The 48,593-nt window shown below is 62.9% G+C and carries 43 protein-coding genes (1 of these 43 running past the window's edge); 12 read left to right on the top strand and 31 right to left on the bottom strand.

Annotated features, from left to right (window positions below; translation table 11 throughout):
• Positions 1 to 49: 49 nt before the first annotated feature.
• The 4 genes from MJ643_RS05415 to MJ643_RS05400 form a co-directional block, all read right to left on the bottom strand.
• Positions 50 to 3,085 carry a T6SS effector BTH_I2691 family protein gene (locus tag MJ643_RS05415; RefSeq protein WP_247726703.1) on the bottom strand — a complete coding sequence of 1,012 codons (3,036 nt, stop codon included), beginning with the start codon at positions 3,083 to 3,085 and terminating at the stop codon, positions 50 to 52.
• The gene (locus MJ643_RS05410) at positions 3,082 to 4,041 is read right to left on the bottom strand and encodes a hypothetical protein (protein WP_013973411.1); all 960 of its coding nucleotides are present in this window, start codon (positions 4,039 to 4,041) and stop codon (positions 3,082 to 3,084) included. Before MJ643_RS05410 ends, MJ643_RS05415 begins: the two co-directional genes overlap by 4 nt.
• Before the next feature lie 122 nt (positions 4,042 to 4,163).
• Positions 4,164 to 5,069, bottom strand: a complete 906-nt coding sequence (locus MJ643_RS05405; protein WP_013973410.1) for a LysR family transcriptional regulator — start codon at positions 5,067 to 5,069, stop codon at positions 4,164 to 4,166.
• A 74-nt stretch (positions 5,070 to 5,143) separates the two neighbouring features.
• On the bottom strand, positions 5,144 to 8,074 hold the full coding sequence (locus MJ643_RS05400) for an aminotransferase (RefSeq protein ID WP_013973409.1): 2,931 nt from the start codon (positions 8,072 to 8,074) through the stop codon (positions 5,144 to 5,146).
• Positions 8,075 to 8,255: 181 nt separating this feature from the next.
• Between MJ643_RS05400 and MJ643_RS05395 the strand changes: the two genes are divergently transcribed.
• Positions 8,256 to 9,419 (top strand): ATP-binding protein, encoded by a 1,164-nt coding sequence (locus MJ643_RS05395; RefSeq protein WP_023661223.1) that lies wholly within the window; start codon positions 8,256 to 8,258, stop codon positions 9,417 to 9,419.
• Positions 9,420 to 9,613: 194 nt separating this feature from the next.
• Here MJ643_RS05395 and MJ643_RS05390 read toward each other — a convergent pair whose 3' ends face one another.
• The 9 genes from MJ643_RS05390 to gloB form a co-directional block, all read right to left on the bottom strand.
• On the bottom strand, positions 9,614 to 9,877 hold the full coding sequence (locus MJ643_RS05390; RefSeq protein WP_013973407.1) for a DUF3077 domain-containing protein: 264 nt from the start codon (positions 9,875 to 9,877) through the stop codon (positions 9,614 to 9,616).
• Positions 9,878 to 10,033: 156 nt separating this feature from the next.
• Positions 10,034 to 10,276, bottom strand: coding sequence for a hypothetical protein (locus MJ643_RS05385; protein ID WP_013973406.1), 243 nt, complete (start codon positions 10,274 to 10,276; stop codon positions 10,034 to 10,036).
• A gap of 389 nt (positions 10,277 to 10,665) precedes the next feature.
• Entirely contained in the window at positions 10,666 to 12,276 is a 1,611-nt protein-coding gene (locus MJ643_RS05380) for an ABC transporter ATP-binding protein (RefSeq protein WP_024087411.1), read from the bottom strand.
• Position 12,277: 1 nt separating this feature from the next.
• On the bottom strand, positions 12,278 to 13,297 hold the full coding sequence (locus tag MJ643_RS05375; RefSeq protein WP_013973404.1) for an ABC transporter permease: 1,020 nt from the start codon (positions 13,295 to 13,297) through the stop codon (positions 12,278 to 12,280).
• Position 13,298: 1 nt separating this feature from the next.
• Positions 13,299 to 14,372 carry a microcin C ABC transporter permease YejB gene (locus MJ643_RS05370; protein WP_009686399.1) on the bottom strand — a complete coding sequence of 358 codons (1,074 nt, stop codon included), beginning with the start codon at positions 14,370 to 14,372 and terminating at the stop codon, positions 13,299 to 13,301.
• Between the two features lies 1 nt (position 14,373).
• The gene (locus MJ643_RS05365) at positions 14,374 to 16,209 is read right to left on the bottom strand and encodes an extracellular solute-binding protein (protein WP_024087410.1); all 1,836 of its coding nucleotides are present in this window, start codon (positions 16,207 to 16,209) and stop codon (positions 14,374 to 14,376) included.
• A complete protein-coding gene (locus MJ643_RS05360) occupies positions 16,206 to 18,035 on the bottom strand; it encodes an extracellular solute-binding protein (protein ID WP_024087409.1) in 1,830 nt (609 codons plus the stop codon). The genes MJ643_RS05365 and MJ643_RS05360 overlap by 4 nt, the downstream gene beginning before the upstream one ends.
• 279 nt (positions 18,036 to 18,314) lie before the next feature.
• The gene (locus MJ643_RS05355; RefSeq protein WP_013973401.1) at positions 18,315 to 19,745 is read right to left on the bottom strand and encodes a lytic transglycosylase domain-containing protein; all 1,431 of its coding nucleotides are present in this window, start codon (positions 19,743 to 19,745) and stop codon (positions 18,315 to 18,317) included.
• A 100-nt stretch (positions 19,746 to 19,845) separates the two neighbouring features.
• Entirely contained in the window at positions 19,846 to 20,625 is a 780-nt protein-coding gene (gloB, locus tag MJ643_RS05350; protein WP_013973400.1) for a hydroxyacylglutathione hydrolase, read from the bottom strand.
• Positions 20,626 to 20,710: 85 nt separating this feature from the next.
• On the opposite strand from gloB, the gene MJ643_RS05345 reads away from it, so the two are divergent.
• The 4 genes from MJ643_RS05345 (at position 20,711) to MJ643_RS05330 (ending at position 25,143) form a co-directional block, all read left to right on the top strand.
• The gene (locus MJ643_RS05345; RefSeq protein WP_013973399.1) at positions 20,711 to 21,484 is read left to right on the top strand and encodes a methyltransferase domain-containing protein; all 774 of its coding nucleotides are present in this window, start codon (positions 20,711 to 20,713) and stop codon (positions 21,482 to 21,484) included.
• A 13-nt stretch (positions 21,485 to 21,497) separates the two neighbouring features.
• Complete coding sequence (gene rnhA / locus MJ643_RS05340) at positions 21,498 to 21,944, top strand: ribonuclease HI (RefSeq protein ID WP_003261021.1); 447 nt, start codon at positions 21,498 to 21,500, stop codon at positions 21,942 to 21,944.
• 51 nt (positions 21,945 to 21,995) lie between these two features.
• On the top strand, positions 21,996 to 22,754 hold the full coding sequence (gene dnaQ, locus MJ643_RS05335) for a DNA polymerase III subunit epsilon (protein ID WP_013973398.1): 759 nt from the start codon (positions 21,996 to 21,998) through the stop codon (positions 22,752 to 22,754).
• Positions 22,755 to 22,893: 139 nt separating this feature from the next.
• Positions 22,894 to 25,143, top strand: coding sequence for an Orn/Lys/Arg decarboxylase N-terminal domain-containing protein (locus MJ643_RS05330; protein WP_024087408.1), 2,250 nt, complete (start codon positions 22,894 to 22,896; stop codon positions 25,141 to 25,143).
• Here MJ643_RS05330 and MJ643_RS05325 read toward each other — a convergent pair.
• Positions 25,127 to 25,345 carry a hypothetical protein gene (locus tag MJ643_RS05325; protein ID WP_003261019.1) on the bottom strand — a complete coding sequence of 73 codons (219 nt, stop codon included), beginning with the start codon at positions 25,343 to 25,345 and terminating at the stop codon, positions 25,127 to 25,129. The two genes, MJ643_RS05330 and MJ643_RS05325, sit on opposite strands and share 17 nt — an antisense overlap.
• Before the next feature lie 156 nt (positions 25,346 to 25,501).
• Between MJ643_RS05325 and chrR the strand changes: the two genes are divergently transcribed.
• Entirely contained in the window at positions 25,502 to 26,062 is a 561-nt protein-coding gene (gene chrR, locus MJ643_RS05320; protein WP_003261018.1) for a class I chromate reductase ChrR, read from the top strand.
• A 171-nt stretch (positions 26,063 to 26,233) separates the two neighbouring features.
• On the opposite strand, the gene MJ643_RS05315 is transcribed toward chrR, so the two are convergent.
• Entirely contained in the window at positions 26,234 to 28,306 is a 2,073-nt protein-coding gene (locus tag MJ643_RS05315; protein WP_208209410.1) for a TonB-dependent receptor, read from the bottom strand.
• A gap of 220 nt (positions 28,307 to 28,526) precedes the next feature.
• Between MJ643_RS05315 and MJ643_RS05310 the strand changes: the two genes are divergently transcribed.
• From MJ643_RS05310 to MJ643_RS05300, 3 genes are read left to right on the top strand one after another with little or no spacing between them, the layout of a single operon-like run.
• On the top strand, positions 28,527 to 28,775 hold the full coding sequence (locus tag MJ643_RS05310; protein ID WP_003261017.1) for a helix-turn-helix domain-containing protein: 249 nt from the start codon (positions 28,527 to 28,529) through the stop codon (positions 28,773 to 28,775).
• 11 nt (positions 28,776 to 28,786) lie between these two features.
• Positions 28,787 to 29,134 carry a head completion/stabilization protein gene (locus MJ643_RS05305; RefSeq protein ID WP_013973394.1) on the top strand — a complete coding sequence of 116 codons (348 nt, stop codon included), beginning with the start codon at positions 28,787 to 28,789 and terminating at the stop codon, positions 29,132 to 29,134.
• Entirely contained in the window at positions 29,127 to 29,489 is a 363-nt protein-coding gene (locus MJ643_RS05300) for a hypothetical protein (RefSeq protein WP_013973393.1), read from the top strand. Before MJ643_RS05305 ends, MJ643_RS05300 begins: the two co-directional genes overlap by 8 nt.
• Here the strand turns inward: MJ643_RS05300 and MJ643_RS05295 are convergent.
• Positions 29,486 to 29,878 (bottom strand): helix-turn-helix domain-containing protein, encoded by a 393-nt coding sequence (locus tag MJ643_RS05295; protein WP_003261013.1) that lies wholly within the window; start codon positions 29,876 to 29,878, stop codon positions 29,486 to 29,488. The genes MJ643_RS05300 and MJ643_RS05295 overlap by 4 nt on opposite strands.
• Positions 29,879 to 30,078: 200 nt before the next feature.
• Between MJ643_RS05295 and MJ643_RS05290 the strand changes: the two genes are divergently transcribed.
• Positions 30,079 to 30,342 (top strand): ogr/Delta-like zinc finger family protein, encoded by a 264-nt coding sequence (locus MJ643_RS05290; RefSeq protein WP_023662582.1) that lies wholly within the window; start codon positions 30,079 to 30,081, stop codon positions 30,340 to 30,342.
• Positions 30,343 to 30,420: 78 nt separating this feature from the next.
• Here the strand turns inward: MJ643_RS05290 and nuoN are convergent, their stop codons facing one another.
• From nuoN to MJ643_RS05220, 14 genes are all read right to left on the bottom strand, one after another.
• Positions 30,421 to 31,890: an NADH-quinone oxidoreductase subunit NuoN gene (gene nuoN, locus MJ643_RS05285; RefSeq protein WP_013973390.1), complete on the bottom strand. Its 1,470-nt coding sequence runs from the start codon at positions 31,888 to 31,890 to the stop codon at positions 30,421 to 30,423.
• 7 nt (positions 31,891 to 31,897) lie between these two features.
• The gene (nuoM, locus tag MJ643_RS05280; protein WP_013973389.1) at positions 31,898 to 33,430 is read right to left on the bottom strand and encodes an NADH-quinone oxidoreductase subunit M; all 1,533 of its coding nucleotides are present in this window, start codon (positions 33,428 to 33,430) and stop codon (positions 31,898 to 31,900) included.
• Between the two features lie 49 nt (positions 33,431 to 33,479).
• Entirely contained in the window at positions 33,480 to 35,333 is a 1,854-nt protein-coding gene (gene nuoL / locus MJ643_RS05275; RefSeq protein ID WP_013973388.1) for an NADH-quinone oxidoreductase subunit L, read from the bottom strand.
• Positions 35,330 to 35,638: an NADH-quinone oxidoreductase subunit NuoK gene (nuoK, locus tag MJ643_RS05270; protein WP_003251446.1), complete on the bottom strand. Its 309-nt coding sequence runs from the start codon at positions 35,636 to 35,638 to the stop codon at positions 35,330 to 35,332. Before nuoK ends, nuoL begins: the two co-directional genes overlap by 4 nt.
• A 3-nt stretch (positions 35,639 to 35,641) precedes the next feature.
• The gene (gene nuoJ, locus MJ643_RS05265; RefSeq protein WP_003261007.1) at positions 35,642 to 36,142 is read right to left on the bottom strand and encodes an NADH-quinone oxidoreductase subunit J; all 501 of its coding nucleotides are present in this window, start codon (positions 36,140 to 36,142) and stop codon (positions 35,642 to 35,644) included.
• A gap of 10 nt (positions 36,143 to 36,152) precedes the next feature.
• The gene (nuoI, locus tag MJ643_RS05260; protein ID WP_003251442.1) at positions 36,153 to 36,701 is read right to left on the bottom strand and encodes an NADH-quinone oxidoreductase subunit NuoI; all 549 of its coding nucleotides are present in this window, start codon (positions 36,699 to 36,701) and stop codon (positions 36,153 to 36,155) included.
• 11 nt (positions 36,702 to 36,712) lie between these two features.
• Positions 36,713 to 37,720: an NADH-quinone oxidoreductase subunit NuoH gene (nuoH, locus tag MJ643_RS05255; protein ID WP_003251440.1), complete on the bottom strand. Its 1,008-nt coding sequence runs from the start codon at positions 37,718 to 37,720 to the stop codon at positions 36,713 to 36,715.
• Positions 37,717 to 40,431, bottom strand: a complete 2,715-nt coding sequence (gene nuoG / locus MJ643_RS05250) for an NADH-quinone oxidoreductase subunit NuoG (RefSeq protein WP_013973387.1) — start codon at positions 40,429 to 40,431, stop codon at positions 37,717 to 37,719. The genes nuoH and nuoG overlap by 4 nt, the downstream gene beginning before the upstream one ends.
• A 133-nt stretch (positions 40,432 to 40,564) precedes the next feature.
• Positions 40,565 to 41,929 carry an NADH-quinone oxidoreductase subunit NuoF gene (gene nuoF / locus MJ643_RS05245; RefSeq protein WP_013973386.1) on the bottom strand — a complete coding sequence of 455 codons (1,365 nt, stop codon included), beginning with the start codon at positions 41,927 to 41,929 and terminating at the stop codon, positions 40,565 to 40,567.
• Positions 41,926 to 42,423, bottom strand: a complete 498-nt coding sequence (gene nuoE / locus MJ643_RS05240; RefSeq protein ID WP_013973385.1) for an NADH-quinone oxidoreductase subunit NuoE — start codon at positions 42,421 to 42,423, stop codon at positions 41,926 to 41,928. The genes nuoF and nuoE overlap by 4 nt, the downstream gene beginning before the upstream one ends.
• A gap of 2 nt (positions 42,424 to 42,425) precedes the next feature.
• Positions 42,426 to 44,207 carry an NADH-quinone oxidoreductase subunit C/D gene (nuoC, locus tag MJ643_RS05235; protein WP_013973384.1) on the bottom strand — a complete coding sequence of 594 codons (1,782 nt, stop codon included), beginning with the start codon at positions 44,205 to 44,207 and terminating at the stop codon, positions 42,426 to 42,428.
• A 78-nt stretch (positions 44,208 to 44,285) separates the two neighbouring features.
• On the bottom strand, positions 44,286 to 44,963 hold the full coding sequence (locus MJ643_RS05230; RefSeq protein WP_003251429.1) for an NADH-quinone oxidoreductase subunit B: 678 nt from the start codon (positions 44,961 to 44,963) through the stop codon (positions 44,286 to 44,288).
• A 9-nt stretch (positions 44,964 to 44,972) separates the two neighbouring features.
• Positions 44,973 to 45,386 carry an NADH-quinone oxidoreductase subunit A gene (locus MJ643_RS05225; RefSeq protein ID WP_003251427.1) on the bottom strand — a complete coding sequence of 138 codons (414 nt, stop codon included), beginning with the start codon at positions 45,384 to 45,386 and terminating at the stop codon, positions 44,973 to 44,975.
• Positions 45,387 to 45,769: 383 nt separating this feature from the next.
• A complete protein-coding gene (locus MJ643_RS05220; RefSeq protein ID WP_024087407.1) occupies positions 45,770 to 46,432 on the bottom strand; it encodes a lysoplasmalogenase in 663 nt (220 codons plus the stop codon).
• 466 nt (positions 46,433 to 46,898) lie between these two features.
• On the opposite strand from MJ643_RS05220, the gene MJ643_RS05215 reads away from it, so the two are divergent.
• Both MJ643_RS05215 and MJ643_RS05210 read left to right on the top strand, forming a co-directional pair.
• The gene (locus tag MJ643_RS05215) at positions 46,899 to 47,141 is read left to right on the top strand and encodes a hypothetical protein (protein ID WP_013973382.1); all 243 of its coding nucleotides are present in this window, start codon (positions 46,899 to 46,901) and stop codon (positions 47,139 to 47,141) included.
• 156 nt (positions 47,142 to 47,297) lie between these two features.
• Positions 47,298 to 47,561 carry a DUF3077 domain-containing protein gene (locus tag MJ643_RS05210; RefSeq protein ID WP_013973381.1) on the top strand — a complete coding sequence of 88 codons (264 nt, stop codon included), beginning with the start codon at positions 47,298 to 47,300 and terminating at the stop codon, positions 47,559 to 47,561.
• Between the two features lie 246 nt (positions 47,562 to 47,807).
• Here MJ643_RS05210 and aceA read toward each other — a convergent pair whose 3' ends face one another.
• A protein-coding gene (gene aceA / locus MJ643_RS05205) for an isocitrate lyase (RefSeq protein ID WP_013973380.1) crosses the window boundary here: on the bottom strand, positions 47,808 to 48,593 show its 3' portion. It continues 540 nt past the right edge of the window; only the last 786 of its 1,326 coding nucleotides appear in the window; its start codon lies off the right edge, out of view; it ends in the stop codon at positions 47,808 to 47,810.

Genomic DNA, 48,593 nt, shown 5'->3' with positions numbered 1-48,593 from the left:
GAAACGCTATTTCCTGAGCTTGGAGAGTGTCTAGAAAACCAGGGGCGATTCAGTGCAGGGTCTTATCGGTAGTTTTAAAAATTATTCGTTCGCTGACGCTTTCAGGTCTAGCAAAGGTTTTTTTGGTTTCTTCGGGCACATATTCGACTACTTTTGGATGTGAACTATTACCAGAGAGATGAAAAGGCAGTCGATTTTGCCCTGCTGGGTACACAGTCAGTTGCCATTTGTACTGTGCGTCTTCAGTACTGAAATTTGGCAAACTTATGTACAAGTCGAGATAAAAACCTGCCGCGACAGCAGCGTCATCGCTGATGAACGCTTTTGTTTGGTCTAGCGTGTGCGTACTGTGAGTTGGTTGAAATCTTGTCTCAATTGAAGCCTGCGCTTGAACTCCCAAGGCTGCCGCGTTCAGTGAGCCAATTGCGATATCCAGATCTTGTGGATTCATCCAGCGACGATGTTCCTCTGGTGTTCCCCATCTACTGTGTCGGGACCAAAGCTCTAATAGTGAAGATTCTTGATTTTTGGCATCCATCGCCAGCGTATAGGCTGCCAGACCAAGGATGATCGTAAAGCCTAAGGGACCGAGTAGCGAACTTGCGAATAATGCCGAGTAAATACCAGAGACAGTGGAAACTGTAGCAAGCACGGCCGCGCGAGCGTACTGGTTTGCAGAGGTGCTGTCCCCTTGGTTATTAGTTCTGGCGAGCGCATTCACGTATTGCACTGCATCCATGGCATTGGCGAGTGCAGCGATGGCGCCGCCATACTTGGCTAGGTTCTTTCCTAGTAAGGCTGTGGTTACCGTTCCGGGCCACGGTATCTTCGGTCGTACAAGTGTGACAGCAAGCCCTGCCGCTTCGACACTCACTCCCAACAACCCAAGCGATGAAGACCAGATCGCCGCAAGCGCCTCCGGGTTGTCCTGATGCGTCTCTTGCAACGCTCGATAGTTCTTGCCCAGGCTGTCCTGATGGAACCACATGCTGCCCAAGGCAAATAGCAGCCCGACGCTTCCGCTACTCGCTGCAGCATCCCGCAGGCTGCGCATGGCATCGCTTGCCACGCTTTGCGCGGCCGTAGAACTGATCTTCAAACCACCCGTAACCTGCGCACGCAGCGTACCCGCACCAATAGCAATATTGCGTACCAGCGCCCCGACGCCACCGGCTGCACCTTCGCGCAACTGCACCAGCCGCGCCTGTAAACTTTCAGCACTTTCCAACGTCCAGAGCATCACCTCGATCATCTGCCTACGGTTACCCGCTGCCGCAATATTGATCGCGCCACTCAACACCATGGCCCGCACCTTGCGGCCCAGTGGGTCACGGAACTGCTTGTCTACCTTCTGCAGAAACGCATCGGTCCGCGCCTCCAGGGCTTCATTGAGCAGGCTCATGTATTCGCCCACTGTCAGCGACACCCGGAGCGGCGTTACCTGCTGCCCCGCAAACAGGGCAAACGCCGAGCGATGCACATGGCCGATCAGGGTTTTGGTCCGTTCACTCAGGTGCTGGCTGAGTGCATTCCCGGCGCTGTTGGTCGCGGCCAGCAACTGGCCAACGGCATCCTGTATCGGCTTGATCATCAGCAGTTGGCCATCGGCGGTCCCGGCGATGCCCTTGATGATGTCGTACACCTTGCCGAAGTCGTCCCCGGACAGCGCGTTGGCCACCTGCTGCATCAGCTTCTGGTTCTTGGCCAGTAGTGCCTGGTAAAGCAGGCTGCGGTCGTCTTCCAGCAGCTGCTGCCAGATATGCTGGGTGATCCCGAGCGGCTGACCCTCCTGCGGCAAGGTTTCAGTGGGCCCGCCGGCCAGGCAGGCGGCCATCATCTGGATGAAGTACTCCACCGAAACGGGGGAGGTCGCGTCATAGTCGTAGTAGCCGATCTGCTGAAACGCCCGCTTGGCATAGTGCCGCGCATACAGATCGCCAACCTGGTCGATCATCGACTGCCAGTTTTTCAGTTCGCGGTCGTAATCAGCCTGGAACGCCGCGCGGGCGCTTTCGTCGTAACGCTCTTCCAGCCGCTCGCGGGCGTCCTGCTGCTTGCGCGCGGTGTTGCGTTCGGCCTGCGCGTCGATGTCCACCGGCGGCAGATACGCCTTGGCCGCGATCGGGCTGTCGTTCCACTGCTCGATCTGCCGGGCTTCCCGCTGCGCGTCCTCGGCACCCTGCACGGCCGCCATGGCCGCGTGCAATTCGCGGATGCCCAGCAGTGCTTGCGAGGTGAAGTATTCGAAGTGCCGCTGCGGCTGGGCCCGCCATTCCTGCAGGGCTTGCACCCAGCCAGTGCGTTGCGCGTTGAGCTCCATGACCATGCCGACCGGGTCGGGTAGCGTCAGCGCCAGCAGGCCATTGGGCAGTTGTTCCTGCTCGATGACATTGCGCACATGCGTGCGGGTTTCATGCCAGCGGCCCAGGCGGCTGTAAAAGCCATGAGCGCTGGTAAACCTGGCAGAGGAAAAGGTGGAAAACTCCAGGACCTGTTCCAGGCCGAAGCGGAAGCTGTCGGTCATGGCGATGCCGAGGCTGGCAGGGTCGTTGCGTGCGCTGTTCAGGTCCACTTCGACGAAGCGGGCGAGGGTGCCCGGGTCACTGTCGACGATGCCTTGCCGATAGCGGTCGAGTACCGCACGGGGCCAAGGGTCGTTGGCGAAGGCGATCCAGGCCTTGCGGTAGAGCAGGGTATCGATGTTGATGAACGAGGCAATCACATCGTGGCCTTCGGTGGCGCATACCTTGGGTAACGACCTGGGTGGCCCCAAGGGCATCTGCGACACCGGAAAGCGCTGCAAGGTACCTTCCGCCGCTACCTCGTAGGCCTGCCAGATTTCCTGGTCGAGCAGTACGTAGACATAACCCTGGCGCAGGAGGCGCAACTGGTCGGTGTGCATCGGGTGGAAGACGATTTCGCTATCGTCTGCCAGGCGATAGGGGCGCCCTGTGTCCGGGCGTGGGGCGTAGGCCTCGCGCAGCAGCAGAATCGGCAGGCCGGAGCGTTCGCAGGCATTGCAGGTGCCGTAGGTGTTGGGGATCTCTTCCTGCATGGCGATGTGGATGGTTTTGCTGATGCTCATGGGTAACTCCTTGCCTTCGGCAGGCCGGCGACGATGTGCGACCAGGTGCATTCGTCGTAGCTGGCGAAGCGGTCCGCCAGGCGCTGCTCGCCGGCAGCTGCCTTTTCCACGTCGTGCTGGATGGTCGGGTGCTGAAGGAGCAGTGGGTGGATCATGAGCATGTGCAGGCACATGCACTGGATATCGGCACGGTCGCGCAGGCCTTGCCTGAAGGCCTTGAGGATCAGGTTCATGGCATGGGTGGGTGCGTTTTCCGGCAGGCCTGATGAACCTGCGAAGTGCCAGGGTGCATGGGGATGCTGCACGGCACTCAGGCGATGCCAGGCACCGAGCAGTTGAATGATCTGCGGTGCGACGTGCTGGGTTGCCCTCACGGCCTCGGGGACGGCCAGTTCGCCAGCCATGGGTTCTCGCTCGAATACCTCGCAACTGCCACAACCATCGGGATGTAGCCAGCTGCGAACAGGCCCGAGGACTTCGCCTGCGTTTTTCAGGGTCGCGCGTAGCAGCGCCAGCCGCACGGGTTCAAACCAGGCGGTGATACCGTGCGGTTCTGGTTGGTGCAGCACCTGACACTGGTGGCTGATGTGCTGGGCGATGAGGTCGGCGGGTTGATCGCTGATCAGCCAGCCACACACGTAGTGCCAGGTAGCTGCCGATTCACGAGCGGCGCAGGTCGCGCTTAATGGGGCAAGGGCTGTGGGCGCATCGCCGGGTTCGGCGAGCTGGACCAGAGCTGGCCAGCACTCAGGATCCTGCACCAGGCGGCTGCAGTCGACGCGCGTTACGGCATCACTACCCAGCGCTTCGCTGAGGGCAGCGATGGCCAGCGGGTGCTCAGGTGGGCAGCCGGCGAATGGGTCCAGTAAAAGGTAGAGGGCTTCTTCTGGTTGGCGCTGCTGGTTGGCGAAGTGATCGACCGACTGCACGTAGCCCTGCGTGGACTGGCTCGACATGAGAAGTTCCTTTTCTTCTTGATGGCGAGCAGAAACCTAACGGGGAATCAATGCTGCAGGTAGTTATCGGCTTCCTAACCAGCTGTAGGATTTTTCGCTGTCGGACGAGGCAGTCGTATCGCTCAGGACCTCGGGGATTCTGTTTCAAAGCATTGGCGCATCACGTCAAGGTAACGCCGCGCGCCCAGGCCCAACGGGCGCGACTTGACCCAGATGATGTCCACCCACAAGCGCAACCGGCTGGCCATGTTGTCGAAACGCACCTCCGCCAGCGCGCCCGAAGCAATCAACGGCTCGACCAAAGGCTGCGGCAGGTAGGCCCAACCAAGGCCCGATTGCACCAGGTCCAGCGTGGCCAGGTAGCTGTCGGTCAGCCAGATGCGCCGCGACAGCACCATGCGTGGGTCCGACCCGGTGGCCTTGCCCGACGCCACGATGATCTGCCGCTGTTCGGCGAAAGTCTCTTCCGGCAACGGCGTGCCGCTGTTCTGCCCGGCCGGATGGCGGGGGGAGGCGACGGCCACCAGCAACTGGCTGCCGGCCTCCAGGAATGACTCGCGTTCGTCGATGCCAGGCCTTTCGAAGACCAGTGCCAGTTGCACGCTGCCGTCATGCAGCAGGCGGATGGCTTCGGCCTGGGTGGCCGAGCGTACTTCGATTTCCAGGCTGGGAAATTCCTGGGCGAGGGTTTCCAGCGGCTGGCTCCAGCGGCCGGTCTGCAGCTCGGGGGCCATGGCGATAGTCAGGCGCTTTTCCAGCCCCTTGTGCAGTTGCAGGGCCTGGGCGTCGAGCAGGTTGAGCTGGCAGATCACCTGCCTGGCCTGGGGCTCCAGGGCCAGTGCGGCACTGGTGGGCAAGGCTTTGCGCGTGGCCCGGTCGAACAGCACCAGGTCCAGCTCTGCCTCCAGCTGGGCGATGGCCATGCTCACGGCCGAAGGCACACGCCCCAGCTTGCGTGCGGCGGCAGAGAACGAGCCTGCCTCCAGCACCGCGAGGAAGATTGCCAGGGAGTCGCTGGTAAAGGCCATTGTCAGTAAACCTGATGACGAGGAAGCGTTGTGGCCGAAAAGTATGAACACTCCTCGGCCAGCTTCGCAATTCTTTACAGGTCTTCGCAGAGCACCCGATCAATGCTGTCGACAAAGTAGTCCACGCTCGCCCGGGTGGTGCACATCGGCGGCTTGATCTTGAGGATGTTCAGGTAATCACCGGTCGGCTGCATGAAGATGCCCAGGTCACGCAGGCGGTTGCACAGGGCCATGGTTTCCTCGGTGGCCGGTTCCAGCGTTGCGCGGTCGCGCACCAGTTCCAGCCCCAGGTAGAAGCCCGAACCATGCGCCGCGCCGGCCAGCGGGTGCTTGTCGACCAGTGCCTGCAGGCGCGCCTTGAAATAGCGCCCGGTGTCGCGGGCGTTGTCCCACAGGCCTTCCTCCTGCATCACATCCAGCACCGCCATGCCGATGCGGCAACTGACCGGGCTGCCGCCGGCCGAGGAGAAGAAGTAGCCCTCGGCCTCCAGCGCTTCGGCGATCTCGCGGCGGGTGATGACTACGCCCAGTGGCTGGCCGTTGCCCATGCCCTTGGCCATTGTGATGATGTCGGGCACCACGCCCTGTTCCTCGAAGCCCCAGAAGTACTCGCCCAGGCGGCCATAGCCGACCTGTACCTCGTCGGCGATGCACACGCCGCCCCGGACACGAACTTTGGCATAGGCCTCGCGCAGGTAACCGGCCGGCAACGAAATACCACCGGCATTGCCGTACACCGGCTCGCAGATGATGCCCGCCAACTGGCGGCCACGGGCGTCGAGGTCGGCCAGTTTGGCGTCGACGTCGCGCAGGTAGTGGGTGGCGCTGTCGGCGCCGCGGAAGCGGCCGCGGAAGGTGTTCGGCGCCTCGACCGGGTGCACCCAGTCCGGGCGGGTTTCCAGGGCCTGCGGGTTGTCGGCGATGGAAGTGGAAATGGCATCGGTGGCCACCGACCAGCCGTGGTAGGCCTCCAGCACGCTGAGCAGGTCGCGCCCGCCGCTGTAGGCCCAGGCCAGGCGAATCGCCAGGTCGTTGGCTTCGGTACCACTGTTGACCATGAACACCCGGTCGAAGCCTTCGGGTGCCAACTCCAGCAGGCGTTCGGAGAATTCGGTGATGGCCGCGTAGTGGAAGCGCGAGTTGGTGTTCAGCAGCGACCACTGCCGTGCCGACTCGGCGACCATGCGCGGGTGGCCGTGGCCCAGCACCGCGACGTTGTTGAGCATGTCGAGGTACGAGCGGCCCTGCATGTCGATCAGGTAGTTGCGCCAGCCGCGTTCGATGTGAGGCGGTTGCGCGTAGTAATGCTTCTGCGAGCGGGCGAAGCTGGCATCGCGGCGGGCCAGCAGGGCCTGTGGGTCGGGCAGCGGCTCGGCATTGCAGTCGAAGCCCAGCAACGCAGCTGGTGACGGGCACAGGGCCAGCCAGGCGGCCGCCTGGGATGGGGTGGCGAAGAACGGCGGCTGAATGCCGCTATCCAGGCACAGCTGCACACTGAGGAAGCCGCAACTGCTGCCCAGCGACTGGCCTTTTTCCACGGCCTGGCCATCTGCAGGCGCGTCTTCCAGGCCTTGCAGCCACAACGCCCAGTGCGCGCTGCGCAGGCAGCCACGGCCGTCGCCATGGCGCTGCCAGGTGCCGGCATCTGGCGCTTGCACCAGGCTGCCGTTGGGTACATGCAGCTCGACGCCCAGGGCACAGGTGGCAGGCTCTTCGGGGCGGTCGATATGGGTTTGCGACAGGCGATACTGCCCGTGCAGGCTGCAAGCCGGTGCTGGTTGCGTGGTCAGCAGGTGCTGGTCGAAGCCCGGTTGCTCCCAGTTGCCCGCCTCGCAATGCACGCTGAGCACGCCCAGATCGACGCGCGTCACTGCCTGCCGATCCAGTTCAGGGAGCAGAAGGGCGCAGCCGCTCAGGTCCGGCGTGGCGGGCTGCAGGCCCGCAGCTTGCAGGATGGCCGCTTCCATCAACGCGAAAGGTACGGCGGTGGCAGTGTCGAAGATTTCCCATTCATGGGCGATGTTGTCGCGGGTGTACTGGTTGCCGGGGTCGACGGTGAGTTGCTGTTCGCTGCTCAGCACCAGCACGGCGGCGCGGTTGAGCACCAGTGGCCACAGCGCCCGCAGTTCGGCTTCGCTCAGCGGGTTGAGCGCCTGGTAGGCACGCACGGCCGGCAGGATGCGCAGCGGGTCGCCCTCGGCGTGGTGCAACAATGCGGCGCAGGTCACCGACAGGTCGGCGATGCGCCAGGTGCGCAACAGGTCGCCGAAATCGATCACCCCTTGCAACTGCCACTGGCGCTCGACATCGCGGGCCCAGACGGCATTGTCGTCGGTGATGTCCAGATGCACGGCCTGGCTTGGCAGCTGGTCGACCAGCGGCGCCAGGTGCTCGGCGGCCAGCTGGGTGGCCTGCTCGATGCGGGCGCGTTGCTCGGCGTTGCCCAGCACGGGCAGCAGGTGCTGGATCAGTGCCTGGGCATGTTGCGGGTCCCATTGCAGGGTGCGCGTCAGGCCCGGGTGGTCGAAAGTGGCCAGGGCCTTGTCCAGCCGCGCGCAGAGCCCGCCGAGTTCGGCCATCAGGCGTGGCTCCATGTGCTTGAGGCGGGTCAGTGGCTGGCCTTCGATGTAGTCGAGCAGGCGCATGCGCAGCGGTTGCCCGTCTATTTCCAACGCCAGCAGCATCTGGCCATCGCTAGCCGGGCGCACGGCGGGCACAGGCAAGCCCTGTTCGCGCAGGTAGGCCAGGGCCGCGTGCTGGGCCTCGAGCTCCACCTGGGCGTAGCTGCCGTGGCAGGCCTTGAGCACGAAACGGCCTTGTGGTGCGTCTACACGGAAGTTCAGGTCCTGTTGGCTGCCCAATGCCGAGAGGTTGCCGGCAATGCCGTAGTGCGTTTGCAGCACGGCATGTGCCTGGGCTTCGCCTAGCGCAGGGCTGGGCAGGCCGGAGCGCTGGATCAGCGTGGTCAGGGCAGGGGAGGCGGGCTGGTGGTGTGGGCTGGACATGGGGCTCTACCGTTGCTGCTGGGGTTGACGGTGGAGAATTTATGCCCGATCTGGCTGATGATGGAAGATGATTGTTGTCAGAAAATTTGATGACGGCTTTCGAGCCGACCTGCCTGTACGCCTTTACATTAAATTATTCTCTGCCAATAATTATTGTTATTCAATAATTTCGGATAAAGCCATGATCGACATCTTCCCGCGCCGTGAACTGGCTGCCGACATGGCCAGGCAGCTGTTGAAACCGTCTGCCCTGGATATCGGCTTGAGATCAGGGCTATTTTTCTCCGGGCTGCGCAGGACTGGCAAAACCACCTTTTTAAAGAACGACTTGATCCCTGCCCTGGAGGAAATGGGTGCATTGGTGATCTATGTCGACCTCTGGAGTGATACCCAGACCAGCCCGGTCGTGCTGGTCCTCGCCGCAGTGCGTAAAGCCCTTGCTGATCTTCAGAAACCTACCTCGGCTTTCTTGCAGAAACTCAAGGCCCTGCGTGGCGCGGAGGTCGAAGTGGCTGGGCTGAAGTTTGGCTTCAACCTGGAAACCTTGGGCACAGAGGGCGGTGTCACACTTGCGGAAGCGCTGACCGAGGTTGTGGACCAGGCCAGGACTGACGTCGTGCTGGTCGTCGATGAGGTGCAGCAGGCAATCACAACCGAGGACGGCCAACAGATGATGCTGGCGCTCAAGGCTGCGCGCGATGCCATCAATCCGCGCCCGAACACGCCAGGGCACTTCCTGTTCATCGGCACTGGCTCTCACCGGGCGATGGTCAACGAGTTGACCGCGCGGCGTAACCAGGCTTTTGCCGGTGCCACAAACGTGCCGTATCCGGTGCTGGACAGGGACTATGTCGAATTCTGGCTCAAGCGGCTCGCAAAAGATGGCCTGGGCAACTTGCCGTCGCTGGATGTCGCGGCACAGGCATTCAAAACGCTGGGCAGCAGGCCCGAGGAGTTCATTCGTGCACTTCGGCAGTTGGTTCACTCACCTGCGTCCGGGATGGGGCCGGATGAGGTGCTGCCGGTAATCGCATCAACGCTGCGGTCGGCTGCTGCTGACCTGGAGCTGATGAAAGTAGAGGAGCTGGGCGTCCTGGCTGAAGCGATTTTTGCCCGGATCGCATCGGTCGAGGGCGATGCGCGTGGGGTGTTCTCCAACGAAGCGGCGGCGGAGTATTCGAAGTCTGTGGGGCGTGAAGTGCGTGTCGAAGAGATACAGCCGGTTGCCAACGAACTGCTGGCCGCTAACCTGATCATGCGTCGGGGGCATGGGCTCTATGGGGTGACCGACCCCTTTGTACAGGAGATCTGGCGCGAGCGGCAGGAGTTGTTGGGCCGGCTCTGAGCTGCATCTACGTAGGCCAGCTGGCGCCGGCCTCCCGGGGTGTGCAATCTCTCGCGGGGACGGCCTTGTGTCGCGAAACGGCCGCAGGGCGGCCCCCAGATTTCTGCATGAAAGCATAAATCGCCGGGGCTGCTTTGCAGCCCTTTGGCGACACGAGACCGCTCCCATATGTGCGTTATGGCCTGTGATGCCAATCAGCGCATCATGCCCAGCTCGGCATCATCCATCAGCGCCTTGGCCATCGCACTCAGGTAGTGGGCAGCCCAGATCATCATCGGCTTTTCATCCATCAGGCCGGTGATGGTCAGTTCGCGTACATAGCCCATCAGCTCCGAAGATTGCTCGCGGGCATCGCGGCAGGGAATGCCGGGCTCGATGCGGAACAGTGGGTGGGTGCCGTGTTCGCCTTGGTAGAACGTGGTTTTACCGACAGTGAATTGGGTGTCTTCTGTGGTCATTTTTGAATCCCCTGAAAATTCTCGACTGCCTGGACGTGCCCTTTCGCGGGTGAACCCGCTCCCACAGGTACTGCATCTACCTCAAGGCCTGTGGAGATACTGTGGGAGCGGGTTTACCCGCGAAGAGGCCAGCCCAGACAACGTAACACTAAAGCCTCAGTGCAAAGTCCGAGGCTCAGCGGGCATTTGCACCTGAACCAGTGCCGACTCAAGCAAAGTCCGAAGCGCCTCCAGCTCATGCATCGAGGTCATCATCAGGATCGAAGCCGGCGATTTGGGCTGCAGTAGCAAGGCCTGATGCACCACGGTGGCCGCGCATAGCGCGTAGTCGGTGGCCTGGATCAGGGTGTCTTCGAGGGAATGGGTATCGTGGGGTGGATCGGGGACCATCTTCAACATCGCATAGTACCTTTGGTGGGGCTTCCACCTGGCTGCTGTCAAACAGTTGGGTGGCAGCTGTACATGGGTTGACAGACCGGCGGACTATGCAAGTTCCGGCGCACGCGAACGTGCCCCATGTACAGCCGCCAAAACAGGCGAGCCGTGTGCATATACCGTTACGGCCTGTCAAAGCCGTGTCGTTGATGAGCAACGACGTGCTGAGACAGAGTGCTGCCAGAGCAGCCGCAACGGAAAACACGCGGCAGGAGTATGTTTGGGAAATGGCCTACAAGGAAGCGGATAAGTCTGTTTTTTACCTCGCCGAAAGCGGGCCGCTTTGCGGCCCATCGCCGGCAAGCCAGCTCCCACAGGGATAGCGCATGGCTTGAAGCCGGCGCGGTCAAAAGCTAACTAGCCGCATCCACTTCCAAGAACGCCGCCTCCAGCAACTGCCGGGTATACGGATGCTGCGGCGCATGGAAGATCGCCTGCGCATCCCCTTGTTCCACCACATGCCCATGCTTGATCACCATCAACTGGTGGCTCAACGCCTTGACCACCGCCAGGTCATGGCTGATGAACAGGTAGGTCAGGTTGTATTTCTGCTGCAGATTGCGCAGCAATTCCACTACCTGCCGCTGCACCGTGCGGTCCAGCGCCGACGTAGGTTCATCCAGCAGGATCAGCGCCGGCTTCAATACCAACGCTCGGGCAATGGCAATGCGCTGGCGCTGCCCACCGGAAAATTCGTGCGGATAGCGATGCCGCGTGCGCGGATCCAGCCCCACTTCCTCCAAGGCCGCAATAATCGCTGCTTCCTGTTCCTGCGCCGTACCGATGCGGTGAATGCGCAACCCTTCGCCGACAATGTCCTCCACGCACATGCGCGGGCTCAGGCTGCCGAACGGGTCCTGGAACACCACCTGCATTTCACGGCGCAACGGGCGCACGGCCTTCTGGTTCAGCCCTTCCAGATCCTGCCCATGAAAGCGAATGCCGCCCTGGCTGGAGATCAGCCGCAAGATCGCCAAACCCAAAGTCGACTTGCCCGACCCGGACTCGCCGACAATCCCCAGCGTCTGCCCTTGCGGCAAGCTGAAGTTGACCCCGTCAACCGCCTTCACATGGTCGACCGTGCGCCGTAGCAGGCCCTTCTTGATCGGGAACCACACCTTGAGGTCATCCACCTCCAGCAATGGCGCGCCCACCGGGTTGTGCGCCGGCAGCCCGCTGGGTTCGGCATTGATCAGCATCTGCGTGTAGTGGTGCTGCGGTGCGCTGAACAGCTTGGCGCATTCGGCCTGCTCGACAATCTGCCCGTGCTGCATCACGCACACACGGTGGGCGATGCGTCGCACCAGGTTCAGGTCATGGCTGATCAGCAGCAGGGCCATGCCCAGACGCGCCTGCAGTTCCTTGAGCAGTTCGAGAATCTTCAACTGCACGGTCACGTCCAGCGCCGTGGTCGGCTCATCCGCAATCAGCAGTTCGGGCTCGTTGGCCAGGGCCATGGCGATCATCACCCGCTGGCGCTGCCCGCCCGACAGCTCGTGGGGCAAGGCCTTCAGGCGCTTGCGTGGCTCGGGAATGCCGACCATCTCCAACAGCTCCAGGGTGCGCGCCGTGGCCTCCTTGCCGGTCAGGCCCTTGTGCAGCAGGAGGATTTCGTTGATCTGCTTCTCGATGCAGTGCAACGGGTTCAGCGAGGTCATCGGCTCCTGGAAGATCATTGCAATGCGGTTGCCGCGAATGCGCTGCATGGTCTTCTCGTTCTGCTGCAGCAGGTCCTTGCCCTCGTAGCGGATGCTGCCGCTGGGGTGGCGGGCCAGGGGGTAGGGCAGCAGGCGCAGGAGCGAGTGCGCGGTAACCGATTTGCCCGAGCCACTCTCGCCCACCAGTGCCAGCGTCTCACCCTTGCGGATGTCGAAGCTGATGCCGTTCACAACGCGGTGGGCCTGGTCCCCGGTGACGAACTCCACCGCCAGGTCGCGCACTTCGATCAGGTTCTGTTCACTCATGTCACTTCCTCGGGTCGAAGGCATCGCGGGCGGATTCGCCGATGAACACCAGCAGGCTCAGCATCAGCGCCAGCACGGCGAAGGCGCTGATGCCCAGCCATGGGGCCTGCAGGTTGGACTTGCCCTGGGCCACCAGTTCGCCCAGCGACGGTGCGCCCGGCGGCAGGCCGAAGCCGAGGAAGTCCAAGGCGGTGAGGGTGCCGATGGCGCCGGTGAGAATGAACGGCATGAAGGTCATGGTCGAGATCATGGCGTTGGGCAGGATGTGCCGGTACATGATCGCGCCATTGCGCATGCCCAGGGCGCGGGCTGCGCGCACGTATTCCAGGTTGCGCCCGCGCAGGAACTCGGCGCGCACCACGTCCACCAGGCTCATCCACGAGAACAGCAGCATGATGCCCAGCAACCACCAGAAGTTGGGTTGCACGAAACTGGCGAGGATGATCAGCAGGTACAGCACCGGCAGGCCCGACCAGACTTCCAGGAAACGTTGCCCGGCCAGGTCGACCCAGCCGCCATAGAAGCCCTGCAAGGCGCCGGCGATCACGCCGACGATGGAGCTGAGCAGGGTCAGCGTCAGGGCGAACAGCACGGAAATGCGGAAGCCGTAGATCACCCGTGCCAGCACGTCGCGGCCCTGGTCGTCGGTGCCCAGCCAGTTGTCCGCCGACGGTGGGGCCGGGGCGGGTACCCGCAGGTCATAGTTGATGCTCTGGTAGCTGAACGGGATCGGTGCCCACAGCACGAAGCTGTCTTTCTTCTCCAGCAGCTCGCGGATGTACGGGCTCTTGTAGTTGGCTTCCAGCGGGAATTCGCCGCCGAAGGTGGTTTCCGGGTAGCGCTTGAATGCCGGGAAGTACCATTCGCCGTCGTAGCGCACGGCAATTGGCTTGTCGTTGGCGATCAGTTCGGCGCCCAGGCTCAGGCCGAACAGGATCAGGAACAGCCACAGCGACCACCAGCCACGGCGGTTGGCCTTGAAGCGCTCGAAGCGCCGGCGGTTGAGAGGGGACAAGGCCATGTCAGTGCTCCCGGCTGGCGAAGTCGATGCGTGGATCGACCAGGGTGTAGGTCAGGTCGCCGATCAGTTTCACCACCAGCCCCAGCAGGGTGAAGATGAACAGGGTGCCGAAGACCACCGGGTAGTCACGGTTTATGGCCGCCTCGAAACTCATCAGGCCAAGGCCGTCGAGGCTGAAGATCACTTCGATCAGCAAGGAACCGGTGAAGAAGATGCCGATGAACGCCGAAGGGAAACCGGCAATCACCAGCAGCATGGCGTTGCGGAACACATGGCCGTACAGCACCCGTGGCCGGCTCAGGCCCTTGGCCTTGGCGGTGACCACGTATTGCTTGTTGATCTCGTCTAGGAAGCTGTTCTTGGTCAGCAAGGTCATGGTGGCGAAGTTGCCGATGACCAGCGCGGTGATCGGCAGCACCAGGTGCCAGAAGTAGTCCAGCACCTTACCGGTGGTGCTCAGTTCGTCGAAGTTGTTGGAGGTGAGGCCGCGCAGCGGGAACCAGTCGAAGTAGCTGCCGCCGGCGAACAGCACGATCAGCAGGATGGCGAACAGGAACGCCGGGATGGCGTAGCCGACGATGATCGCCGAACTGGTCCACACGTCGAAATGGCTGCCGTGGCGCACGGCCTTGGCGATGCCCAGCGGGATCGACACCAGGTACATGATCAGCGTGCTCCACAGCCCCAGCGAAATTGACACAGGCATCTTCTCGATGATCAGGTCGATAACCTTGGCATCGCGGAAGAAGCTGTCGCCGAAGTCCAGCCGGGCGTAGTTCTTGATCATGATCCACAGGCGCTCGGGCGGCGACTTGTCGAAGCCGTACATGCGTTCGATCTCGGCGATCAGTGCCGGGTCCAGGCCCTGGGCGCCACGGTAGTTGGAGCCGGCCACGGACACTTCGGCACCGCCACCGGCAATGCGGCTGGTGGCGCCTTCGAAACCTTCGAGCTTGGCGATCATCTGCTCGACCGGGCCGCCGGGGGCGGCCTGGACGATGATGAAGTTGATGATCAGGATGCCGAACAGGGTCGGGATGATCAGCAGCAGGCGACGCAGGATGTAGGCCAGCATGTTATTCGGCCTCGTCCGCAGCGGCTGCGTTGGCGGCCGGGGTTACGCCGGGCTTGATCCACCAGGTGTCGATGCCGATGTCGTACTTGGGCGAGACGTCCGGGTGGCCGATGTGGTTCCAGTAGGCCACGCGCCAGGTCTTGATGTGCCAGTTGGGGATTACGTAGTAGCCCCACAGCAGCACGCGGTCGAGGGCCCGGCAGTGGTCGATCAGGCTCTGCCGCGAATCGGCATTGATCAGCTGTTCCACCAGTTGGTCGATGGCCGGGTCTCGCAGGCCGATGAAGTTGCGGCTGCCGGGGTTGTCGGCGGCGGCACTGGACCAGAACTCGCGCTGCTCGTTACCCGGCGAGTTGGACTGCGGGTAGCCACCGACGATCATGTCGTAGTCGCGCGAGCGCAGGCGGGTGATGTACTGGGACACGTCGACCCGGCGGATGTTCAGGTCGATGCCAAGGTCGGCGAGGTTGCGCTTGAACGGCAGCAGGATGCGTTCGAACTCGGTCTGTGCCAGCAGGAACTCGATGCTCACCGGCTTGCCCTGGGCGTCGACCATCTTGTCATCGACGATTTTCCAGCCGGCTTCCTGCAGCAGCTTGTAGGCCTGGCGCTGCTGTTCGCGGATCATGCCGCTGCCGTCGCTGACCGGGTTGCGGAAGGCTTCGCTGAATACCTGCTCGGGGACCTTGCCACGTAGCGGTTCGAGGATTTTCAGTTCGCTGGGGCTGGGCAGGCCGCGGGCGGCCATTTCCGAGTTTTCGAAGTAGCTGCCGGTGCGGGTGTAGGCACCGTTGAACAGCTGCTTGTTGGTCCACTCGTAGTCCAGCAGCAGGCTCAGCGCCTGGCGCACGCGCACGTCCTGGAACACCGGGCGGCGGATGTTGAAGATGAAGCCCTGCATGCCCGTGGGGTTGCCGTTGGGCAACTCTTCCTTGATCAGGCGGCCATCGCGCACGGCGGGTACGTTGTAGGCGGTGGCCCAGTTCTTCGCGCTGACTTCCAGCGCATAGTCGAACGCCCCGGCCTTGAGTGCTTCCAGGGCGACGGTGGTGTCGCGGTAGGAGTCGAAGGTCATGACGTCGAAGTTGTAGAAGCCGCGGTTGATCGGCAGGTCCTTGGCCCAGTAGTCCTTGACTCGCTCGTAGCGCACCGAGCGCCCGGCCTTGACCTCGGCAACCTTGTAAGGGCCGCTGCCCAGCGGGATTTCCAGGTTGCCGCGGTTGAACTCGCGGCTTTCGTACCAGTGCTTGGGCAGTACCGGCAGCTGGCCGAGAATCAGCGGCAGCTCGCGGTTGTTCTTGTGCTTGAAGGTGAACAGCACCGTCAGCGGGTCTTCGGCGACCACTTCAGCGACGTCGGCATAGTACTGGCGGTACAGCGGCGCGCCGTCCTTGATCAGGGCATTGAAGGTGAACACCACGTCGTCGGCGCGCATCGGGTGGCCGTCGTGGAAGCGTGCCTCGGGGCGCAGGTAGAAGCGCACCCAGCTGTTGTCCGGGGCTTTTTCGATCTTGCCGGCCACCAGGCCGTACTCGGTGAACGGCTCGTCCTGGCTCTGGCGCATCAGGGTGTCGTAGATGCTGCCGATGTTCTCGGCCGGCACACCCTTGTTGATGAACGGGTTGAGGCTGTCGAAGCCGCCGAAGCTGGACTGGCGGAAGGTGCCACCCTTGGGTGCGTCAGGGTTGACGTAGGCAAAGTGCTTGAAGTCGGCGGGGTATTTTGGGGGCTCGTCGTACAGGGTGAGCGCGTGTTGCGGTGCGGCCAGGGCGGGAAGGCTCAGGCAGGCAAGCAACAGGCTGCCGGCCAACCGGCGCAGTCGGTGCGTTGGCGTCATTGGGCTTTCTCCGAAGTCTTGATCCACCAGCTGTTCAGCCCAAGGGTGTAGGGCGGCGTGGTGACGAAGGCGAACCGGTTGCGGTAGGCCAGGCGATGATTGTCGAGGTACCAGTTGGGGATCATGTAGTACTGCCATGAGAGCACGCGGTCCAGGGCGCGGGCGGCGGCGACCTGATCATCGCGGGTGCGGGCGGCCAGCAGGGTGTCGAGCAGATGGTCGACCACCGGGTCCTTGACCCCAGCATAGTTCTTGCTGCCCTTGGTGGTTGCCTGGCTGGAGTGGAAGTACAGCCACTGTTCGAGGCCCGGGCTCAGGGTCTGGTTCAGGGTCATCAGAATCATGTCGAAATCGAACTGGTCCAGGCGTTGTTTGTACTGGGCGCGGTCCACGGTACGCAAGCGCGCATCGATGCCGATGCTGGCCAGGTTTTCGACATAAGGTTGCAGGATGCGTTCAAGGTTGGGGTTTACCAGCAGCAGTTCCATGCGCAGCTGCTGGCCCTTGCTGTCGACCAGACGTTGGCCGTTCAGCTTCCAGCCGGCCTCGGCGAGCAGGCCGAGGGCCTGGCGCAGGGTCTGGCGGTTGATGCCACGGCCATCGGTATGGCTGACCTTGTAGGGTTCGCTGAACAGGCTGGCCGGCAACTGGTCACGAAACGGTGCCAGCAACAGCCATTCCTTGCCGGTGGGCAGGCCGGTGGCGGCGAATTCGCTGTTGGGGTAGTAGCTGGTCGAGCGGCGGTAGGCACCGCTGAACAGCGCGCGGTTGGTCCACTCGAAGTCGAGCATCAGCCCCAGTGCCTGGCGTACCCGTGGGTCGCTGAAGGTGGCCCGGCGGCTGTTCATGAACAGGCCTTGGGTTTGCGTGGGGATGCGGTGCGGGATCTGCGCCTTGATCACCTCGCCCCGGCGCACGGCCGGGAAGTTGTAGCCGTTGGCCCAGTTCTTCGCCTGGTGCTCGATATAGATGTCGAACTCGCCAGCCTTGAACGCTTCGAAGGCGACCGTGGCGTCGCGGTAGAACTCGTATTCCACGCGGTTGAAGTTGTATTTGCCACGGTTCACCGCCAGGTCCTTGCCCCAGTAGTTCTTCACCCGTTCGAACACCAGCCGGCGCCCAGGCTGGACCTGGGTGATGCGGTAAGGGCCGCTGCCCAGTGGAGGCTCGAAGGTGGTGGCCTTGAAGTCACGCTTTTGCCAGTAGTGCTTGGGCAGCACCGGCATTTCGCCCAGGCGCAGGATCAGCAGCGGGTTGCCGGCGCGCTTGAATACGAAGCGGATGCGCAGCGGGCCAAGGATGTCCACCCGCTGCACTTCCTGCAGGTTGGTGCGGTAGATCGGGTGGCCATCCTTGAGCAGCGTGCGGTAGGAGAAGGCCACGTCTGCCGAGGTGATCGGCTTGCCGTCATGCCAGCGGGCCTCCGGGCGCAGGTTGAACACCACCCAGCTGCGGTCCTCGCTGTACTCCACCGAGCGGGCGATCAGGCCGTAGCTGGAGGTCGGTTCGTCGCCGGACGGGTCGTACTGGCCGGTGCCGACCATCAGCGGCTCGTTCAGCTCGCTGATGCCGTACTGCTGGAAATTGGGCGTGGTAATCGGGCTCGACCCCTTGAAGGTGTAGGGGTTGAGGGTGTCGAAGGTTCCGAAAGCCATCGCCCGCAAGGTGCCGCCCTTGGGCGCTTGCGGGTTGACCCAGTCGAAATGGGTGAATGTGGCTGGGTACTTGAGCGTGCCGAACTGCGCGTATCCGTGGCTTTCGCTCACCATCGCGGCTGCGGGAAAGCTCAAGGCCAGGCTGAGAGACAGCAGGAGGGGACGTATCAAGTCGGCATCCGATCCAGAGGCGTTGGGCTTTGATCGGGGTACAGTAACAGCTTGGTGGGGTTGGAAAAAGAGAGGTTTTGAAGGTGGGGCAAGTGGTTCAGCCAGTTGCCGGTCGCTGCGGGTGACGCGGTACCTGTGGGAGCGGCCTTGCGTCGCGAAAGGGCTGCATGGCAGCCCCGGCAGTTTACGCGGCGAAGCTGAAATCCTGGGGCCGCTTCGCGCCCCTTTCGCGACACAAGGCCGCTCCCACAGGGCCGCGCAAAGACCCCGGGCTTCGTATCAATGCGAGAGGTAGACGGTCAGGGTCTGGCCTGGCTTCAGGGCATGGCCGCTGCGCGGGTTCCAGCGCTTGAGGTGTTTCATTTCCACGTTGAAGCGCTTGGCCACCAGGTACAGCGAATCGCCTTTGCGTACCTTGTACTGCGTGGAGCGCTGCCCGGAGGCGGCTACCCGATTGCCAGCAGCGCTCGGCGCGCTGCCGCCGCGCAGGGCCAGGACCTGGCCAGCGCGCACGTTGTTGCCGGAGAGACGGTTCCAGCGCTTGATGTCCTTGACCGAAACGCGGTTGGCCTTGGCGATGGCGCCCAGGTTGTCGCCGCGCTTGACCCGGTAGCTGCGCGCCGCCACAGGGGCCTTGGCTTCGGCCACGGCGCGGGCGAATACGGCCTTGTTCGGCTGCAGGCTGACCAGCTGCTCGGGTTTGAGGTTGGACAGGCTGTCGCTCAGCAGCTGCGCCTTGGCAGTGGGTACCAGCAGCTGCTGCGGGCCGTCCACGGTCATGCGCTTCTTGAATGCCGGGTTGAGCTGGATCAGCTCGTCCTCGTCGATGTTGGCGAAGGCCGCTACCCGCGACAGGTCCAGGCGGTCGTTGATGGCCACCGCCTCGAAGTAGGGTTCGTTGGCGATCGGGTTCAGGTTCACGCCATAGGCTTGCGGCGTGAGTACCACCTGCGACAGGGCCAGCAGCTTGGGCACGTAGTCGCGGGTTTCCTGCGGCAGCGGCAGGTTCCAGTAGTCGGTGGGCAGGCCGAGCCGCTCGTTGCGCTCTATGGCTCGGCTGACCGTGCCTTCGCCGGCGTTGTAGGCAGCCAGGGCCAGCAACCAGTCGCCGTTGAACATGTCGTGCAGGCGGCTGAGGTAGTCCAGTGCGGCGTTGGTCGAGGCGGTCACGTCGCGACGGCCATCGTAGAAGTTGGTCTGGCGCAGGTTGAAGTGACGACCGGTGGACGGAATGAACTGCCACATGCCCGCGGCATGGGCGCGCGAGTAGGCCATCGGGTTGTAGGCGCTTTCGATGGCTGGCAGCAGGGCCAGCTCCAGCGGCATGTCGCGTTCTTCGAGGCGCTCGACGATGTAGTGCAGGTAGAGGCTGCCACGCTCGCCGGCGCTTTCGATGAAGCTTGGATTGCTGGCGAACCACAGGCGCTGCTGTTCGATGCGCGGGTTGACGTCGATGTTGTCCTGCAGGGCGAAGCCCTGGCGCATGCGTTCCCACACGTCCTGCGGTGCCTGTTCGGCCGGCTTTACCAGCAGCGGTGAAGGCTTGTGCTTGATCCGCGCCTGGTAGTTGTGCGCGCGAACGCTATCGGATTCGTCGAGCTGACGGGTGCTCTGGCAGCCCACCAAAGTGGCGGCCAGGGCCAGCGCACTGATTTGGGCCAGGCGCGTCAGGGCGACGGAATGAGAGGTTCTGCGGCTACGTGAAGACATCGGCTGACACAGGTTTCCGGGCGAAAAATTTCGGCGATTCTAGAAACCGCTCCGGGCCTGGTCAACCTTTGACCATCGCTTGCGATATATCTTGAGGTTATCAGAAGGTGTCCTTCCAAGACCTCAAGGCAGCAAAAACAGCGACATGCGAGGGGTTTGAATGTCCCTTCCATTCGTCTGCTTTTTGTTTAACTAATGTTTCAGAGGTGCGCAGGAAGGGGTTGGTCAGACGCTCCAGACCGATCGTTGATGGCAATGTGATGCGATTGTCGGCACGCAAACGGGTAACGTCCTCGAACCGCTGCTGAACGTGCGGGTTCTCGGGCTCCACCGCCTTGGCGAAACGCAGGTTGCTAAGGGTGTATTCGTGGGCGCAGTACACCTCGGTCTGCTCTGGCAGGGCTGCCAGGCGGGCGAGGGCTGGCTGCATCTGTTCGGGGGTGCCTTCGAACATGCGCCCGCAACCGGCGGCGAACAGCGTGTCGCCACTGAACAGCACCGGCGTTGCCGGCTGGTCGCTGAACAAGGCGATGTGCCCCAGGGTATGGCCGGGCACGGCCAGCACCTGGAAGGTCACGCCCAGCACGGTCACCTGGTCACCTTCGTCCAGCGCCAGGTCACGGCAGGGGATGCGCTCGTGGGCCGGGCCGCAGACCCGGGCCCCGGTCAGCTGCTTGAGCCTTTCCACGCCGCCGACATGGTCGTTGTGGTGGTGGGTGACCAGGATGTCACTCAGTACCCAGCCGGGGTTGGCCGACAGCCAGCGTTCCACTGGGCCGGCGTCACCCGGATCGACCACCGCGCAGCGGCGTTTGGCAGTATCCTGTAACAACCAGATGTAGTTGTCGGAGAAAGCGGGGAGAGCATCGATCTGTATCATGGTGCGGATCCGATTCGCCTAGCGTGGCACATGAAGGCATCTTATCCGCGATGGCGCGGTGCGAGAACCTTCGAGGGAGAGCGCAATGACCGACCAAGCCTTTGCCCAGGCCGACCCGGACTGGGTCAAGCTGATCAGCCTGGCCCGTGAGTGGTTCAACGGCCCACTCGGCCAACTGATGCTCAGGGAGGAGGAAAAACTGCTGGAAGAAGAGCTCGGGCGCTTCTTCGGGGGTTACCTTGTGCACTACGGGCCCTGCGCCGAGCCACCGCCCAGCGCGCCCCAGGTGCAGCGCAACGTGCGCCTCGGTGCGCCGCTGCCGGGGGTGGAGATTGTCTGCGAGGAGCAGGCCTGGCCGCTGAGCGAGCACGCCGCCGACGTGGTGGTGCTGCAGCATGGCCTGGATTTCTGCCTTTCGCCCCACGGCCTGCTGCGCGAGGCGGCCAGCGCCGTGCGCCCTGGCGGGCACCTGCTGATCGTCGGGATCAACCCCTGGAGCAGCTGGGGCATGCGCCATTTCTTCAGCCATGGGGCCTTGCGCAAGGCCCGTTGCATCTCGCCGTCACGGGTGGGCGACTGGCTCAACCTGCTGGGCTTCGCGCTGGAGAAACGCCGCTTCGGGTGCTATCGTCCGCCGCTTGCCTCACCGGCCTGGCAGCAGCGCCTGGCGGGCTGGGAACGGGTGGCTGGCGGCTGGCAGAGTTCCGGTGGCGGTGTGTACCTGCTGGTAGCACGCAAGATGGTGGTGGGCCTGCGGCCGTTGCGCCAGGAGCGTCGCGAGCCGATGGGCAAGCTGCTGCCGCTGCCCCTGGCCAAGGTCAACCGCACGGCGGCCAACCCGGATACTGAAAAGCACTGAACATGAGTGGTACATGAGCGAAAGCGTCGAGATGTTTACCGATGGTGCCTGCAAGGGCAACCCTGGCCCTGGCGGCTGGGGCGTCCTTATGATCTACAAGGGCGTCGAGAAGGAACTGTGGGGCGGCGAACGCGAAACCACCAACAACCGCATGGAACTGATGGCCGCGATCCAGGGCTTGATGGCGCTGAAGCGCGAATGCGAAGTGGTGCTGACCACCGACTCGCAGTACGTGATGAAGGGCATCAACGAATGGATGACCAACTGGAAGAAGCGCGGCTGGAAAACCGCGGCCAAGGAGCCGGTGAAGAACGCCGACCTGTGGCAGCAGCTGGATGAGCAGGTCAACCGCCACAAGGTGACCTGGAAGTGGGTGCGCGGGCATATCGGCCACCCCGGCAACGAACGCGCCGACCAGCTGGCCAACCGTGGGGTCGATGAAGTGCGCGCCAAGCGTTGAGCTGGGGTACAATTCCGGCCTTTGTAACTGATGCAAGTTGGAGCGCCCCGCGTGGAGCAGCAGCAAGATAAACGGTTCGTCATTCTCGATACCGAAACCACGGGTATGCCGGTCAGCGAAGGCCACCGGATCATCGAGATCGGCTGTGTCGAGGTCATCGGCCGGCGCCTGACCGGGCGGCACTTCCACGTCTACCTGCAGCCAGACCGCGAGAGTGACGAGGGCGCCATCAACGTCCACGGCATCACCGATGCCTTCCTGGTCGGCAAGCCACGCTTTGGCGATGTCGCAGAGGAGTTCTTCGAGTTCATCCAGGGCGCTACGCTGGTCATCCACAACGCGGCGTTCGACGTTGGCTTCATCAACAACGAATTTGCCTTGCTGGGCCAGCAGGACCGCGCGGACATTTCGCAGCACTGCACCATCCTCGACACCCTGCTGCTGGCGCGCGCGCGCCACCCGGGGCAGCGCAACAGCCTGGATGCGCTGTGCAAACGCTACGATATCGACAACTCGGGCCGTGAGCTGCATGGCGCATTGCTCGACTCGGAATTGCTGGCTGACGTCTACCTGGCAATGACCGGTGGCCAGACCAGCCTGTCGCTGGCCGCGCATGGGGCAGAAGCCGGGGATGAAGGGACGGGTGCTGGTGGCAGCGAGATTCGCCGTATTACCGGGCGTGTGCCCGGGCGGGTGATCATGGCCAGTGCCGAGGAGCTGGAGGCGCATGCCGAGCGCCTGGCGGCCATTGCCAAGTCGGCGGGTGGGCCATCCATGTGGCAGGCTCTGACCGAGACACCTGTTGGTTGATCTTTCGCCTGCTCCGGCCCTTTCGCGGGTGAACCCGCTCCTACAGATCCTGCGCATGTCTTGAAGGCGATGCCGGCCCTGACCACACAGGTTCTACTACCCTGAAATGGACGCCATGTCCTTCGGAGGTAGCCACCTGATGTACAAGGACCTCAAGTTCCCCATCCTCATCGTGCACCGCGCCATCAAGGTTGACAGCGTCGCTGGCGAGCGTGTGCGGGGCATCGCCGAGGAACTGCGCCAGGACGGCTTTGCCATCCTCGCCGCCGCCGACCATGCCGAGGCCTGCCTTGTCGCTGCCACCCACCATGGCCTGGCCTGCATGCTGATTGCCGCCGAGGGCGTCGGCGAGAATACCCACCTGCTGCAGAACATGGCCGAGCTGATCCGCCTGGCCCGCCTGCGCGCCCCCAACCTGCCGATTTTCGCCTTGGGCGAACAGGTGACCCTGGAAAACGCCCCCGCCGAAGCCATGAGCGAGCTCAACCAGTTGCGGGGCATCCTCTACCTGTTCGAAGACACCGTGCCGTTTCTTGCGCGCCAGGTGGCGCGTGCCGCACATATCTACCTGGACGGCCTGCTGCCGCCGTTCTTCAAGGCCCTGGTGCAGCACACCGCGCAGTCCAATTATTCCTGGCACACCCCGGGGCACGGCGGCGGCGTGGCCTATCGCAAAAGCCCAGTGGGCCAGGCCTTTCACCAGTTCTTCGGGGAAAACACCCTACGCTCGGACCTGTCCGTTTCCGTGCCCGAGCTGGGCTCGCTGCTCGATCACACCGGCCCCTTGGCCGAAGCCGAAGCCAGGGCTGCGCGCAACTTTGGCGCCGACCACACCTTTTTCGTCATCAACGGCACCTCCACGGCCAACAAGATCGTCTGGCACGCCATGGTCGGCCGCGACGACCTGGTGCTGGTGGACCGCAACTGCCACAAGTCGGTGGTGCATGCGATCATCATGACCGGTGCCATTCCCCTCTATTTGTGCCCCGAGCGCAACGAACTCGGGATCATCGGCCCGATCCCGCTCAGCGAGTTCAGCCCCGAGGCGATCCAGGCGAAGATCCAGGCCAACCCTCTTGCCCGCGATCGCGGGCAGCGCATCAAGCTGGCGGTGGTGACCAACTCCACCTACGACGGCCTGTGCTACCACGCCGGGCTGATCAAGCAGACCCTGGGCGCCAGTGTCGAGGTGCTGCACTTCGACGAAGCCTGGTTCGCCTATGCGGCATTCCACGAGTTCTTTACCGGGCGCTATGCCATGGGCACGGCCTGCGCGGCAGACAGCCCGCTGGTGATCAGCACCCATTCCACCCACAAGCTGCTGGCCGCGTTCAGCCAGGCCTCGATGATTCATGTGCAGGACGGGGCCAGGCGCCAGCTGGACCGTGACCGCTTCAACGAAGCGTTCATGATGCACATCTCGACCTCGCCGCAGTACAGCATCCTCGCTTCGCTGGACGTGGCCTCGACCATGATGGAAGGCCCGGCCGGGCGTTCGCTGCTGCAAGAAATGTTCGACGAGGCGCTGAGCTTTCGCCGTGCCCTGGCCAACCTGCGCGAGCACATCGCCGCCGACGACTGGTGGTTCAGCATCTGGCAGCCGCCGAGCGCCGAAGGCATCCACCGCCTGGCGGCGCAGGACTGGCTGCTGCAGCCGGGGGCGGAGTGGCACGGCTTTGGCGAAGTGGCGGACGACTATGTGCTGCTCGACCCGCTGAAGGTGACCCTGGTGATGCCGGGCCTGAGCGCGGGCGGTGCACTGGGCGAGCATGGCATCCCGGCGGCAGTGGTCAGCAAGTTTCTCTGGGAGCGGGGGCTGGTGGTGGAGAAAACCGGCCTGTACAGCTTTCTGGTGCTGTTCTCCATGGGCATCACCAAGGGCAAGTGGAGCACCTTGCTCACCGAGTTGCTGGAGTTCAAGCGCCACTATGATGGCAATACCGCCCTGAGCAACTGCCTGCCGAGCGTGGTGGCTGCCGATGCCTCACGCTATCAGGGCATGGGCCTGCGCGACCTGTGCGACCAGTTGCATGGCTGCTACCGCGCCAATGCCACGGCCAAGCAACTGAAACGGTTGTTCACGCGCTTGCCGGAGGTAGCCGTGAGCCCGGCCCGGGCCTATGACCAGATGGTGCGCGGTGAGGTGGAGGCGGTGCCGATCGAGGCGCTGCTGGGGCGGGTGGCAGCGGTGATGCTGGTGCCGTACCCGCCTGGTATTCCATTGATCATGCCGGGGGAGCGGTTTACCGAGGCGACCCGCTCGATAGTCGATTACCTGGCCTTCGCCCGGGCGTTCAACCAGGGCTTCCCAGGTTTCGTCGCCGACGTGCACGGCCTGCAGAATGAAAGCGGCCGCTACACGGTGGACTGCATCAAGGAATGCGAATGATCTCGACGCCGCTGCGCGCCAGTTCGAAGCGGTTTTCACCCAGATGGTTGACCTTGTCGCCGATTGCCAGGCGATAGGTGGTGATGGGCGCGCCCAGCGTGCTGCCGTCGGTTTGCAGGGTCGACTCCTGGAACTCGTGCACGGGGTAGATGCGGCCTTCGGCGTCACGGGCGTGGAATTGGCCGACCATTACTGCTGCCATTTGGGTGGAAACCTCTGAATTGCGTGGGAAATGTCTGCAGGCATAGACCGTGTAACAGCGTCGGAAGTTTTCGCCCCGTGGAAAAAAAACCAAGGCGCCGAGGAACGGTCATCTATAACTACAACGTCCCTTTACTCAGCAAAGGTTGGAATTGCCATGAGCCAGGTGTATTCGGTAGCGGTTGTCGTCGGTAGCTTGCGCAAGGACTCCTACAACCGCAAGATCGCCCGCGCACTCTCGGAGCTGGCGCCGTCCAGCCTTGCCCTGAAGATCGTCGAGATTGGCGATTTGCCGCTGTACAACGAGGATGTCGAGGCCGAAGCAGCGCCGGAAGCGTGGAAGCGTTTTCGCGACGAGATCCGCCGCAGTGATGCGGTGCTGTTCGTCACCCCGGAGTACAACCGCTCGGTACCTGGCGGCCTGAAGAATGCCATCGACGTGGGCTCGCGGCCCTATGGGCAAAGCGCCTGGAGTGGCAAGCCGGCGGCGGTGGTCAGTGTGTCGCCTGGGGCCATTGGTGGCTTTGGCGCCAACCATGCCGTGCGCCAGTCGCTGGTGTTTCTGGACATGCCATGCATGCAGATGCCCGAGGCCTACATCGGTGGTGCGGCTAGCCTGTTCGAGGATTCGGGCAAGCTCAATGACAAGACCCGGCCGTTCTTGCAGGCGTTTATCGACAAGTTTGCTTCCTGGGTGAAGTTGAACAGGGCGGTTTGACCTGCCTTGAGCAATTATCGCTGAGCGCACGAACCCTGTAGGAGCGCCTTGTGTCGCGAAAGGGCTGCGCAGCAGCCCCAGGATTTCAGCTTCGCAACATAAATTGCCGGGGCTGCTGCGCAGCCCTTTCGCGACACAAGGCCGCTCCTACAAAAAGCTGTGCACAGCGGCCTAGCGGAAGCTGTAGGAAACCCCGGCATACACGCCAAAGCCTTCGCCCGGTGTCGAACGGGCTCTATCCAGGCCTGCATCGTCGTAGGTGGGGGTCACCGTCGCCGCATAGCGCTTGTTGGTCAGGTTGCGCAGGTCCAGCCAGGTCTGCCAGTCCTGCTTCGGTGAATCCCAGCCCAGGCGTGCGCCGAGCAAGGCATATTCATCGGCGTGGTAGCTGTTGGCGTAGTCAACCTGCACCTTCGACGCCATCTGCGTATTCACCCCGGCATAGAAGCCGCTCGGCCAGTCATAGCGCAGCTCGGCCTGGTAGTAGTGCATCGGGATGCCAGGCAGGCGGTTGTCACCGAACTTGTCGTCATCGCGGTAGTGGAAATCACTGAAGGTATAGGCCTGTCGCAGGCTCAGCTTGCCAGTACCAGCGCGCTCCCAAAGGGTGCTGTCGAGGCCGGCTTCCACGCCCTGGTGCACGGTGGGGCTGGCGTTGAATTCCGAAGTGAAGTTGGGCACCACTTCCACGGCCAGCAGTTCATGGCGCACCTGCGAGTAGTACCAGGCCAGGTCCCAGCGGCCAACCGCCGAGTCGCCACGCGCGCCCAGCTCCAGGGTTGTGGCGGTCTGGTTCTGCATCTCGATCGGCTGGATTTGCTTGCCGCCTACGCTGGGCGAGCTCCAGATCAGCGACCACGGGTGTGGCGGCTCTACCGAGCGGCTCAGGTTGCCGTACACCTGCAGGTCCGGGCTGATGTCATAGCGCAGCCCCAGGCGTGGCGCGTAGTCCCAGTCATGCATGCTCACCTTGCCGCCCTCGGCGGGGTAAGTGACATCACTTTCACGGCGGGTATAGATCATCGCCAGGCCAGTGGTCAGCCACAGGTTCGGTACCAGCTCCAGGTCATTGCCCACATGCAGCACGGTGTCCGAACCCTGGTAGCTGAAGTCACGGGTGCGCTCACCGAACACGTCGCCATTGCGGGTGAACTGTGAAGCACCGCTGTTGGGCAGGTGCTTGGTGGTGCGCCAGCCGACGGTGGTCTTGCTCTCGTGGCCGAACAGGGTGTCGCGGCGGAAGTAGTTCAAGGTGCCGCTCACATCGGTATAGGCCACCTTCAGGCGCATCGGGCCTTCGCGCAGGTCCATCGGGTAGTCGTGGTAGACCAGGCCGGCCTCCAGGCGCGCATCGTCATCGAGGTAGAAGGTGGTCTTGTTGCCCACCCAGGTGCTGCCCGGCTGCGGGCGGCTGTCGTCGCGGGCCAGGTAGGCCGGGTTGGCCGCGCGTGGGTGATGCTTGATCTGCTCCTTGGTCAGGCGCCCGGCCAACTCGTTCTCGGTTTCCCGGTAGCGCAGGTAGAAGCGGGTTTCCAGGTTCGGGTTGAAGCGGTAGCCGACATTGGCCGCCACACCCTTGGCACTGCCGCTGCTGTGCGCCTGGTAGCCGTCATATTCCGAATCGGTCAGGGCCACGTAGTAGTCGAGGTTGCCCAGTACCTGCCCCGAGCTGATGTGCCGATGCTGGTAGCCGCGGCTGCCGACTTCGTAGCGCACCTGCAGCGGCGCGGCGTCGTAGCCGGTGTGGGTGACGTAGTTGATTGCACCGCCCAGGGCGAGGGAGCCCTGGTCGAAGCCGTTGGCGCCGCGCAGCACTTCGGCACGGCTCAGCCACAGCGGCTCGAACAGCTCGTAGGGCGTACCGCCCGGGCCGGTCAGGGGCAGGCCGTCGAACATCGTGTAGACCCCGGAGCCGTGGGCCCCCGGTGCGCGGTTGATGCCCGAACCGCGGATCGACAGTTTGATGCCATCGTTGCCCGCCGATTGCGCGAACACCCCGGGCTGGTAGGCCAGTACATCCTGGTTGCTGGCAACCCGGCCTTGCCCTACACGCTGCATGTCCACCAGGTTGCTTGCCCCCGTCACTTCGTGCAGGCGTTCGCTGGCTGCGGTCAGGTCGTTCTGCTCCTCATCGGTGATCAGCACCTGGCCCAACTCGACCGAAGGTGCCGCCAGGGCGGGCTGGGAGGCAGCGAAAGCAGCCAGCAGGCCGAGGCAGGATGGTGGGGGCAAAACGCAACGCATTGTACGACTCCAGGCGAAAGGCGAATGGACAACGGCGTTGAGACGAGCGAAATGCCGCTTGGAGCACGAGGAAAGTCGACAAATATCGCGCAACCTTCGTCAGACGGTTTTGTACGAAAGTTCTTTACAAGCCGCAGCGATGGAGCTGGGCGACCCGCGCTTCGTAAGGTGATTGCAGACCGGCAGCGATGCCTCGCTCAATCACCCGTGGAGTTCAAACATGACTGACAACGCACGACACTCGCAGCAACCCCTGGCGGACGCCCCGGTTCGCCTGACGCCACGTGAACGGCAAGTGCTGTTGTGGTGTGCCTACGGAAAGAGCTCGTGGGAGATTGGCCAGATCCTGGAATGCAAGGAGTCGACGGTGAACTTCCATGTGTCGAACATCCTGCGCAAATTCGATGTGCCCACGCGGGTGGCTGCAGTGATCAAGGCCATTCGTTACGGCATGCTGGCCGAGCAGTGAGGGGGTGAAGCATGGGCAACGATCCTCGGTTACGGCGTTATGCCGATTGCCATGACCCCTTCTGGCCACGGGTAGACCTGGACAGGCTGCGTGAGCGCCTGAACCTGAAGCGGCCTGTCAGTGAGGCTGTGCTGGAAGTGGCCGCACGCTGCGCTGCCATCGATGCGGCACGCGAATTTGCGCGCTGGCGCGCGGTGTTGCGAGAGCGGGGCTACAAGCGCCTCGAGGATGTGGCCGGGCATGACCACGGGCGTGCATTGCAGGTGTGCTACATCCGCTTTGTCGAAGCCGCGGTCATGCGTAACCTGGGCTCGACCGCCTACCTGCCCGCCGCACACCGAGGGGCTGCCCATGAGTGAAAAATCTGTTGTCGACAGCCTGGCCCCGGCGCTGGTGGAGTTGCTGGGCGTGGATGGCAATGTCCTGTTCGCCGCGCTGCTGGGGGCTTTGTTGGTGAGCGCGGCGCGTGACCGGTTGATCACCAACAAGGCCAGGCGCCTGACGCTGGGCAAGAAACTCTTGCTGGTGTTCGTGACCGTGGGGGTTGGCCACCTGTTCGAGCCGCTGGTTTCGTCACTGGTGCCCTTGCTGAGCCGTGGCATGGCGGGGTTCGTGGCTGCCGTGGTGGTGATCCCCATCAGCCTCAAGGTGATGGTCTGGCTGGATACGCTGGACCCGCGTGAACTCATCCAGCGCTGGCGCCGCCGGGGCTAGCCGCTGGCGGCATTGGGCGAGCGACTGGTCAGCGCGCTCAATTGCCGCTCCAGCTGCTGGATGCGTTGCTTGTCCTGAACCAGCAGGAGAACGGCTTGGCGATCGGCAAGCGACAGGGTGCGCAGGCGCGCGAGCATGTCCTGTTCCCAGCCTTCGTCGTCCAGGCCTGCGCGATGTCGTTCGGGTTCACCCAGCAGAAGCCAGTCCAGTGAGCATGCATACTGCCTGGCGATGTCTATGCAAAGTGAATAAGGAATGCTGTCGCGCACCTTCCAGCTGCTCAATGTCTGCGGGCTGATCGAGAGCGCTCTGGACAGCTCAGCGTCAGATTCCGTAGCGGTCAGAAGCTTCAGCCTCGTCAGCACCGAAGCAAGTACGTGGGTACTCATAACTAATATCCATGACTGGTTTAATGATATTCCATGGGCTTAAACTACTCGTTATGAATACAGCCCTGCGTTTTAAGGAGCATTCCTGCAATGAGAAGCATCAAACTGAAGAATACACCTATATATGCAGCCAATACTGACAAAACCGGACGACTATTCTCACAGAAGGTAAGCCCGAACAATGCTTGCAGGTACTTGCCGTGAGTACATACAAGCTGGTTTGCCCGCATTGCCACAGCCGGATGCGTATACGCACCAGTGAAGGGCGTCATATTTTCCTGCGGATCGCCTATTTGCAATGCACCAACGAGGCCTGTGGCTGGTCGGTGCGTGCCGAGTTCGAGATGACCCATGAGCTCTCGCCCAGTGGCATGCCCAACCCGGAAGTGTACCTGCCTTCGGCCAACGGTGATTTACGCAAGGCAGCGCTGCCGGGGGCCGTCCAGGACAATCCTGGTGAATAAGCCTTCATGCTCACGGATAAAAGCGTGCAGATAAAAAAACACCCCGCATAAGCGGGGTGTCTTGTTTTGCCGGGGCGATCAGCCGATCAGTTGCAGGCCGGCTTGCTGGACCATTTCCAGCAGCGGTTGCGGGTACACACCCAGCACGAAGGCGAGAATGGCGATGGCCAGCAGCATGACGCCGCCGGTGCGCTGTTCCCATTTCAGCGGGGCGTCGTGGCGACGCAGGTTCGGCTCGACCAGGTACAGGGTGACCATGACGCGCAGGTAGTAGTAGACGCCGATGGCACTACCGATCACCAGGGCACCGACCAGCCACCACAGGTGCGACTCGACGCCAGTGGCAATGATGTAGAACTTGCCGATGAAGCCGGCGGTCAGCGGGATACCCGCCAGCGACAGCATCATCACGGTCAGTACCGCAGTCAGGTACGGACGGCGCCAGAACAGGCCGCGGTACTCGTACAGTGCATCGGCGTCACGGCCGCCGTAAGGCGAGGACATCAGGGTGATGACACCGAAGGCGCCCAGGCTGGTGATCACGTAGGTGACCAGGTACACGCCCATGGCTTCCAGGGCCAGGCCCTTGCTGGCGACCAGGGCGATGACCAGGTAACCGAAGTGGGCGATGGACGAGTAACCGAGCAGGCGCTTGAGGTTGCTCTGGGTCAGTGCCAGCAGGTTGCCGATCAGGATCGAGGCCACGGCAATCACCGCCAGTACGGTGCTCAGCGCGCCGCTGCTGGCAGCAGGGGAGAGCATGAACAGACGCACGACAACGGCGAACACCGCAACCTTGCTGGCGGTTGCCAGGAAGGCGGCGACCGGTGCCGGGGCGCCTTCGTACACGTCCGGGGTCCACAGGTGGAACGGTACCAGCGACAGTTTGAAGGCCAGGCCGACCAGCATCATGCCCAGGCCCAGCTGGGCCACCAGGCTTGGCATGCTGGTGGCGGCCAGGGCCTTGCCGATCTGGTCGAAGCTCAGGCTGCCGGCGTCGGCGTACAGCAAGGCCATGCCGAACAGCAGGAAGGCCGAGCCTGCGGCCGACAGCACCATGTACTTGATGCCGGCTTCCAGCGAGCGCTTGTTGAAGAAGGCATACGCCACCAGGCCATAGACCGGTACCGACAGCAGCTCCAGGCCGATGAACAGGCCGGCCAGGTGGTTGGCGCTGACCAGCACCAAGCCACCGAGGGCCGACATCAGCAGCAGCAGGTACAGTTCTTCACGGTTGCCCGGGAAACCCTTGGAGCCTTCGCCGAGGTAGGCGTGGGCAAGGGTGACGCAGGCCAGCGTCGCCACCAGTATGATCGCCATGTACAGGCAGGCGAACTTGTCGATGGTGATCAGCGGGGTGACCGCCAGCGGCGCAACCTTCAGCGCCGGCAGGATCGACAGCAGGGCCAGGTTGAGGCCCACGGTGGACAGCAGGAAGGTCTGCGAGTGGTTGCGCTTCCAGGCGATCGCCAGCATCACCACCACCGTGGTGATGGTGGTGATCAGCATCGGCGCCAATGCGATGAAGTGTTGAGTGGTGAATTCCATAGCGCTCTTACCGGGCCGAAGCGAGTTGAGTGAAAGCGGAACCGAGCCACTGCTGCACACCACTCATGGTGGCGGCAGAGGTGTCGAGGAACGGCTGCGGATACACGCCCAGCAGGATCAGCAGTACCGCCAGACCCAGGACCATGATCAGTTCGCGTCCGTCCATGCCGGCCAGCACGGTGTCGGTCTTGGCCGGGCCGAAGTAGGCGCGGTGGATCATGATCAGCGAGTACACCGAACCGAACACCAGGCCAGTGGTGGCGATCACGGTGATCCAAGGCACACTGGCGAAGCTGCCGATCAGGATCAGGAACTCGCCGACGAAGTTGCCTGTACCGGGCAGACCCAGGGAGGCGGCGGCGAAGAACAGGCTGATGGCCGGCAGGTAGGCGATGCGGTGCCACAGGCCACCCATCTGGCGCATGTCACGGGTGTGCAAGCGCTCGTACAGCTGGCCGGCCAGGATGAACAGCGCGGCAGCGGACAGGCCGTGGGCCAGCATCTGGATCACCGCGCCTTGCAGGGCCTGCTGGCTGCCGGAATAGATACCGATCAGCACGAAGCCCATGTGCGAGACGCTGGAGAAGGCGACCAGGCGCTTGATGTCGGTTTGCGCAAAGGCCAGGAAGGCACCGTAGAAGATACCGATCAGGCCCAGGGTCATGGCGATTGGCGCAAACTCGGCCGAAGCGTTCGGGAACAGCGGCAGGGCGAAGCGCAGCAGGCCGTAGGCCGCAGTCTTCAGCAAGATACCGGCCAGGTCCACGGAACCTGCGGTCGGTGCCTGGGCGTGAGCGTCAGGCAGCCAGGAGTGGAACGGCACCACCGGCAGCTTCACCGCGAAGGCGATGAAGAAGCCCAGCATCAGCAGGTATTCGGTACCGGCTGGCAGTTCGGCCTTGAGCAGGTCGCTGTAGTTGAAGGTGATCACGCCGGTGTCGGTGTAGTTGACCAGCACCAGGCCGAGGATCGCCACCAGCATGATCAGGCCGCTGGCCTGGGTGAAGATGAAGAACTTGGTCGCCGCGTAGATCCGGGTCTTCTTGCCGTCCGACGAGCTGTGACCCCAGAGCGCGATGAGGAAGTACATCGGCACCAGCATCATTTCCCAGAAGAAGAAGAACAGGAACAGGTCCAGGGCCAGGAACACACCGACCACGCCGCCAAGGATCCACATCAGGTTGAGGTGGAAGAAGCCGACGTGACGCTGGATCTCTTTCCAGGAACACAGTACCGACAGCACACCGAGCAGGCCGGTGAGCAGGATCATCAGCAGCGACAGGCCGTCGAGGGCCAGGTGGATGCTGATGCCGAAACGCTGGATCCACTGGACTTTGTATTCCAGGGCCCAGGCAGGCTCGGCGCCCGGAGCGGGTGCCAGGGTGTAGTCGCCGTTACCCCACAGCCACAGGCCGATGCCGAGCAGAAGGGACATGGTCAGCAGCGCGATCCAGCGCGGCAGGGTGGCGCCGAAGCGCTCACCCAGCCAGCACAGGAAGCCGCCGATGAAGGGGATCAGGATCAGCCAAGGCAAAATCATGACGGGTTCGTTTCCTTTTGCAGGGTCGCAAGGTTCGCAAGGTTCATGGTCATACCGCGGCCACTACCACAGCGCCGAGTACCAGCACTGCGCCAACGGCGATCGAAGCGGTGTACCAGCGCAGCTGGCCGGTCTCGGTCTTGCTCATGGCGACGTGGCCGCCGCGAGCCAGGCGAGGAATCAGGCCGATGCTGCGGTCAACCGGATCCTTGCGCAGGATGTGGCTGATCAGCAGGTAAGGTTTGACGAACAGCTTGTCGTAGATCCAGTCGAAGCCCCAGGCGGCGAACCACCAGGCCGACAGGACACGACCGATACCGCTGTTGGCGACGGCGCTGACGAAGCGGCGCTTGCCCAGGAACAGCAGGGCCGACAGCAGGATACCGGCGATGGCGATGGCGCCCGAAGTGATCTCCAGCGCGTGCTTGGCTTCGCCACCGGCGTGGCCGGCGCTTTCAGGCAGCACACCTGCCAGCGGCGGGGTGATCCAGGCGCCGACGAAGGTCGACAGCACGATCAGCACGCCCAGCGGCAGCCAGTGGCTGATGCCGTGGCCAGCGTGGGCTTCGGTCTTGGCTTCACCGTGGAAGGCGATGAAGATCAGGCGGAAGGTATACAGCGAGGTCATGAACGCACCGACCAGGCCGGCGTACAGCAGGCCGGTGTTGCCGCTGGCGAAGGCTTCCCAGAGGATCTCGTCCTTGGAGTAGAAGCCCACGGTCACGATCGGCAGGGCAGCCAGGGCAGCGCCACCGACCACGAAGCTGGCGTAGGCCAGCGGCAGTTTCTTCCACAGGCCGCCCATCTTGAAGATGTCCTGCTCGTGGTGGCAGGCAACGATCACCGCACCGGAGGCAAGGAACAGCAGGGCCTTGAAGAAGGCGTGGGTCATCAGGTGGAAGATCGCCGCGTCCCAGGCGCCAACGCCCAGGGCCAGGAACATGTAGCCGATCTGGCTCATGGTCGAGTAGGCGAGGATACGCTTGATGTCGGTCTGCACCAGCGCGGCGAAGCCGGCCAGTACCAGGGTCACGCCACCGACCACGCCTACCAGGTGCAGGATGTCCGGCGCCAGCAGGAACAGGCCGTTGGTACGGGCGATCAGGTACACGCCCGCGGTCACCATGGTTGCCGCGTGGATCAGCGCGGAGACCGGAGTAGGGCCGGCCATCGCGTCGGCCAGCCAGGTCTGCAGTGGCAGCTGGGCCGATTTACCGACCGCACCACCCAGCAGCATCAGGGTTGCCAGTACCATCCAGGTGTCGCCAGCCTGGAACTTCTGCGGTGCCAGCACCAGCAGTTCCTGCACGTTCAGGGTACCCAGCTGGACGAACAGGATGAACAGGCCGATGGCCATGAACACGTCGCCGATACGGGTGACGATGAATGCCTTGAGTGCCGCGTTACCGTTGTTGCGGTTGCTGTAGTAGAAACCGATCAACAGGTACGAGCACAGGCCCACGCCTTCCCAGCCGAAGTAGATGAACAGCAGGTTGTCGCCCAGCACCAGGAACAGCATGCTGGCGATGAACAGGTTGGTGTACGCGAAGAAGCGCGAGTAACCGGCTTCGCCACGCATGTACCAGGAAGCGAACAGGTGGATCAGGAAGCCGACACCGGTGACCACGCCGAGCATGGTGACCGACAGGCCGTCCAGGTACAGGGTGAAGTTCGGCGCGAAGCCGTCCACCGACATCCACTGCCACAGCAGCTGGCTGTACGCGCCGCCCTCAGGCGGGGCGACGTTGAATTGCCAGATGACGTAGGCGGCGGTGGCGGCCGAAAGGCCTACCGAGCCGACGCCGATCAGGGCGGACAGGTTCTCCGAGAACCGCCCGCGCGAGAACGACAGCAGCAGGAAGCCGACGAGGGGGAAGACGAAAGTCAGGAAGAGAAGGTTCATCCGCGCATCTCACTGGCAGCATCGATGTCGAGAGTGTGGAAGCGGCGATACAGCTGCAGCAGGATGGCCAGGCCAATACTGGCCTCGGCGGCTGCCAGGCTGATCACCAGAATGAACATCACCTGGCCGTCGGGCTGGACCCAACGGGCACCGGCGACGACGAACGCCAGGGCAGAGGCGTTCATCATGACTTCCAGGCTCATGAGCACGAAGAGGATGTTGCGGCGGACCATCAGGCCAACCAGACCTAAGCAGAACAGGATGCCGGCGACTGCCAGACCATGCTCGAGAGGGATAGCACCCATGATTTACTCCTTCGCCTCGTTGCGGCCCAGGTGGAAGGCGGTGACGGCCGCGGCCAGCAGCAGCATCGAAGCCAGTTCGACCACCAGCAGGTAAGGGCCGAACAGGCTGATGCCGACTTCTTTCGGGCCCACGGTGGTACCGCTGATGCCGGCGCCGCTCGGGGTGACGAACAGCACGTACAGCAGCTCCAGCAGCAGCAGGGCGGCGAGGATCACCGGCCCGGCCCAGATACCGGGCTTGAGCCAGCCCCGTTCCTGGGCGACCGAAGCCGGCCCGAGGTTGAGCATCATCACCACGAACACGAACAGCACCATGATGGCGCCGGCGTAGGCGATCACTTCCAGGGCGCCGGCGAACGGCGCACCCAGGGCGAAGAAGATCATGGCCACGGAAATCAGCGAAATGATCAGGTAAAGCAAGGCGTGCACGGGGTTGGTGCCGGTCACCACCCGAAGGGTGGAGACCACGGCGATCCCGGATGCGAAGTAGAAAGCGAATTCCATCTTTCTGTCCTTATGGGAGCAAGCTCTTCACGTTGATCGGCTCGGCTTCGTTCTGTGCAGAGCCCTTCGGCTTGCCAGCGATTGCCATGCCGGCAACACGGTAGAAGTTGTAGTCAGGGTTCTTGCCGGGGCCGGAGATCAGCAGATCTTCTTTCTCGTACACCAGGTCCTGACGCTTGAACTCGGCCATTTCGAAATCCGGAGTCAGCTGGATCGCGGTGGTCGGGCACGCTTCTTCACACAGGCCGCAGAAGATGCAGCGCGAGAAGTTGATGCGGAAGAACTCCGGGTACCAGCGGCCGTCTTCGGTCTCGGCCTTCTGCAGCGAGATGCAGCCGACCGGGCAGGCCACCGCGCAGAGGTTGCACGCTACGCAGCGCTCCTCGCCATCGGGGTCGCGGGTGAGGACGATGCGGCCGCGGTAGCGCGGCGGCAGGTACACGGGTTCTTCGGGGTACTGCAGGGTGTCGCGCTTGCGGAACCCGTGGGAGAACACCATTGCCAGGCTGCGCAGCTGGGTGCCGGTGCCCTTAACGATGTCGCCGATATACTTGAACATGGGTCAAATCCTCACTGGGCCGCGACGGCTGGCGTGTTGTAGAGCACGATCGCAGCGGTCACCAGCAAATTGATCAGGGTCAGCGGCAGGCAGAACTTCCAGCTGAAGTCCATCACCTGGTCATAGCGTGGGCGCGGGATCGAGGCGCGCAGCAGGATGAACAGCATGATGAAGAACGCGGTCTTCAGCGCGAACCACAGGAACGACAGTTGCGGCAGGATGCCGAACGGTCCGTGCCAGCCGCCGAAGAACAGGGTTACCAGCAGCGCCGAGATGAGGATGATGCCGATGTACTCACCGACGAAGAACATGCCCCATTTCATGCCGGCATACTCGATGTGGTAGCCGTCGGCCAGTTCCTGTTCCGCTTCTGGCTGGTCGAACGGGTGACGGTGAGTCACGGCGACGCCAGCGATGAAGAAGGTGCAGAAGCCGAAGAACTGCGGAATGATGAACCACAGGTTCTGGGCCTGGTATTCAACGATGTCGCGCATGTTGAACGAACCCACCTGCACCACCACGCCCATCAGCGCCAGGCCCAGGAACACTTCGTACGACACGGTCTGTGCCGAGGCACGCAAGCTGCCCAGAAGGGCGTACTTGTTGTTCGACGACCAGCCGGCGAACAGCACCGCGTAGACCGACAGGCCGGCCATGGCGAAGAAGAACAGCAGGCCGATGTTCAGGTCGGCGACGCCCCAGGTCGGGGTGATCGGGATGACCACGAAGGCGATCAGCAGGGCGCTCATGGCCACTACCGGTGCCAGGGTGAAGATCACGCGGTCGACGAAGGGTGGGTTCCAGTCTTCCTTGAAGAACATCTTCAGCATGTCTGCAGCGATCTGGAACATGCCGAACGGGCCGACGCGGTTCGGACCGTAACGGTCCTGCCACCAGCCCAGCAGGCGGCGCTCGACGAAGCTGAGCAGCGCGCCGCAGACCACCACCGCCAGCAGGACCACGATGGCCCGCAGCACGGTCAGGATCACATCGATCACTTCGGGGGTGAACCAGCTCATTGTGCTGCCTCCTGCAGACCTTCGACGGATGCACCGAAGATGGCAGGCGGAATGCCGGCCAGGCCTTTCGGCAACGCGACCAGGCCAGCGCCCAGCTCTTCATTGATACGCAGCGGCAGGCGCAGGGCCACACCAGCCACGTTCAGGCTCAGCAGGGCACCGTCGTTGACGCCCAGGCGGTCGGCTTCGGACTTGGCCAGGGCCACGTAGGCTGCCGGGATGCGCTCTTGTACCGGTGCGGCGCGCGAGGAGCTTTCTTCGCTGCCGAACAGGTGGAAGAACGGCACGGCAGTCCAGGTGCCACGGGCCGGGTTGAAGGCGCCCGGAATGGTATTGAACCAGCTCAGGCGGTCACCTTGAGGTTCGATCAGGCGAACGCCCGGGTCACCGGCACGCAGGTGGCCACCGACCTCGTCCTGGAACTTGTTCCAGGCTTGCGGCGAGTTCCAGCCCGGCGACCAGGCGAACGGCACCTGCTGGCGCGGTTCGGCCGAACCCGAGTAGCCTTCCATGGAGAAGGCGAACGCGGTGTCCTTGTCTTGCGGGGTACGCGGTTCGTGCACGCTGATGTTGGCGCGCATGGCGGTACGGCCGGAGTAGCGCAGCGGCTCACGGGCCAGTTTCATGCCCTTGATGCGGAACGCGGCGCTTGGCGCGGCGTTGACGATGCCGGCCAGTTGCGGGGCGGCTTCGGCGCAGGCGCTGGTGACGTGGTCCAGCTGGGTCCAGTCGACCGGCTTGTTCAGCAGGGTGGCACGCAGGGCGTGCATCCAGCGCCAGCCTTCGTGGATCTGGATGCTGCTGTCCAGGTATTGCGGGTCGAAGACCTGGAAGAAGCGCTGGGCACGGCCTTCCTGGCTGACCAGGGTACCGTCGCCTTCGGCGAACGAGGCGGCCGGCAGCACCAGGTGGGCGCGGTCGACAGTCGGGGTTTTCGAGTGGTCGGCAACGATCACTACCTTGGCCGCGGCCAGGGCTGCATCGACCTTGGCGGCCGGTACGCGGGCGTACAGGTCGTTTTCCAGCACGACGATGGCGTCGGCCTTGCCGCTGATGACCGCGTCCAGCGCGGCATCGACCGACTCGCCACCGAGCATGGCCAGGCCGAGGCTGTTGGCTTCAGGCACCACCAGGCTCAGCGAGCCGTTCTTCTCGCGCAGCTTCAGCGCCTTGGCGATGTTGGCGGCGGCTTCGATCAGCGCCGGGTCGGCCAGCGAAGTACCGGCTACGACCAGTGGGCGCTTGGCCGCGACCAGGGCGTCGGCGATGCGCTGGGCCAGGGCTTTCGCTTCGGCGTCCAGGCCTTCGACGGCAGGGGCGCTCGGGTCGATGGCGTGGGCCACGGCAAAACCGATGCGGGCCAGGTCGGCCGGGGCGGCGTGCACGCATTCTTCGGCGACGTCGTCCAGCTTGGTTTCAGCCAGCGAAGCGATGAACAGCGGGTACAGCGCGTGCTGGCCGATGTTCTTCACGGCGGCGTCGAGCCACGGCTGCACCTTCATCGCTTCGGCCATGGCCTCGGCCTTGCCCTTGGTGGCCTGGCGCACGGCCAGGGCGACGCGGGCAGCGGTCTGGGTCAGGTCTTCACCGAGCACGAACACGGCGTCGTGGTCTTCGATGTCGCGCAGGGTCGGGACCGGCAGCGGGCTGTTGTTCAGCACGTTTAGAGCCAGGCGTACGCGGGCCAGTTCGCCGGCTTCCATACCCGAGTAAAAGTACTCGGCACCGACCAGCTCACGCAGGCCGTAGTTGCTTTCCAGGCTGGCGCGTGGCGAGCCGATACCGACGATGGTACGGCCGCGCAGCAGGTCGGCGGCCTTGTCCAGGGCGGCGTCCAGGCCCAGCTTGGTGCCGTCGGCCAGGTGTGGCTGGCGTGGGCGATCCTTGCGGTTGACGTAGCCATAGCCGAAGCGGCCCCGGTCGCACAGGAAGTACTGGTTTACCGAGCCGTTGAAGCGGTTTTCCACCCGACGCAGTTCGCCGTAGCGCTCGCCCGGGCTGATGTTGCAGCCGCTGGAGCAGCCGTGGCAGATGCTCGGGGCAAACTGCATGTCCCACTTGCGGTTGTAGCGCTCGGAGTGGGTCTTGTCGGTGAACACGCCGGTCGGGCAGACCTCGGTCAGGTTGCCGGAGAATTCGCTTTCCAGCACGCCGTCTTCGACGCGGCCGAAGTACACGTTGTCGTGGGCGCCGTAAACGCCCAGGTCGGTACCACCGGCATAGTCCTTGTAGTAGCGCACGCAGCGGTAGCAGGCGATGCAGCGGTTCATCTCATGGGCGATGAACGGACCGAGGTCCTGGTTCTGGTGGGTACGCTTGGTGAAACGGTAGCGGCGCTCGTTGTGGCCGGTCATTACCGTCATGTCCTGCAGGTGGCAGTGACCGCCTTCCTCGCACACCGGGCAGTCGTGCGGGTGGTTGGTCATCAGCCATTCGACGACGCTGGCGCGGAACGCCTTGGACTCTTCATCGTCGATGGAGATCCAGGTGCCGTCGGAGGCAGGGGTCATGCAGGACATGACGATACGACCGCGGGTGTCGTTCTCGTCGGTGTACTGCTTGACCGCGCACTGCCGGCAGGCGCCAACGCTACCAAGCGCCGGGTGCCAGCAGAAATAAGGGATGTCGAGGCCGAGCGACAGACAGGCCTGTAACAGGTTGTCTGCACCGTTGACTTCGAGCGCTTTGCCGTCTACGTGGATAGTGGCCATTGTTCAAAGTTCTTCGTTGGCCCGCGTGAGCGGGCGTGGCTAATGGAAATCGGTGAGCTTGCGACACGCCACGATTTCTCGGGCCTGCCGGCAAGCTGGCGAGTGGCACGGACCACCCGCCTTAATCATCTTGTTATGCGCCGACCACGATCGGCTTCGCCAGGTTCGGACGCAGCGCATCGCCAGCAACAGCTGGAGCGACACCTGCCTCGAATTCCGAGCGGAAGTATTTGATGGCACTGCCCAGCGGCTCGACGGCACCTGGTGCGTGAGCACAGAAGGTACGACCAGGGCCGAGGAAGTTGACCAAGCCCAGCAGCGTCTCGATGTCTTCGGCGCGGCCCTGGCCTTTTTCCAGTGCGCGCAGCATCTTCACGCTCCACGGCAGGCCGTCACGGCATGGGGTGCACCAGCCGCACGACTCGCGGGCGAAGAACTCTTCCATGTTGCGCAGCAGCGAAACCATGTTGATGCTGTCGTCCACCGCCATGGCCAGACCGGTACCCATACGGGTGCCGACCTTGGCGATGCCGCCGGCGTACATCTGCGCGTCGAGGTGCTCGGGCAGCAGGAAGCCGGTACCGGCGCCACCTGGCTGCCAGCACTTGAGCTTGAAGCCGTCGCGCATGCCGCCGGCGTAGTCTTCGAACAGTTCGCGGGCGGTGACGCCGAAAGGCAGTTCCCACAGGCCCGGGTTCTTCACCTTGCCGGAGAAGCCCATCAGCTTGGTGCCATGGTCTTCGCTGCCTTCACGGGCCAGCGACTTGTACCAGTCGTTGCCGTTGGCGACGATGGCCGGGACGTTGCACAGGGTTTCGACGTTGTTCACGCAAGTCGGCTTGCCCCACACGCCCACGGCGGCAGGGAAGGGCGGCTTGGAGCGCGGGTTGGCGCGGCGGCCTTCCAGCGAGTTGATCAGTGCGGTTTCTTCACCGCAGATGTAGCGGCCGGCACCGGTGTGCACGAACAGCTCGAAATCGAAACCGCTGCCGAGGATGTTCTTGCCCAGCAGGCCGGCGGCCTTGGCTTCCTCGATCGCGCGGTTCAGGTTCTTCGCTGCGGTGGTGTATTCGCCACGCAGGAAGATGTAGCCACGGTAGGCCTTAAGGGCGCGGGCGCTGATCAGCATGCCCTCGACCAGCAGATGGGGCTGTTGCTCCATCAGCATGCGGTCTTTCCAGGTATTCGGCTCCATTTCGTCCGCGTTGCACAGCAGGTAGCGGATGTTCATGGATTCGTCTTTGGGCATCAGGCCCCACTTCACGCCAGTGGGGAAGCCTGCACCACCGCGGCCCTTGAGGCCGGAGTCCTTGACGCTTTGCACGATGTCGTCGGCCGACATCTGCGCCAGCGCCTTGCGGGCGGCAGCGTAGCCGTTCTTCGATTCGTACTCGGCAAGCCAGACCGGCTCGCCGTCGTCACGCAGGCGCCAGGTCAGCGGGTGGGTTTCGGCCGTGCGCGCGATGCGGTTGGCCGGGCCGAAGGAAGTAATGGTCATACGTAACCCTCCAGCAATTTGGAAACGCCAGCCGGCTGCACGTCACCGAAGGTGTCGTCGTCGATCATCAGCGCCGGGGCCTTGTCGCAGTTGCCCAGGCAGCATACCGGCAGCAGGGTGAAGCGGCCGTCGGCGGTGGTCTGGCCGAGGCCGATGCCCAGTTCGCTTTGAATCTGGCTGACCACGGATTCATGGCCGCCGATGTAGCAGACCATGCTGTCGCACACGCGGATGATGTGGCGGCCGACCGGCTGACGGAAGATCTGGCTGTAGAAGGTGGCGACACCTTCGACGTCGCTGGCCGGGATGCCCAGTACGTCGCCGATGGCGTGGATGGCGCCGTCCGGCACCCAGCCACGTTCCTTCTGGACGATCTTCAGGGCTTCGATGGACGCCGCGCGCGGGTCCTCGTAGTGATGCATTTCGTGCTCGATGGCCGAGCGCTCGGTTTCGCTCAGGGCGAAACGGTCTGTCTGGATAAGCGTGCTGTTCATGCTTAGCGGTCCACGTCAGCCATAACGAAGTCGATACTGCCCAGGTACGCAATGAGGTCGGCGACCATGCTGCCTTTGATCACCGAAGGGATCTGCTGCAGGTGCGGGTAGCTCGGGGTACGGATCCGGGTGCGGTAGCTCATGGTGCCGCCATCGCTCGTCAGGTAGTAACTGTTGATGCCCTTGGTCGCCTCGATCATCTGGAACGACTCGTTGGCCGGCATGACCGGGCCCCACGAGACTTGCAGGAAGTGCGTGATCAGGGTTTCGATGTGCTGCAGGGTGCGCTCTTTCGGCGGCGGCGTGGTCAGCGGGTGATCCGCCTTGTACGGGCCTTCCGGCATGTTGCGCAGGCACTGGTCGATGATGCGGATACTCTGGCGCATCTCCTCGACACGGACCATGCAGCGATCGTAGGCATCGCCATTGTGGGCCAGCGGTACTTCGAACTCGAAGTTTTCGTAGCCGGAGTAGGGGCGGGCTTTACGCAGGTCGAAGTCGCAACCGGTGGCACGCAGGCCGGCACCGGTGGTACCCCAGGCCAGGGCTTCCTTGGTGTTGTACGCGGCAACGCCGATGGTACGGCCCTTGAGGATGCTGTTCTGCAGCGCGGCCTTTTCGTACTCGTCGAGGCGCTTGGGCAGCCATTCGACGAAGTCCTTGACCAGCTTGTCCCAGCCGCGCGGCAGGTCGTGGGCAACGCCACCGATGCGGTACCAGGCCGGGTGCAGGCGGAAACCGGTGATCGCTTCGATCACGGTGTAGGCGCGCTGGCGGTCGGTGAAGGTGAAGAACACCGGGGTCATGGCGCCGACGTCCTGGATGTAGGTACCCAGGAACAGCAGGTGGCTGGTGATACGGAAGAACTCGGCCAGCATCACGCGGATGGTGTCGACCTTCTGTGGCACCTTGATGCCGGCCAGCTTCTCGACCGCGAGCACGTACGGCAGGTTGTTCATTACCCCGCCGAGGTAGTCGATACGGTCGGTGTAGGGGATGAAGCTGTGCCAGGACTGGCGTTCGGCCATTTTCTCGGCGCCACGGTGGTGGTAGCCGATGTCCGGTACGCAGTCGACGATCTCTTCACCGTCCAGCTGCAGGACGATACGGAAGGCACCGTGCGCGGAAGGGTGGTTGGGGCCGAGGTTGAGGAACATGTAGTCCTCGTTGGCGCCCTGGCGCTTCATGCCCCAGGCTTCAGGGTTGAAGCGTGCCGATTCCTCTTCAAGCTGCTGCTTGGCCAGGGTCAGGCTGTAGGGATCGAACTCGGTGGCGCGGGCCGGGTAGTCTTTGCGCAGCGGGTGGCCTTCCCAGGTGGGCGGCATCATGATGCGGCTGAGGTGCGGGTGGCCGGCAAAGTCGATGCCGAACATGTCCCAGACTTCGCGCTCGTACCAGTTGGCGTTCGGCCAGATACCGGTCACGGTCGGCAGGTTCAGGTCACCTTCGCTGAGCGACACCTTGATCATCACATCGCTGTTACGCTCGATCGACAGCAGGTGGTAGAACACGCTGAAGTCGGCGGCTGGCAGGCCGCGGCGCTGGGTGCGCAGGCGCTCGTCGACGCCGTGCAGGTCGTACAGCATGCTGTAGGGCTTGGCTACGCCGCGCAGGAAGCTGAGCACTTCCTTGAGCTGCTCGCGCTTGACCCACAGCACGGGCATGCCGGTGCGGGTTTCCTGGGCGACGAATGCTTCGGCGCCAAAACGATTGTGCAGTTCGACGACCACATCCTGGTCGTCAGCCTTGTAGGGCGGAATGAAAATAGCGTTGTCCGCTGTCATGGTCTCGGTCGCTTTGGGTCAACGTTAAGAATGAAGCCAGGCCGCCGGCTCCAGGGGAGCGGGCGGCAGGTCGCTGGATCAGACTTCGTCGGGGCTGCGCAGGTTGGTTACTGCAATGCGCTGCTCACGACGCAGGTCTTTCTGGGCTGGCATCTCGGCACGGTAAATACCTTGATCACCAACAACCCAGGAAAGCGGGCGTCGTTCTTGGCCGATCGACTCCTGCAGCAGCATCAAGCCTTGCAGGAAAGCCTCAGGGCGTGGCGGGCAGCCGGGCACATAGACGTCCACGGGGAGGAACTTGTCGACCCCCTGAACGACCGAGTAGATGTCGTACATGCCGCCGGAGTTGGCGCACGAACCCATGGAGATTACCCATTTCGGCTCGAGCATCTGCTCGTACAGGCGCTGGATGATCGGCGCCATTTTGACGAAGCAGGTACCGGCGATGACCATGAAGTCGGCCTGACGCGGCGATGCCCGGATGACTTCGGCGCCGAAGCGGGCGATGTCGTGGGGTGCCGTGAAGGCCGTGGTCATTTCCACGTAGCAGCAGGACAGGCCGAAGTTGTACGGCCAGAGGGAGTTCTTGCGACCCCAGTTGACCGCGCCACGCAGCACATCTTCAAGCTTGCCCATGAAGATGTTCTTGTGGACCTGGTCCTCCAGCAGTTGATCGGTGACGGTTTCCCGTTCACCGACCGGGTACTGCTCGTTGGGCGCATCCGGATCGATTCTGGTGAGATTGTATTGCATGCCAAAGCCTCATTGTTTCAGCTTCGCTTGCCGCTTGCGGCGACCTTCGGGAGCCCAATCAAGTGCCCCGACGCGCCATAGGTAGACAAGACCAGCCAACAGAATTGCTATGAAAACGAGTGCTTCGACGAATCCGGTCCAGCCGCTTTCGCGGACGGACACAGACCATGCAAAGAGAAAGAGGGCTTCGATATCGAAGATCACGAACAGCATCGCGACCAGATAGAATTTGGCGGACAGGCGCAGGCGGGCGCTGCCGACGGGCAGCATGCCGGATTCGAAGGGTTCGTTCTTGGCGCGGCCCCAGGCCTTGCTACCGAGCAGGCTGGACAGGCCGAGCATGAAGGCGCACAGGCCGACGACACCCAGGAGGAAGATGGCAAAGCCCCAGTTGTGGGCGATGAGTCCTGCCGAATCGGACATGCTAGAGATCCTTATACAGAGACCCAGCTCTGCAGTCTGAAATAAGTGTAGAGCGGCGACCTGGTGTCGCACATGCAGTGACCAAATGTCGCAGCTGAATCAATCGCGCTGATTTTATGGGTAAACCCCGTGCAAGTAAAATTTCTGTAGCAAATTTATTCGTAGGATTAAGTACAAAAGCCGCTTGTAACTGGCTGAAAGCCTTGAGATTCGGGCATTGCGTGCGGTTTTGTTAATTATGTTTCCTGCGAATGGTAACGAATTGCAAGTTTCGAAATGATAATTAATATCATTTGGTCTGATGTCTGATATTTCCGTTGTTCTGTGTCTTGTAAAGTTCATCTGGCGATTCCCCCTACTTGCAAATGCGAAAAACGCCTGTTCTAGCAGCTTCTGACGCCGCTTGCCCCGCCCTGGGTCAATACTTTACCGATTGTGCGATGACTGGCTGATGAAGCGATCGCCCACTGGCCGAGCCAGTAGGTGAGGATGATCAGGTACGGCGCGGCGGCGAACGGGCTGACGAAGCGGTCGATACCGATCAGGCTGTCGGAGAGCACGAACAGGCAGGCGCCGAGCGCGGCGAGCCCGCCACAGGCCAGGGCGCGCCAGAGCATGGCGCTGATGGCCAGGGCATAGAGCACAACCGGGATCAGCAGCGGGCCGAGGCCGTGGCTGGCCAGCACGCCGAGCAGAATGATGCCGGTGATGCCGCTCAGCAGCAGTGCGGGCAGGGCTGGGCGCAGGGTCTGGCTGCAATAGGCGCGCAGGTAGGCCAGGTGGGCGCAGAGGAAGGCAGCCAGGCCGAACACGAACAGGTCGGCGGGTATGGCCAGCAGGATGTCGCCGAGTACCGAGAAGGCCAGGCCGAGGGTGATCCAGCGGCGATAAGGTGTGGCAGGGGTGCTGCGCAGCCAGGCGATCAGGGTCAGTACCGGGATCGGTTTGGCCAGGAGGGCGAGCAGGGTGCTGTCGCTGGCCAGTGCATATATATAGAGGGCGGCGGCGGTCAGGGCGAGAATCATCAGGTGGCTTGGACGAAGCATGGGCAGTCCTTGCGGCTGTGCTGCCTCAAGCATAGACCTGATCCAGGGTTTTGCTTCCTTCTGTACCGGCCCTTTCGCGGGTAAACCCGCTCCTACAACGATAGGTGGTCCATGTAGGAGTGGGTTTACCCGCGAATAGGCCGGTGCAGGCGCTGCCGAAGTGCGGCATAAAACAGATTTGTCCCCTTCCATGTAGGCCATTTCCCAAACATACTCCTGCCGCGCATTTTCCGTTGCCGCTGCTCAGGCAGCGCTCTAGTCTCGGCATGTCGTTGCTCATCAACGATACAGCTTTGACAGGCTGTGACGGTAAATAGTGTGCGGCTCGCCCTTATGGTGGCTGTGCGTGCGGGCACGCTTGCGTGCGCCGGAACTTAGCTATTTCCGCCGGTCTGTCAACCCACGTACAGCTGCCACCCTTCTGTTTGACAGCAGGCGGGTGCCCGGCCATAGAAGGTAAATAGCTATGCTGAAAGTTGTCCCCGATCCACCCCACAACCCCCATTCCCTCGAAGACACCCTGATCCAGGCCACCGACTACGCACTGTGCGCGGCGACCGTGGTGCATCAGGCCTTGCTGCTGCAGCCCAAATCACCGGCGTCGATCCTGATGATGACCTCGATGCATGAGCTTGAGGCGCTGCGGGCTTTGCTTGAGTCGGCATTGATTCAGGTGCAGATGCCTGCTGAGCCTCGGACTTTGCACTGAGGCTTGAGTGATGTGTTGTCTGGGCGGGCCTCTTTGCGGGTGAACCCGCTCCCACAGGATCACCACAGTCTTCAGGGCTTGCACAGTCCCTGTGGGAGCGGGTTTACCCGCGAAAGGGCCCGTCCAGGCAGTCGAGAATTTTCAGGGGATTCAAAAATGACCACAGAAGACACCCAATTCACTGTCGGCAAGACCACCTTCTACCAAGGCGAACACGGCACCCACCCATTGTTCCGCATCGAGCCCGGCATTCCTTGTCGGGATGCCCGCGAGCAGTCCTCGGAGCTGATGGGCTATGTGCGCGAACTGACCATCACCGGCCTGATGGATGAGAAGCCGATGATGATCTGGGCCGCCCACTATCTGAGCGCGATGGCCAAGGCGCTGATGGATGATGCCGAGCTGGGCATGAAGCACTGAGGTGCTACCGACAGGCGCGATTTCTCCTGTGGGAGCGGCCTTGCGTCGCGATTGGGGTGCGAAGCGCCCCCGGGATTTGTGCATCATCGCAAGATTGCCGGGGCCGCTTTGCGGCCCTTTCGCGACGCAAGGCCGCTCCCACATGTTCGGCGCTAACCTGTTGTCCTTGAAGGGTGTGGTACAGACCAAAAAGAAAGGCCCGGGGCATTAACAAGCCTCGGGCCTTTCTTCAACAGCAACCCACTATCAGTGGAACTGCTCTTCCTCGGTCGAACCGGTCAGTGCAGTCACCGACGATGCGCCACCCTGAATTACGGTGGTCATGTCGTCGAAGTAGCCAGTGCCCACTTCTTGCTGGTGCGCCACGAAGGTGTAGCCTTTGTTGGCGTCAGCGAATTCCTGCTCCTGCAGCTTCACGTAGGCGGTCATGTCGTTGCGGGCGTAGTCGTGCGCCAGGTTGAACATGCCGTGCCACATGTTGTGGATGCCGGCCAGGGTGATGAACTGGTGCTTGTAGCCCATTGCCGACAGCTCGCGCTGGAACTTGGCGATGGTCGCGTCGTCCAGGTTCTTCTTCCAGTTGAAGGAAGGCGAGCAGTTGTACGACAGGATCTGGTCCGGATACTCCTTCTTGATCGCTTCGGCGAAGCGGCGGGCTTCGTCCAGGTCCGGCTTGGCGGTTTCGCACCAGATCAGGTCGGCGTACGGCGCGTAGGCCAGGCCGCGGGCGATGGCCTGGTCGAGGCCGGCGCGTACCTTGTAGAAGCCTTCACGGGTGCGCTCGCCAATCACGAACGGCTGGTCGTACGGGTCGCAGTCGCTGGTCAGCAGGTCGGCGGCGTTGGCGTCGGTACGGGCCAGGATGATGGTCGGCACGCCCGATACGTCAGCTGCCAGGCGCGCGGCCACCAGCTTTTGCACGGCTTCCTGGGTCGGTACCAGTACCTTGCCACCCATGTGGCCGCATTTTTTCACCGAGGCCAGCTGGTCTTCGAAGTGCACACCTGCGGCGCCTGCTTCGATCATGTTCTT

The sequence above is a fragment of the Pseudomonas sp. PNPG3 genome, from assembly GCF_023093815.1.
GTDB classification, from domain to species: domain Bacteria; phylum Pseudomonadota; class Gammaproteobacteria; order Pseudomonadales; family Pseudomonadaceae; genus Aquipseudomonas; species Aquipseudomonas asiatica.
Note: the sequence above shows the minus strand (reverse complement) of the source record. Positions and strands in the feature narration are given on the sequence as shown.

Excerpts from the sequence above, each read along its gene's own strand:
- nuoH (WP_003251440.1), bottom strand. The coding sequence starts at position 37,720 with ATGAGCTGGTTCACCCCCGAAGTGATCGATGTGATCCTGACCGTGCTG.
- nuoC (WP_013973384.1), bottom strand. The coding sequence starts at position 44,207 with ATGACAGCGGACAACGCTATTTTCATTCCGCCCTACAAGGCTGACGAC.
- MJ643_RS05375 (WP_013973404.1), bottom strand. The coding sequence starts at position 13,297 with ATGGCCTTGTCCCCTCTCAACCGCCGGCGCTTCGAGCGCTTCAAGGCC.
- MJ643_RS05395 (WP_023661223.1), top strand. The coding sequence starts at position 8,256 with ATGATCGACATCTTCCCGCGCCGTGAACTGGCTGCCGACATGGCCAGG.
- MJ643_RS05400 (WP_013973409.1), bottom strand. The coding sequence starts at position 8,074 with ATGTCCAGCCCACACCACCAGCCCGCCTCCCCTGCCCTGACCACGCTG.
- nuoK (WP_003251446.1), bottom strand. The coding sequence starts at position 35,638 with ATGGGTGCTATCCCTCTCGAGCATGGTCTGGCAGTCGCCGGCATCCTG.
- MJ643_RS05210 (WP_013973381.1), top strand. The coding sequence starts at position 47,298 with ATGACCACAGAAGACACCCAATTCACTGTCGGCAAGACCACCTTCTAC.
- nuoE (WP_013973385.1), bottom strand. The coding sequence starts at position 42,423 with ATGAACAGCACGCTTATCCAGACAGACCGTTTCGCCCTGAGCGAAACC.
- nuoI (WP_003251442.1), bottom strand. The coding sequence starts at position 36,701 with ATGTTCAAGTATATCGGCGACATCGTTAAGGGCACCGGCACCCAGCTG.
- MJ643_RS05355 (WP_013973401.1), bottom strand. The coding sequence starts at position 19,745 with ATGTCTTCACGTAGCCGCAGAACCTCTCATTCCGTCGCCCTGACGCGC.
- MJ643_RS05370 (WP_009686399.1), bottom strand. The coding sequence starts at position 14,372 with ATGCTGGCCTACATCCTGCGTCGCCTGCTGCTGATCATCCCGACCCTG.
- MJ643_RS05410 (WP_013973411.1), bottom strand. The coding sequence starts at position 4,041 with ATGTCGAGCCAGTCCACGCAGGGCTACGTGCAGTCGGTCGATCACTTC.
- MJ643_RS05415 (WP_247726703.1), bottom strand. The coding sequence starts at position 3,085 with ATGAGCATCAGCAAAACCATCCACATCGCCATGCAGGAAGAGATCCCC.
- MJ643_RS05385 (WP_013973406.1), bottom strand. The coding sequence starts at position 10,276 with ATGTTGAAGATGGTCCCCGATCCACCCCACGATACCCATTCCCTCGAA.
- nuoL (WP_013973388.1), bottom strand. The coding sequence starts at position 35,333 with ATGAACCTTCTCTTCCTGACTTTCGTCTTCCCCCTCGTCGGCTTCCTG.
- MJ643_RS05325 (WP_003261019.1), bottom strand. The coding sequence starts at position 25,345 with ATGGCAGCAGTAATGGTCGGCCAATTCCACGCCCGTGACGCCGAAGGC.
- MJ643_RS05390 (WP_013973407.1), bottom strand. The coding sequence starts at position 9,877 with ATGACCACAGAAGACACCCAATTCACTGTCGGTAAAACCACGTTCTAC.
- rnhA (WP_003261021.1), top strand. The coding sequence starts at position 21,498 with ATGAGCGAAAGCGTCGAGATGTTTACCGATGGTGCCTGCAAGGGCAAC.
- nuoN (WP_013973390.1), bottom strand. The coding sequence starts at position 31,890 with ATGGAATTCACCACTCAACACTTCATCGCATTGGCGCCGATGCTGATC.
- MJ643_RS05230 (WP_003251429.1), bottom strand. The coding sequence starts at position 44,963 with ATGCAATACAATCTCACCAGAATCGATCCGGATGCGCCCAACGAGCAG.
- chrR (WP_003261018.1), top strand. The coding sequence starts at position 25,502 with ATGAGCCAGGTGTATTCGGTAGCGGTTGTCGTCGGTAGCTTGCGCAAG.
- MJ643_RS05220 (WP_024087407.1), bottom strand. The coding sequence starts at position 46,432 with ATGCTTCGTCCAAGCCACCTGATGATTCTCGCCCTGACCGCCGCCGCC.
- nuoM (WP_013973389.1), bottom strand. The coding sequence starts at position 33,430 with ATGATTTTGCCTTGGCTGATCCTGATCCCCTTCATCGGCGGCTTCCTG.
- MJ643_RS05295 (WP_003261013.1), bottom strand. The coding sequence starts at position 29,878 with ATGAGTACCCACGTACTTGCTTCGGTGCTGACGAGGCTGAAGCTTCTG.
- MJ643_RS05315 (WP_208209410.1), bottom strand. The coding sequence starts at position 28,306 with ATGCGTTGCGTTTTGCCCCCACCATCCTGCCTCGGCCTGCTGGCTGCT.
- MJ643_RS05365 (WP_024087410.1), bottom strand. The coding sequence starts at position 16,209 with ATGACGCCAACGCACCGACTGCGCCGGTTGGCCGGCAGCCTGTTGCTT.
- nuoJ (WP_003261007.1), bottom strand. The coding sequence starts at position 36,142 with ATGGAATTCGCTTTCTACTTCGCATCCGGGATCGCCGTGGTCTCCACC.
- MJ643_RS05300 (WP_013973393.1), top strand. The coding sequence starts at position 29,127 with ATGAGTGAAAAATCTGTTGTCGACAGCCTGGCCCCGGCGCTGGTGGAG.
- MJ643_RS05380 (WP_024087411.1), bottom strand. The coding sequence starts at position 12,276 with ATGAGTGAACAGAACCTGATCGAAGTGCGCGACCTGGCGGTGGAGTTC.
- nuoG (WP_013973387.1), bottom strand. The coding sequence starts at position 40,431 with ATGGCCACTATCCACGTAGACGGCAAAGCGCTCGAAGTCAACGGTGCA.
- MJ643_RS05305 (WP_013973394.1), top strand. The coding sequence starts at position 28,787 with ATGGGCAACGATCCTCGGTTACGGCGTTATGCCGATTGCCATGACCCC.
- MJ643_RS05330 (WP_024087408.1), top strand. The coding sequence starts at position 22,894 with ATGTACAAGGACCTCAAGTTCCCCATCCTCATCGTGCACCGCGCCATC.
- nuoF (WP_013973386.1), bottom strand. The coding sequence starts at position 41,929 with ATGACCATTACTTCCTTCGGCCCGGCCAACCGCATCGCGCGCACGGCC.
- MJ643_RS05310 (WP_003261017.1), top strand. The coding sequence starts at position 28,527 with ATGACTGACAACGCACGACACTCGCAGCAACCCCTGGCGGACGCCCCG.
- gloB (WP_013973400.1), bottom strand. The coding sequence starts at position 20,625 with ATGATACAGATCGATGCTCTCCCCGCTTTCTCCGACAACTACATCTGG.
- MJ643_RS05405 (WP_013973410.1), bottom strand. The coding sequence starts at position 5,069 with ATGGCCTTTACCAGCGACTCCCTGGCAATCTTCCTCGCGGTGCTGGAG.
- MJ643_RS05215 (WP_013973382.1), top strand. The coding sequence starts at position 46,899 with ATGCTGAAAGTTGTCCCCGATCCACCCCACAACCCCCATTCCCTCGAA.
- MJ643_RS05345 (WP_013973399.1), top strand. The coding sequence starts at position 20,711 with ATGACCGACCAAGCCTTTGCCCAGGCCGACCCGGACTGGGTCAAGCTG.
- MJ643_RS05225 (WP_003251427.1), bottom strand. The coding sequence starts at position 45,386 with ATGTCCGATTCGGCAGGACTCATCGCCCACAACTGGGGCTTTGCCATC.